The organism is Dermacoccus sp. MPR-E5 (assembly GCF_058809565.1).
On the sequence record NZ_JBXASS010000008.1, the window covers coordinates 47,328 to 104,110 of the forward strand.

Here is a 56,783-nt window from a genome sequence, read left to right on the forward strand (position 1 = left end):
GGCGATCGCGCGCAGCGCGATCGCCATGGCCCTCGACCTTCGGTATTCGCTCGTCACAAACCCAGGTCACGCCCGATGATCATCTTCATGATCTCGTTCGAACCGGCCCAGATCTTGTGCACGCGAGCGTCACGCCACGCACGTGCCACGCGGTACTCGTTCATGTAGCCGTAGCCACCGTGCAACTGCACGCACTCGTCGAGCACGTCGCACTGCACCTGGGCGGCCCACCACTTCGCCTTTGCGGCGTCGACGGCCGTCAGCTTGCCCTCGGCGTGCGCGGCGACACAGTCGTCGATGTACGCCTCGGAGACCTCGATCTTCGTCACCATCTCGGCGATCTTGAAGGTGTTGTGCTGGAACGAGCCGATCGGCTGACCGAACGCCTTGCGGTCCTTGCAGTACTGGATCGTCTCGGCGAGGATCTGCTTCGCGTTCGCGATGTTCGCGATGGCGTTGCCGATGCGCTCTTGCGGCAGGTGCTTCATCATCGCGATGAAGCCGAGGTCCTGCGGGCCGAGCAGCGCGTCGGCGGGCAGGCGCACGTTGTCGAAGAACAGCTCCGACGTGTCCGACTCGACCTGGCCGACCTTGTCGAGCTTGTTGCCCTTGGTGAAGCCCTCGGTGCCGGCCTCGACGAGGAACAGCGAGATGCCCTTGGCGCCCTTGCTCGGGTCCGTGCGTGCCGCGACGACGGCGACGTCGCACTGGTGGCCGTTCGTGATGAACGTCTTCGAGCCGTTGAGGATCCAGTCGCCCGAACCGTCGTCAGCCTTGACGGCCGTCGACTTGAGGTTGGCGAGGTCCGAACCGCCCGACGGCTCCGTCATGCCGATCGACAGGATCAGCTCACCCGTCGCGACGCGCGGCAGGTACTTCTGCTTCTGCTCCTCGGTGCCGAGGCTGACGATGTACGGCGCGGTGACATCCGAGTGGATGCCGAAGCACGACGCGACGGCGGCGGTGAACTTGCTGATCTCTTCGGCGAAGATCGCGTTGAAGCGGTAGTCGTCGATGCCGGCGCCGCCGTACTCCTCCGGGATGCACAGGCCGAAGAAGCCCTGCTTGCCGGCCTCGAGCCAGATGTCACGCGCGATGACGTGATCGCGGATCATCTCCTCGGCACGCGGGGCGAGGGTGCGCTCAACGAACTCGCGGGCGGAAGCGCGGAACGCCTCGTGGTCTTCGTCGTAGATGTTGCGGGGCATGGGACGCCGCCTTTCTTAACTCATGGGTAGCTTGATCGCTCTTTGCATGGTACGCCCCGTCACAGGTACTTGTCGCCGGGCTGCGATCCTTACCTTTACGTAACCGCTGCGATGGTCTCGGCGCCGTCGCGATGCGCACCTCATCCACGGTTCGAGGAACACCGTAGGAGCTGGCCGTCAGGCGGGGGCACCAGAAAAAGTGTGGACGGGGTGAGCAGGCGCCCCATAGCGTCAATGCCATGACCCGGGACGAGATGCGAAGCGCTGACTACCTCATCGACTGGCGATCGTGGCGCGGCCCGAAGCAGTTCGGGTGGTACGAACTGTCAGCCCCGCGATGGTGGCCGCGCGGCGAGCGGGCCCGCTTCCCACTTCTCTTCGTGACGGCGCTCGCCGTCAAGACCCGGTTCGCGCTCTTCCCGCCCACGCCGGATGTCACGGAGGACGACGTCGACGAGGCAGAGCTCGAGGCCCTTCTCGACGAGATGCCCGGAACCCTGCCGATGGAACTGGCCCCGGCTGGGCAGCGTGCCGGCGCGGTGAGCGTCGGTTTCTCCGTCGATCCCGACGCCGATCTCACGCCGGCGCAGTGCCTCGTCGCAGAGCGAGGCGTCCGAGTTCGCGCGGATCACTGGAGCGACGGGTTCGCCCTTCACCCCGTCGATGTGCTGGCCTGGCAACCGTCCTTCGGCGGGTTCTCGACGGTCGACGGGCTCGTCGGGCGCGGATTCGACGCGTATGTCCGCATCCTGCACCCGATCGAGAAGCGCGACGACGACATCACGCGCCTGCGATGGAGTGCCCTGCCCGACGCCCGACTCGACGAGCCGGGCTGGCGCCCCGATCGTCGTCCTGATGGTTTGATCGACCTCGACTTCGAGAGCGAACGCGGCGTCGAGCTCGTCGAGGGGGTCATTCCGGAGCCCGAGCGCCGTGTCATCCATCAGCTGTTGCGCGACGATCTCAGGCGGCGTGCCGATGCGTCCCGCATCGTCCAGGGGATCTGGGCCGGCATCGGCGGGTTGGACGTCGAGGGCGCCACACAATGTCGCATCGACCAACCGGAGCGAGAGATCGTGCCGTTCACCGGCGCTTTCGACGAGATCGTCCTCGTCGACGACTGGCACACGGTCTCGATCGTCTACCCCGAATCCGGCGCGTGGTGCCTGGCGAACGACACCGATCTCGTGAGCACCTACCTCGCCGCCGAGGCGTCGTTGGCCCAGCGGTTCTTCGATGATCCGCGCCTCGAATGCCTCGTTGTCGGGCCCGAGAATCAGGTCGGTTGAGGAGCTACGAGTTCACGTCGCATTCAGCCGCCCGTCACGTCCATGCCCCGCGCCAGGGGCACGCTGGCACCTCCTCATCCCCGACGGAGAGTTGTCGTCATGCCTCGCCCCACACGTCGCGCGTTCCTCAAGGGCGCCTCCGGCTCCCTCGTCACCGCAGCGCTCGCCGCGACCAACGCCCAACTCGCGCAGGCCGCGGATCGTTCGGTCTACACCCGCGGCACGACGCTCGAGCAGGCTGCGGCCCCGGTGGCGACGAGCGGCTACACGCGTCTGACGGCCGGGCCGGGCTACCCCCTCGTCGTGCGCGCCGACCTCGCCGAGCCGCGACCTTCCCGCGACGACACCCGCACCGGCCTCGCGAGCATCGTCCAGTTCACCGACCTGCACGTCGTCGACGCGCAGAGCCCGGTGCGCTTCGAGTTCCTCAACACGGTCAACTCGAGCGCGTGCCGCCCGCAGGAGGCTCTCGGCACCCAGGGGGCGGCGCAGCTGGTCGAGCGGGTCAACGACCTCGCCAAGGGCCCGTTCACCGGGCGCCGGTTCGACTGCGTCGTCTCGACGGGTGACAACACGGACAACCACGAGCACGTCGAGCTCGAGTGGTACCTCGCAGTCATGAACGGCGGCGTCATCACCCCGAACACGGGCGCGAGCGACCGGTGGGAGGGCGCGCAGACGAGCGGCAACCCGCAGTACTACAACGTCGAGAATGCCTCCGTCCGCGACCGGTACGTCAGCGCAGGCTTCCCGGTCCTCGACGGCTTCTTCCGCCGCGCCACGGCAGCGCACCGCAGCCCGGGGCTGAACGTGCGATGGTTCTCGGTCTTCGGCAACCACGACGACTCCGTCAGCGGCGTCCTGCCGTCCGACTGGGGTGCACTGGCCGCGATGTACACCGGCGACGTGAAGTTCACCGGCTTCACCTCGGGCACGTCCGATGCGGCACTGCGACGCACCTTCGCGACCGGCAGCACGGCGATCAAGGGCGTCAGCAGCAGCACCAAGAACACCTGGCACGTCACACCCGATGAGCGCCGCAGGCCGTTCACCCCGACGGAGTACATGCGCGCGCACCTGCCGAGCGGCGGCCATGGCTTCACGGACGAGAACGTGGCGACCGGGCGCGGCTACTACACGTTCCGCATCGCCGACGGTGTCACGGGCATCTCGCTCGATTCGACGAACCGCGCCGGATTCACCGAGGGCAGCCTCGGGCACGAGCAGTTCCTGTGGTTGCAGCGTGTCCTCACCGCGGGCAGCAGCACGTACGTCGACTTCTGGGGTCGCACACAACGCCATGCCGTGGCCGACGAGATGTTCGTCATCTTCAGCCATCACACGAGCACGACGATGACGAACGTGCTGCTCGACCTGGCCACGCCCGAACTGCGGCACGCCGGGCGCGAGGTGCGCGACACGCTCATGCGTTTCCCCAACGTCGTGGCGTGGGTCAACGGGCACACGCACGAGAACCGCATCACCGCGCATCGTCACGCCGATCCGCGACGGTCGTTCTGGGAGATCAACACGGCGAGCCACGTCGACTTCCCGCAGCACGCGCGCATCATCGAGCTCTGTGACAACGCCGACGGCACGCTCAGCCTTTTCGCCACGCTCGTCGAGTCGGCCGCGCCGTACGCAGCGTCGACGACAGGGCAGGGCCAGGCTGATCTGGCATCGCTGTACCGCGAGCTGTCCTACAACGACCCGAACCGCTCGGCTGCCCTCCTGGGCGCCGACGTCGACCGCAACACCGAACTGATCCTGCGCCACCCCTGGCGTTGACGTCGAGGATGTCGACGACGAGGCCCCGCACCGAACGAATCGGTGCGGGGCCCTCGTCCATCGGGTGGTGAAGTACGCCGGTCAGCGGTAGTTCGTGAACTGCAGTGCGACGTCGAGGTCGGAGCCCTTGAGCAGGGCCTGCACCTCCTGCAGGTCGTCGCGGCTCTTGCTCGTGACGCGCAGTTCGTCACCCTCGATGCGGGCCTTGACGCTCTTGGGGCCCTCGTCGCGGATGATCTTGCTGATCTTCTTCGCGTTCTCGCTCGAGATGCCGTCCTTGAGTTTCGCCTCGAGGCGGTATTCTTTGCCCGACAGCTTCGGCGTCGGGTCGTCGTCGCCGTAGTCGAGTGTCTTGAGCGAGACGCCACGCTTGACCAGCTTGGTCTGCAGCACGTCGAGGACGGCGAGCGTGCGCTCCTCGGAGTTGGCCTTCATGACGATCGACTCGCCGGAGAGTTCGACGGACGCGCCGACGTTCTTGAAGTCGTAGCGCGAGCCGATCTCCTTCGCGGCCTGGTTGACCGCGTTGGCGACCTCCTGCTTGTCGATCTTGCTGACGATGTCGAACGAGCTGTCTGCCACGGTTTCTCCTTCGTTGAACGCGGGCGCTTCCTGCGCCTCATTATGCCGTGACGCCGATCCCGCGCCGTCGCGTCACCGTTCCAGCCGGCATCATTTCCTGACGGCGACGCCGCCGCGCCGCCGTGACCTCGCACACCCGCGCGTGCCCTGCCGATTCGCTCAACGGCGCGCGCTCTTGCTATGGTTTCCGAGCACGCGCGCCAGGTTGCCCGAGCGGCCAATGGGAGCGGACTGTAAATCCGTCGCGAAAGCTACGAAGGTTCGAATCCTTCACCTGGCACCACAGATGCACCGAGAGCCCTGCAGATTCGTCTGCGGGGCTCTCGTCTTGCCAAGGCCCGTCTGCCGAGTGGGCGCCACGCTCACGCAGCCGGCGGCTGTCCGATCGCCTCGACGTTGCTCACGCATGACGTCGGCAGAGGGCCACCGTAGACATGCGGAAACTTCTCGCTGCCCGCCGCGCCGGGGAGCGCGGGTTCGACGCGAACCTCGAGCCCCGCCGCGACGATGGCGTCCGCGTCCAACGTCAGCAGCACCAGCGGCACGTCGATGTCCGAGTAGAACCGCTCGAGCGTCGGCCGCACCTGCTCGGGGAAACTCGCGTGCAGGTAGCCGACCTGTTCGATCGTCATGCCGCGCGTCGACCAGATGTACTCGCCGTTCTCGAGCGCGTCCCGCCACTCCTCCGCCACCGCGATGTGCTGAATCGTTCTCATGCGCGCCACGATAGACGGGCATGATGGGCACATGGCCTTTCGCGCAGATTCCACCACTCTTCCCCGCATCGGTGTCACCGGTGTGACGGGTGCCGTCGGCGGCGCCGTCGCGCGCCTCGTCTCGGCACCGGGACGCCCGGTTCGCTTTCTCCTGCGCGACGTCTCGCGCCTGCCACATCTCGGTGACGGCGACGGTGAGAGCGAGGTCGCCGTCGCCGAGTACGGAGCCCCCGACGCCGCCGCCGCGCTCGAGGGCGTCGGCACCCTGTTCATGGTGTCGGCGGCCGAGAGCCCGACGCGCGTCGAGGAGCACCGCAACTTCGTCGACCAGGCCGCGAAGTCGGGCGTGCAGCACATCGTCTATACCTCGTTCCTCAATGCGGCGCCCGATTCGACGTTCACGCTCGGGCGCGACCACTTCGCGACGGAGGAGCACATCAAGGCCTCTGGCATGGTGTGGACGTTCCTGCGGGACAGCTTCTATGCCGACGTCTTCGAGCACTTCGCCGACGAGGACGGCGTCCTCCGCGGCCCGGCGGGTGACGGACGCGTCGCGCCCGTCGCCCGAGCGGACGTCGCCCGTGCCGCGCAGGCGGTGCTCCTCGCGCCGGGCGAGCACGCGGGCCGCACGTACGATCTCACCGGCCCGCAGGCCCTGACGCTGGACGAGATCGCCGCCATCCTCAGCGCGGGTCGCGACCGCGACTTCCGCTACGAACCCGAGACGATCGAGCAGGCGCGCGCGTCACGGCAGAAGTACGACCCGCAGCCGTTCGAGATGGACGCATGGGTGAGCACCTACACGGCGATCGCCGCGGGGGAGCTCGACGTCGTCAGCAACGACGTGCGACTGCTCACCGGGCAGAAGGCGATGACGTTCGAACAGCTCGTCGCCTCCAGCGAACCGGTGCGCTGAGCCCCGGGACGCCCCCGCGTGCGGCCAGGCACATCACCAGACGCGCGGGCAGAACGCCTGACGGGCGCCTCACCAGCCAGGTGAGGCGACCGTCAGCATTCGCGCCGCGATGCGTCGGCCGCCGAAGCGTCCTGTAACCCGCGAGGCGTCGAACCCGTCGTCAGGCCGTCACACCCGCGCGGTCCTGACCGAGGTCGATGAGGTCGTTCTCGAGCCACGACTCGGGGATGCCGAACGCCTTCGTCAGGTCGACGGCGTGGGGACGCAGCTCGGCGCACAGCTCGTTGATGCGCGTCGTGACGGCCTTCGAACGTGACGCCGTGATGCGGCCGTGCTCGATGAACCAGCCCTTGTCCTCCTCTATCGACGCCAGTGCGTAGAGGTCGAACACCTTCGCCATGAGCTCGCGCGCCTCGCCCTCGGGCATGGCCTCGAGGCCTTCCTTGAACGCTTCGAAGATCCGCAGGTCGATGTCGGCCTTCGCCGCGGCGAGGATGTGATCCTGGGCCGCGTTGAACACGGCGAACCCGTCGCGCTTGCCCGCCTTGCGCAGCCGCATCGCGGCCGTCTCGAGCAGGTGCGACGCGCGCTCGGAGAACATCGACTCCTGCCAGCCGCGTGAGTCGAGCGCCGTCTCGTCGTTGCGCGGCGTCGCGCCGTCGATGAGGCGCTGCAGGCCGGCACGCTTCAGCGTGTTCTCGACGAGTCCCTCGACGGTCTGCGCGGTGACCTTCGCGATCGTTCCCGCGATGTCGAGATCGCCCCACTGGTCCTTGTACTCCGTCAGCAGCCCCTTCGCGACGAGCTGCATGAGGACGGTGTTGTCGCCCTCGAACGTCGCGAACACGTCGACGTCGGCGCGCATCTGCGTCAGCCCGTTGGCCGCCATGTACCCGGCGCCGCCGCACGCCTCGCGGCACGCCTGGATCGTGTCGAGCGCATGCCATGTCGTCTGCGCCTTCATGCCGGCGACCCACGCCTCGAGTTCACGCTGAGCGTCCTCGTGGTCGGCGCCGGGCGTCTCCTTCTCCGACGACGTCGCTGCGTCCTCCAGTTCCTGCAGGCGTGCCGTCATGGCGTTCTGCGTGAAGCGCAGCGCGAACGACTTCGCGAGGCGCGGCAGCAGCTTCCGCTGATGCGCGAGGTAGTCGAGGACGACGAGTTCGTCGGGCGTGCCGGGAGCGGAGAACTGACGCCGCTGGTCGCCGTAGCGGACGGCGATGGCGAGCGCCTTCTGCGCCGCCGCACCCGCGCCGCCGCCGACGCACACGCGGCCGCGCACGAGCGTGCCGAGCATCGTGAAGAAGCGCCGGTTGATGTTGTCGATCTCCGAGACGTAGGTGCCGGTCTCGTCGATGCCACCGAACTTGTCGAGCAGGTTCTCGCGGGGCACACGGACGTGGTCGAATGCGATCGTGCCGTTGTCGACGCCGGGCAGCCCGCCCTTGACGCCGTTGTCGCTGATCGTGACGCCCGGCATCGGGTTGCCGTCCTCGTCGCGGATCGGCACGACGACGACGTGGACGCCCTTGCTCGGGGTCTCCTCCTCGCCGTCGGCGACGTCACCGACGCTCGGGACGACGAGCTGCGCGAACACGGCGGCCGCGCGTCCGTCCTTGGCGGCGTTCCCGATGTACGTCTTCGTCGCGGAAACGGTGGGGGAGTGCACGACGATCTCGTCGGTCTCTACGTCGTACGTCGCGGTCGTCTCGACGGCGGCGACGTTCGAGCCGTGGCCGACCTCCGTCATCGCGAAGCAGCCCATGAGCTTGCCGCTCATGATGTCGGGCACGTACGCGGCGAGGTGCTTGTCGGTACCGAGGCGCGAGACGGCGCCGCCGAACAGACCGAACTGGACGCCGTTCTTGATGAGCAGCGACAGGTCGCCGTAGGCCTCCATCTCGAACGCGACGCAGGACGCGCCGTAGTCGAGGGTGCCGCCGTACTGCGTCGGGAAACCGATCGAGCCGTACCCCTTGTCGGCGAGCGCGAGCACCTGACGCGTCACTCGCTCACGCTGAGCCTCGATCGACTCGCCGGGCGTGCCACTGATGGCCTCCCACGGCAGCTCGCCGCGGATCCGCTCGCGCAGGTCGCGCCACGGCCCGTCGAGCGCGATGCGCATCTGCTCGACGACGTCGTTCGTCGCGGGCGCGGGCGAAGTGTTCTCGGTCGTGGTCTCGGGAGTCGTGCTCATGTCGTCCTCCTTGTCGGCCGCGGGCGCCGCGGTGCGGCCTGCGGGTGAGAGCTGCCTCGGAACGGATCGTGTCATCCGGCCGGGTCGAACGTCGGTGTTTCGTCGGATCGGGCAGTGTCGTCGTGGATGCTTCGCTCGTCGCGTCCGGTGTCGGCGGGGCGGTCGGGTTGGTCGACGCCGCCGGGGCCAGCAGTAGCGATGTGCGCATCGGCCGGCCCTGGCGCGTCTCGCGCCAGCGCCCCGGCGAGGCCGCCGTGGGCGAGCGCGGCGAGGTGGGCGGCGAGTTGCGCGCGACTCAATCCGCCGGGGCTCTCCAGCCACCGGTCGGCCGATTCCTTGACGAGGCCGACGACGCCCCACGCGAACGCTCGCGCTCTCCCGCGAGCTTCCTCGGTGTCGGGGCCGAAGGCCAGCAGGAGGTCGAAGAGGTTGTCGGCGATCCGTCCCGAAAGGCCGGTGACGGGATCGCCAGGACCCTCCGGCAGCGTCACGTCCGGGCGCCTCACGACGAACCGGTACACCTCGGGATCGCGTTCGACGAGGCGCAGGTAGGAGTCGATGACGGCGCCGAGCATCGCGGGCCCGGGCGGCGTGCGTCGCGCGGACGAACCGGTGGCGCGGGCGTCGCCGTCACCATCCGACGTGGCGCTCGCGGCCGCGTCGATCTCGGCGAGGATGAGCGCGTCGACCGATTCGCACACGGCGAGGTAGAGCCCCAGCCGGTCGCCGAGGTGGCGGTAGATGACGGTCTTGCTCGTGCCGGCCTCGGCCGCGATCTCGTCCATCCCCACTCCGGCGCCGTGACGGCGGATGGCGCGCAGGGCGGCGTCGACGAGCTCGCGACGGCGGGCGACGCGATGGGCGGCCCAGCGCGCGTCGCGTCCGTCGGGTTGGGCGCTCGATGCTCGGGTGGTGGTGGACATGCCTGACACGGTATCGCGTACGCGCCGTACCTGCTACTGTCCGTATCGGTAAGTTTTGACGAGTGCTCACGTCCGCGCGGCCTCGTCATCGACTCGCGCACGACCCACCACGACTCAACCGGAGCGATTCATGACCACGATCCGTGACGCCTACGTCATCGGCGGCAACCGCATCCCGTTCGCCCGCTCGGGCGGCGCCTACCTCAAGGCCTCCAACCAGGACATGCTGACGGCGGCCCTCGACGGCCTCGTCTCGCGCTTCTCCCTCTCGGGTGAGCGCCTCGGTGAGGTCGTCGCCGGTGCCGTCATCAAGCACTCGCGCGACTTCAACCTCACGCGCGAATCCGTCCTCGGCAGCCACCTCGCGCCGACGACGCCGGCCTACGACATCCAGCAGGCCTGCGCGACGGGTCTCGAGGCTGCGATCCTCGTGACGAACAAGATCAAGCTCGGCCAGATCGACTCGGCGATCGCCGGTGGCACGGACACGACGTCCGACGCGCCGCTCGCACTGAACGAGGGTCTGCGCAAGACGCTCATGAAGGCGAACTACGCGAAGACGACGCCGGATCGCCTCAAGGCGTTCGCCTCGATCCGCCCGAACCAGCTCGCGCCCGAGCAGCCCCGCAACTCGGAGCCGCGCACCGGCCTCGCGATGGGCGACCACATGGCCATCACGGCCAAGGAGTGGGGCATCACGCGTGAGGCCCAGGACGAGCTCGCCGCCGCGTCGCACCAGAAGATGGCCGCCGCCTACGAGCGTGGCTTCTTCGACGACCTCATCACGCCGTTCCTCGGCCTCGCCAAGGACAACAACCTGCGTCCCGACAGCACGGCCGAGAAGCTCGCGAAGCTCAAGCCGGTCTTCGGCAAGGGCGAGGGCCTGACGATGACCGCCGGCAACTCGACGCCGCTGACGGATGGCGCCTCGGCCGTGCTGTTCGGCAGCGAGGCGTGGGCGAAGGAGCGCAATCTGCCGCTGCTCGCCCGTTTCGTCGACGGCGAGGCCGCCGCGGTCGACTACGTCGACGGCAAGGAGGGCCTGCTCATGGCCCCCGCGTACGCGGTGCCGCGCCTGCTCGCGCGCAACGGTCTGAGCCTGCAGGACTTCGACTTCTACGAGATCCACGAGGCGTTCGCCTCGACGGTGCTCGCCACGCTCAAGGCCTGGGAGAGCCCCGAGTTCTGCAAGGACAAGCTCGGTCTCGACGCGCCGCTCGGCTCGATCGACCGCAGCAAGCTCAACGTCAACGGAAGCTCGCTCGCCGCGGGCCACCCGTTCGCGGCCACCGGTGGCCGCATCATCGCGCAGCTCGCCAAGCAGCTGCACGAGAAGGGCTCCGGCCGCGGCCTCATCTCCGTGTGCGCCGCTGGTGGCCAGGGCGTCGTCGCGATTCTGGAGGCAGTGTGATGGCTGACGGTTACTCGAACTTCGTCAACAACGGTTTCGGCAAGAAGCTCGCCAAGCAGATCGGGCTGCCGCAGCCGCCCGTCCTGCGCCGTTACGAGGTCGGTCAGGACCTGCTCGACGGCCCCGCCGCCGTCGGCACGGTCGGTTCCGGCGTCGTCGGTTCGACGGCCGCGGCGATCCTGCGCGGCTCCGGCGCCGACGTGGTCGACGCCACCGCAGAGGCGACGTACTCCGACAAGCTCGGCGCGTTCGTCATCGACGTCACCGCGGCGACGAAGCTGACCGACCTCGAGACGTTCCGCGAGATCGCCATCCCGGCGGTCAAGGCGCTCGGCAGGTCGGCGCGCGTCATCGTCATGGCGACGACGCCGTCCGCGCTCGACGACGTCGAAGCCGCCGCGACGGCGCAGGCGTTCGAGGGCATCACGCGCTCGATCGGCAAGGAACTGCGCGCCGGCGGCTCGGCGAACCTGTTCTGGATCGACCCCGACGCCCAGGGCGACGCGGCCGTGCTCGAGGCGCCGCTGCGTTTCTTCGGCTCGAGCCGCTCGGCGTATGTGTCGGGTCAGCCGATCCGCATCCGCAAGCACGCCGTCACCGAGGTCGCCGACTGGCACCAGCCGTTCGCAGGCCAGGTCGCCGTCATCACGGGTGCGGCGCGCGGCATCGGCGCGCAGATCGCGCGCGTGTTCGCGCGCGCCGGTGCGCACGTCATCGCCGTCGACATCCCGGCCGCCGGGGACGCGCTGAGCAAGGTCGCCAACGAGATCGGCGGCACCTCGCTCGGGCTCGACATCACCTCACCCGACGCGGGCACGAAGATCGCCGAAGCCGTCGCCCGTCACGCCGACAAGCTCGACGTCATCGTCCACAACGCGGGCATCACGCGCGACAAGCTGTTCGTCAACACCGACGAGGCGCGCTGGAACTCGGTCGTCGACGTCAACCTCGGCGCGCAGTTCCGCATCAACGAGGTGCTGCTCGACCCGGCGACGAAGGGTGGTCTCAAGGACGGCGGACGCATCGTGTCGGTCGCCTCGACCTCCGGTATCGGCGGCAACCGCGGTCAGGCGAACTACGCGGCGTCGAAGGCCGGCGTCATCGGCATGGTGCGTGAGCTCTCGGAGAAGCTGGCCGAGCGCGACATCACCGTCAACGCCGTCGCGCCCGGCTTCATCGAGACCGACATGACGTCCAAGATTCCGATGGTGACGCGCGAGGTGGGCCGCCGCCTCAACTCGATGATGCAGGGCGGCAACCCGATCGACGTCGGCGAGGCCATCGCGTTCTTCGCCGAGCCGGGTTCGGCGGGCGTCACCGGCCAGGTGCTGCGCGTGTGCGGGCAGAGCCAGATCGGAGCCTGACGTGACGCGCACGATCGAGCTGAGGGGCGAGCCGAAGCTCGGCCCCATGTTCGCGAAAGCCGTCGTCGCCGGGTCGAAGCGCAAGGGGCGGACGCTGCCCGACCTCGAGGTCGTGCGACGCGACGTGACGCCGAGCGTCGCGGACGTCGCCGACTACGACGCGGTCTGCGGGTTCGCGTTGAGCAACCGGGTGCCGAGCACGTACCTGCACGTGCTCGTCTTCCCGCTGCAGGTCGCGCTCATGTCGGATCCGGGCTTCCCGTTCGCCCTCATGGGTTCGGTGCACCTCGAGAACACGATCCGTCAGCACCGTCCGGTGCTGTTGGGCGAGACGCTGGAGCTGCGCGCGCGGGTCGAGAACCTGCGCCCGCACTTCCGTGGTGCGCAGGCCGACCTCGTCGGTGAGGCGTACGTCGACGGCGAACTCGTGTGGGAGGACCGCTCGTCGTACCTCTTTCGCGGCGCGAAGGTCGACGGAGAGGTGCCGCCGAAGGTCGACGAGCCGGACGCCATCGACGGTTTCGGTGCAACGTGGCGCCTCGCCGGCGACCTCGGACGCCGATACGCGAAGGTGTCGGGCGACGTCAACCCGATCCACATGAACCCGCTCGCCGCGAAGGCGCTCGGCTTCCCGACGACGATCGTGCACGGCATGTGGAGCAAGGCCCGCATGCTCGGCGCGCTCGAGAACCGGTTGCCCGACGCCTACGAGGTGAACGTTGCGTTCAAGAAGCCGGTGCTCATCCCGTCGACGGCGCGTTTCATCGCGCAGTCCGCGGGCAGGCCGGGGTCGTTCGACCTCGCGCTGCGCAACGCCAAGAAGGGCACGGAGCACGCTCGGGGCACGATCCGTCCGCTGTGAGGCACACCCCCTGAGACGCGGGATCCCGACGGTATGACGTGCCGTCGGGATCCCGCGTCTCGTGCGTGGCACGTCTCGGCGCCGGGACGGTGGCGACGACCCGACCCCGACTTCGTGGGGCGATCCGCGGCGGCACCGCGTCCGGCGCCGTGGTCTCGTCGATTTCGTGTTCGTTCGGGCGCCGTGTAAGGTGTTCCTCGCGCCTGAAACGCGCTGAGCAGCTGAAACAGCCTCGGCGGTAGTGGCGTGAGGCCCCTATAGCTCAGTCGGCAGAGCGTCTCCATGGTAAGGAGAAGGTCAACGGTTCGATTCCGTTTGGGGGCTCGCGTGAGCGCCGGAGACGGCGACCATGGCATGGCGGGGTAGCTCAGCTGGTTAGAGCGCACGACTCATAATCGTGAGGTCGCGGGATCGAGTCCCGCTCCCGCTACCAAGTTTTTCCGGACAGTCTGTCTCACGACAGTTTTCGACTTTTTTGAGAGTAGGTGTAGGACATGGCCTCGAAGAGCGCTGACGTTCGCCCGAAGATCACGATGGCTTGCACCGAGTGCAAGGAGCGCAACTACGTCACCAAGAAGAACCGTCGGAACAACCCCGACCGTCTCGAGCTGGCGAAGTACTGCAAGCGCTGCACGAAGCACACGGCTCACCGCGAGACCCGCTGATCTCGTCTGAACCACACGTCACGGCCGTCACCCCTCGAGGGTGACAGCCGTTTCGCAACCCCGCCCCATCTGCGATTCCCGCCCCATCGGCGAATCCCGGTGGATGTCAACCTGTGGTGAGTCACTCAGGGCCGGGATGGTTGATTCCGGCCCACGCTTTCGGGGCGGGCACTGGCGCGCGGTGGCCGCGGAAACGTTCGGGGTGACGCGCCTGGTAGTAGGCGAGGCTGACTTGGCGGCGCGCGTGCAGAATCTTCCACGACCCGTCGTGCACCTGCGCGGGCGTGTACAGCGCGATCCCACTGTGGTGGTGGGCATGGTTGTACCAGTGCACGTGCTGCGCGACGTACGTGCTCGCCTCCACCAGCGACGCGAACACGCCCGGATACGACGCCCGATTCTTCAGGGTGCGGAACTCGGACTCGATGTACGGGTTGTCGTTCGACACCCGCGGACGCGAGTGCGACACCTCGATGCCATGTGCCGTGAGGAACTCGTTCAGCAGGTTCGAACGCATCACCGCGCCGTTGTCGGCGTGCACGACCTGCGGCACGCACCCACCCTCCGCCGCGATCGCGGCCATGAACAACGCCATCGCATCAGCAGTGCTCTCACGCTGGTGCACACTCGCGACGATCACCTTGCGGCTGAAGATGTCGATGATCGCGTACGCCTTGAACGCCACACCCCGAAACGCGGTGGGCAGGTCGGTGATGTCCCACGCCCACACCTGGTTCGCGCCAGTCGCCAACACCTGCGGTTTCACCCGCGCCACCGCCCGCTCACCCGCCGCGCCCGACTGCTCGACTGTGGCCTGCTCGACTGTGGCCTGCTCGCGGCGCACGCGCGCGGCGATACGCCACCACGAACGCAGACTCGCTTCCATGAAGCCCTCGTCCCACGCCTTCGCGAACGCGCCCGCGACACCCAAACCGCCCGTGCGCCCCGCACTGATGAAACCCGCGACCCGCGCGCACACCGACGCGCTCAACCTCGCTGGCTGCTCCCGCTCACGCTGCGGCACAGGCGATACCGCCGCAGCAACGTCACGGCCATGGTGGTGGCGGGCGTGCCACGTGCCACGCGAGACACCAGCGACCTGCAGCGCACGGCGCTGACTGAACCCCGCCAGCGCGCTCAGGTCTCGGATGAGGTCGTTCTCGGCTGCGATGAACGCTCGGGTGGCGTCGTCGGGGGCGTATCGGGCTCGTGCGCGTGCCAGTGTTGCAAGAGCCCGATAGCTTTTCCCAGCGACTCGTTCGCCTGACGTAGCCCGTCAGCCTCGGTCCGTAGCCGCGCGACTTCCGTGGCGTGGCGGCGTTCTTGCGCGGCGAGTTGTTCTTCCAGCCGGCGCATCTGATCAGAGCGAATATGGTCCATCGAGCCACCCTGACGCGGCGTGAGGCCACGGTCAAGATCACCACGGACATACTCACTACGCCAGCGACGTAACTGACTCGCCGTGAACGGCTGCTGCGCCAACCACGCCGTTTTCTGCCCGAACGCCAACCCCAGATACGTCACTACCGCATCCCGCTTTTCCTCGACCGTGAACACCACGCCTCCTCAACACAAGTGACTCACGACCAGGCTGGCACTTAGGGTCCTGTCCACCTTCGCGATTTTCGTCCCCATCTGCGATTTTCGGTCACATGCGTCTGACGTCCGTCGTGCTGCCGTCTTCGAACCTATGCGCGCCTCGACCTCGCGCCTCTCCGACTTCCGAGTAACGCCGAGGCACCTCTAGCGTCGAGACATGCCAGTGAACCCGGCGGTCGAGGGCCGCACCTACCGCATGCCGCAGGCGCACGTCGTCACGCGCGATGAGATCGTGACGTTCGCCCGCGCCGTCCGCACGAGCGACGACCGTTGCCTCGACGTCGACGCCGCCCGCGCCGCGGGCCACACGGACATCGTCGCGCCGACGACGTTCGCCGTCACGCTCGCCCAGCAGGCGGAGGCGCTCTTCATGCGCGATGAGGAGGCCGGCGTCGACTTCTCGCGCCTCGTCCATGGTGAGGAGACGTTCACGCATCACGCGCCGATCGTCGCGGGAGAGGCGCTCATCGCCGAGACGACCGTCGCGCGCGTTCGCTCGGCCGGCGGACACGACATGGTCACGCTCGCCACCGCCGTCACGACCGCTGATGGGTCGCATCGAGCTGACACGACGAGCGTCGTCGTCATCAGGGCAGAGGAGGCACACGCATGAGCGAGCACGAACACCGCAGCGTCGACCTCACGTCCGCGAGCGCGGGCGACACGTTGCTCGAGACGAGCGAAACGCTTCGACGCGCCGATCTCGTCGCCTACGCCGACGCCAGCGGCGATCAGAACCCGATCCACCAGGACGAGGCGTTCGCCAAGAGCGTCGGCCTGCCCGACGTCATCGCCCACGGCATGCTGACGATGGGGCTGGTCGCCTCACGCATCGAGGAGCTGGCGCAGGGGCACTTGATCGTCTCCTTCGGCACCCGCTTCGCCGCGCCCGTCGTCGTGCCTGCCGGCGGCGATGCACGCGTCGACATCGTCGTCTCGCTGTTCTCGCGCGACGACGACGCGGGCAGGGTGACGCTGGACGCGGCGGTGTCGGTGGCAGGCACTAAGGTCTTGAGTCGAACGAGAGCAGTCATCCAACTCTGATCGAGGTCTTCATGCAGGAGCAGTTCGACGTCCCGCTCGCGAGCCTGACGACGATGCATGTCGGTGGCCCTGCTCGACGTCTCGTGGTCGCGGAGACGATCGACGAGATCGTCGACGTCGTGCGCGAGGTCGATGACGCCGAGGAGCCGCTGCTCGTGCTCTCGGGCGGTTCGAACCTGCTCATCGCGGACGAGGGTTTTCCCGGCACGGTCGTCAAGATCGCGAACGACACCCTCGAGGTCGAGCACGACTCCGACTGCGGGGGCGTGACGGTTCGTGTCAGTGCCGGCATGGTGTGGGACGAGTTCGTCGCGTACGCTTGCAGCCACGACTGGTCCGGCATCGAGGCGTTGTCGGGTATCCCGGGGCTCGTCGGCGCGACGCCCGTGCAGAACGTCGGCGCGTACGGCCAGGAGGTCGCGCAGACCGTCGCGAGCGTACGGACGTACGACCGTGTCACCCAGCAGATCAAGACGTTCGCCAACGCCGACTGCGACTTCACCTACCGTCACAGCATCTTCAAGAACACCCCCTTCCGTGACGGCGACGCGAGCGGTCGCTACGTCGTGCTCGACGTGTCGTTCCAGCTGCGCAAGGCCGATCGCAGCCAGCCCATCGCGTACGCGGATCTCGCCGCGGGGCTCGGCGTCGAGCAGGGCGATCGCGTTCCGCTCGCCGACGCCCGCGAGGCCGTCCTCGCCCAGCGTTCCAAGCGCGGGATGGTCGTCGTCGAGGCCGATCATGACACCTGGTCGTGCGGTTCGTTCTTCACCAACCCGATCGTCTCCGAACGCGTCATGGCGCGCATCCGCGAGCGAGCGGCCGAGCGCCTCGGCGCCGACGGACCCACACCGCCCGAGTTCCCCGCCGGCGCGGCGCACCCGGGGTTGCTCAAGACGTCGGCGGCCTGGCTCATCGACAAGGCCGGCTTCGGCAAGGGGTACAACATGCCCGGCCCGGCGGCGTTGTCGACCAAGCACACGCTCGCTCTGACGAACCGTGGCGATGCCAGCGCATCGGACGTCGTGGCCCTCGCCACCGAGATCGTCGACGGCGTCGAGGCCGCGTTCGGCGTGCGTCTCGTGCCCGAGCCCGTGTGGGTCGGGCTCGAACCGATCGCCTGACCCGCTCCGCCCACCTCCGGCGTCCGCGCACTCGATGCTCGAGCGCGACGCAGCAATCTGGGAGGCCGGCTGAGCGCTCAAGCAGGCGGTGCGGCGAGCCAGGCGTCGATGTCGGCGTCCGCGGCCGCGACGACGTCCGCCGGCGCGTTCGAGATCGTGAAACTGTCGCGCGCGAGCTGGGCGAGTTCGGCGTCGCTGAATCCGTGGACGTCGCGCGCGGTGCGGTACTGATCCGTGAGGCGTGAGCCGAACAGCAGCGGGTCGTCGGCGCCGAGCGCCATCCGCGCGCCTGCGTCGAACAAGGGACGCAGGGGCACCTCCGGGGCGCTCTCGTACACGCCGAGTGCCACATTGCTGCCGGGGCACACCTCGAGCCCGACGCCGGCATCGACGACGCGCGCCAACACCTCAGGCGATTCCGCGGAACGCACCCCGTGCCCGAGCCGCGTGGGGTGCAGCGCGTCGAGCGTCTCGCTCACGGCGTCGGCGCCTAGCAGTTCGCCCCCGTGGGGCAGTGAGGCGAGGCCCGCGTTGCGCGCGATGCGGAACGCCGGCGCGAACGCGGAGGTGTCGCCGCGGCGTTCGTCGTTGCTCAATCCGAAGCCGACGACACCGCCGGCGTTCTTCGCCGCGAGCCGGGCCAACGTCCGCGCGTCGAGGGGATGCCGTAGCCGTGACGCCGCGACTACGACGCCCACCCCGATGCCGTGACGCTCACCGGCCCGCGCAGCTTCGTCGAGCACGATCTCCAAGGCGGGTGTGATGCCGCCGACGAACGGTGCGTAGGACGTGGGGTCGACCTGGATCTCCAACCATCGTGAGCCCTCACGCGCATCGCTCGCGGCGGCCTCGTCGACGATGCGGCGCATGTCATCCTCGCTACGCACGCAGGCGCGGGCGGCGTCGTAGAGGCGTTGGAAGCGGAACCAACCCCGCTCGTCGCGGGCCGATGCGAGCTGAGGAGGCCAGCTGCGCCTCAGGCTGTCCGGCAGCCGGACGCCGTGCGTCACGCTCATGTCGAGCAGGGTGTCGAACGCCATCGAGCCGGTGAAGTGCAGGTGCAGGTGCGCCTTCGGCAGGGCGTCGAGGTCTCGCCGGGAGCGGCTGGGGGAGGTGTCGCGACTCGTCACCCGCTCATCCTGTCACCGCCCTCGCGCGACGGCTGCCGCGCATCACGCACGGGGGAGGGCCAGATTTCCGTTCGAGCGTCGTCGTCCCGTACAGTTGGGGGTCGACACGGCACGCAACCGCCGCGTCGCGCGGGTTCGCTCGCGAAGGGCACTAGCTCAATTGGCAGAGCACCGGTCTCCAAAACCGGGGGTTGGGGGTTCAAGTCCCTCGTGCCCTGCACAGCGTATTGATCCGAGAGGGCGGGGCCGTGGCAGATTCCGATGTCGTGACGGGGGCTTCCGTCGCGGGTGAATCTGAGCGCCGCGGTTTCTTCGGCCGCATCCTGTTGTTCATCCGGCAGGTCATCGGCGAGATGCGCAAGGTCGTTTATCCGACGCGTGACGAGTTGACGACGTACACGATCGCGGTCCTGGTCTTCCTCGCCGTCATCATGGCGTACGTCAACGGTCTAGACTGGCTGTTCACGCGTGCGGTCTCCTGGGTCTTCGGTTCGAACTGAGTCCCGGGCCATCTCGAAGATTCGCCGCCTGAGCGCCCCCGCGGGGGCCGCGCGGGCGGCGTTCGTGTGAGAGCACGCGACGTACGTCCCCACATGTGAAGGAAGCAGGTCGATGACCGAGCAGAACCCCGAGCAGCTTTCGCCGGCTGCGGCGGAAGAGGCCGAATTCGCGGCGGGCGCTGTGCGCACGCCTGACGCTGACCTGGCGCCCGAGCAGGGCGAAGTCGGCGAACTGCCGAGCGCCGCCGAGGCCCACGCCGACGACGCCGAGCGCGAGGTGGAGCAGGAGGCCGTCGTCGACGCCGAGGTCGCCCCGGCCGAGCAGGCTGACGCGGTCGACCCTCGCGAGGCGTTCATCGCGGAGCTCAAGTCGCAGTTCGGTGACTGGTACGTCATCCACTCCTACGCGGGCTACGAGAAGCGTGTGAAGACGAACCTCGAGCAGCGCATCACGAGCCTCAACATGGAGGATTACATCTTCCAGATCGAGGTTCCGATGGAGGACTACACCGAGATCAAGAACGGGCAGAAGAAGTCGGGTACGCGCGTGCGCATCCCGGGTTACGTGCTCGTGCGCATGGATCTGACGGACGAGTCGTGGGGCGCAGTGCGTCACACCCCGGGTGTCACGGGCTTCGTCGGCAACGCGCACCAGCCGTACCCGTTGTCGATCGACGAGGTCGTCACGATGCTGAACCCGACGTTCGAGGAGCCGGAGGCTTCGGCTGAGGGTGCGGCCGCGTCGAGTGGCTCCGCGTCGTCGGCGTCCGCGGATGTCGACTTCACCGTCGGCGAGTCCGTCACCGTCATGGAAGGCCCGTTCGAGACGTTGCCCGCGACGATCTCCGAGATCAACGCGGACACGCAGAAGATCAAGGTGCTCGTGTCGATCTTCGGTCGCGAGACGCCGGTCGAACTGGGCTTCAACCAGGTCGCGAAGATCTGATCCTTCGACCTGCCGCGCGTTTCGTCGCGGCGGTCGTCATCAACCTCTCATCGCCTGTCCGGGTGGTGAGGATGCAACCGGGTCATCGCCCACGGCGTCGGCCCATGACAGGAAAGAGGTGGCTTCATGCCTCCGAAGAAGAAGGTTTCCGGTTTCATCAAGCTGCAGATCCAGGCCGGTGCGGCGACGCCGGCTCCGCCGGTCGGTCCGGCGCTGGGTCAGCACGGTGTGAACATCATGGAGTTCGTCAAGGCGTACAACGCTGCGACGGAGTCCCAGCGCGGCAACGTCATCCCGGTCGAGATCACGGTCTACGAGGACCGTTCGTTCACGTTCATCACGAAGACGCCGCCGGCTGCTGAGCTCATCAAGAAGGCTGCGGGCGTCCAGAAGGGTTCCGGCGAGCCGCACAAGACGAAGGTCGCGCACCTGTCGGCGGATCAGGTTCGTGAGATCGCGCAGCAGAAGATGCAGGACCTCAACGCGAACGATCTCGACATGGCGTCGCGGATCATTGCGGGTACGGCGCGTTCGATGGGGATTACCACCGACTGAAAGTGCACCGCCGGTACGGGCAGTGATGTTCGTACTGCCGTGACGTTCCGGCCGGGGTGCGTTCAGTCGAGGAAAAGTGTCTAAGAGTGCACCGCCGGTACGGGCAGTGATGTTCGTACTGCCGTGACGTTCCGGCCGGGGTGCGTTCAGTCGAGAAGAAGTGTCTGAGAGTGCACCTTCGGTACGGGCAGTGATGTTCGTACTGCCGTGACGTTGCGGCGGGGATCGATCAGTCGAGAAGAAATTGTCTGACGGTTCTGCCGGTTCGACGCAAGCCCCTGGCCCTCACCTGGGTCAGGGGCTTCGTGCGTCCGTCGCCGATTTCACCCCACCCCCGCACGTCACGTAGAATCATCCGGTTGCCCGTGTGGCATCGCGGCGTCAGGATCGACCTGGTGTCGGGGGCGCGGAGCCCGAAAGTGGTTGGGCCGGCGCTGGCTCGTAGAACCACGATCTCCCTGTTGAAGGAGTTTGAGATGAAGCGCAGCAAGACGTACCGCGCGGCGGAAGAGAAGATCGAAGAAGGCAAGCTGTACTCGCCGCTCGAGGCTGTTCGCCTCGCGAAGGAGACGGCCGGCACGAAGTTCGATTCGACGGTCGAGGTTGCGATGCGCCTCGGTGTCGACCCGCGCAAGGCGGACCAGATGGTTCGTGGCACGGTGAACCTGCCGAACGGCACGGGTAAGACGGCTCGCGTCCTCGTGTTCGCGAACGGTGACAAGGCTGCGGCGGCTGAGGCTGCCGGCGCCGACTTCGTTGGTTCGGATGACCTGATCGCCAGGGTTCAGGGTGGCTGGACGGACTTCGACGCCGTCGTCGCGACGCCGGACCTCATGGGCAAGGTCGGTCGCCTGGGTAAGGTGCTCGGTCCGCGTGGTCTCATGCCGAACCCGAAGACGGGAACGGTGACGATGGACGTCGCGAAGGCCGTCGGAGACATCAAGGGCGGAAAGATCGAGTTCCGTGTCGACAAGCACGCGAACCTGCACTTCATCATCGGCAAGTCCTCGTTCGACGAGAAGGCTCTTGTCGAAAACTATGCGGCTGCGCTCGATGAGATCCTGCGGCTGAAGCCGTCGGCGTCGAAGGGTCGTTACATCACGAAGGCCACGATGGCCACGACGATGGGCCCTGGCATCCTGATCGACCAGTCGCGCACGCGCAACCTCATGGAGGACGGCGCCGAGCAGGCCTGATCGGCTTCTCGCTCGATCGCTCTACGTGAGCGGTCGACGCTTCTCGACGGGCGAGGCCCGCATCCCGATTCGTTCGGGGTGCGGGCCTCGCCTGTTGTGCCGTCCAGATCACGTGGCCGGCCGCATGACCTCAGAACGGGGTGACGGTCATGCGGACGATCTGCGGGTCGTGGTCGGAGTCCTGGTCGGGGAACTCGCTGTTGGTGTGGACGATGTCGTAGTTGAACGGCGGCTTCCCGAGGCCGAGCCAGGGCTGGGCGAGCTTGGGGCTGAGCAGGATGTGGTCGAGGATCTGGCTGTTGCCCTCGTACACGTACGAGTACCGCTCGCTGGCGGGCAGGGTGCGCGGCAGGTCCGTCATCGCTGTCTTGCCGTTTCCGGCGAGGATGTCGGTGGTCCGGCTGAACTCGAAGTCGTTGAGGTCACCGAGCGTCACGATGCGAGCGTTGGGGTCGGCGGCGAGCAGCTTGTCGATGAATCCGCGCACGACGGTGGCCTGCGCGTGGCGCTGCGTCTCGGACGAGCGCACGGGCTGCTGCCAGCGGCCGAAGAGCGGGTCGTCGCCGCCCTTGCTGTTGAAGTGGTTGGCGATGACGTACACCTTCGTCCCGCGGAACTTGAACTCGCCGACGAGCGGCTTGCGCGAGTCGGTGAAGGCGGTGTTCGTCGGGTCGATGCGGCCGGGCGAGACGGTGAGGTCGGTGAACAGGCCACGCCCGGTGACGCCGGTGGCCGTCGTCGCGCCGGGGGTTCCCTTGTCGACGAACGACGTGCCGCGGTCGGTGCGGTAGAGGAACACCTGGCGGATGTTGCCTCCGGGCTGGCCTCCGTCCTTGCCGTTCTCGGGGTCGACCCAGCGCGCCTGGTACGTCGGGCCGCCGGCGGCCTTGATGGTGTCGACGAGCTTCTTGACGGTCGTGGACGAGTCGACGGTGCCGTCGTTCTGGGCGCCGTTGTTGTCCTGGATCTCTTCGAGCGCGAGGACATCGGGGGAGTGCAGGTTGCCCGTGATCTGGCCGGCGAGGCGGTCGTACTTCGTCTGGGGGTCGCTGGGTGCGAGGTTCTCGACGTTGAATGTCGCGACGGCCATCTCGAACAGGCCCTGGGCCTTCGTCGTCTCGCGCTTCAGGCCGGCGCTGCGGTGCCCCGCGACGTCGGTGACGTGCACGTGCGGCATGGCGAAGGAGTAGTCCATGATGCCGGTGGTGCGGCCGGTGTAGACGTCACCGACGGTGCTGACGGGCAGCGGGTTGGCGGGCTTGGCCTGGTCGTCGAGGATGACGCGCATCGCGTTCGGGTGGTCGTAGCCGGAGTAGAGCACGCCACCGCGCGGCGTGGTCAGCGCGTCGACGTTCTGGCCGGGCACGACCGGGGTCTCGCGGTACTTGGGGTTGGTCGGGCCGACGGCGCGCGCATCGTCGAGGGCGACGCGCATGCCTTCGAGCGACTCGTCGAAGTCGATCGCGTTCTTCGTCGGGTCGAAGGTGGCCGCTGCCGATTCGACGTTCTTCGGGTCGCCCGACTCGACGTTCTGCTGTGGGGCGATGCGGTCCTTGCCGAGGACGGCAGGCGCCGGCAGCGCTTGCCCGGACGCGGTGACGGTGACGACGGGGCTCGTCAGCTGCGTCGTCGTCAGGTTGTCGTTGCCCGAGGCGCCGCCCGGTCGGAATTCGGAGACGGTGGCGTCGACGCTGACGGCGTCACCGACGACGGCGGTGGGCGCGGTCTTGGTGTAGACGAAGACGGCGTCGCTCGTCGCGTCGTCGTCGTCGCTCGGGGCCTGCATCCAGAACCCGGTGGCATTGATGGCGGTGACGACACCGCTGACCTTGCTGACGCGCTCGTCCCTGAGCGGCGAGAGGTGCGAGGAACCCTGGATCTGCTGGATCGTCACCGTCGACGGCTCGTGCGGCGCCTGCGGGGTGCAGGCCGTCGCGCCGGCCGCCGACGACGTCGGCGTCGGGGTGCCGACGGTGAAGTCGACAGCGTTGTCGTCGGTGTCGGTGCACTCGCTCTTGCGGAAGACGGATGTCGAGTTCGTCGTCGCGGGGGCAGGGGAACCCTCCGCGACGCTCGCCCCGCCCCAGCCGACGAGGTCGACGGTGGCGCCGTTCGGGTCGACGACGGCGACGCGGCCCGCGGTGCCCGACATCGCGATCGTGCCCGTCACGTCAGGATTCTCCAGGGCGGGCGCGGACGCGTTCGCGCCGTCGGCTTCCTTGACGAGGAAGTGGTGTCCCGGTGCGACCTGGCCGCTGAGCGGAGTCGTCTGGGCGCTCGTGCCCGACGCGGACCAGTACTGGACGCTCCAGCCGGTGAGGTCGACGGGCGCGCTCGAGGTGTTGTAGAGCTCGACGAAGTCGCTGCGCAGCGGTGCGCCGCTGTTGCCGCCTCCGCCGAACACCTCGCTGATCGTGACGGTGGTCGACGCAGCCTGCGCCGAACCTGCGGTGGACAGCGAGAACGACGTCAGCCCCGCGACGGCTGCGGCGACGGTGACGATGGCGGTGGGGCGCTGGGGAAGCAGTGGCATGAGGGGCTTTCGTTGGTTCAGCAACAGGACGAGCTGACAGTAGGCGGCGGGCCGCGGCGCGCAGGGTGCGTCATCGTGGCCAGTGGGTGAACAGTTGGTGCAGCGACTCTGCTGGGGACTTGTGCACCCACACGGGGAACGTGCGCGCAGTCGCGCATTCGTGGTGCAGCTGGCGGGTGGGTGCGAGCGGTCGGGCGGCGGGTGTGTTCTCTGGGTGCGGTGGTCAGTGGTGGAGGCGTGATTGGAGGGTGGCGATGGTGAGCCGTTGAGGCTGTCCCGTGATCGTCGTGGCGCCGGGGATGGTGCGCCAGGGGCCGTTGTTCTCCTGGTACTGGCCGCTGAGGGTGGTGTCGATGCGGGTGGTGACGGTGCCCTTGGTGGGGTAGGTGTGAGTGACATTGCCGGTGGGGTAGGGCCCGCCCGCGTCGGTGGTGGGGCCGTAGGTGGCGGTGTCGCCGTAGTGGTAGGTGTAGGTGACGTCGGTGGGGCGCAGGGTGATGGTGTGTCCGAGCAGGGTGACGGTGGTCGTCTCACCGGGGGCGAGCCCGTCGGGGCCGTAGGTGGCGTGGAAGTAGGTGGGCAAGCCGGTGAGGGTGGTGTTGCCGGTGGGCTGGATGGCGACGGTGGCCTTCGTGAAGGTCTGAGTCGTCCAGGCCTGGGTGGCTGCTTGCTCGGCGGTGTAGGTGGGCGCGGCCGGAGCTGCTGGCGCTGTGGCGGTTCCTGATGCGGGGGTGGTCATCGTGGGTGCAGGTGGCGCGGGGGTGTAGTTGACGCACGACAGCTTCGGGGTCTGTCCTTCCCCTGTCGCGCACGGAATGTCTGCTAAACGGGTGTTCACAGTCGCATCGACGGTTGCGGTCGTTGTTCCCGTGGTGGCGGCTCGGCCGGTTCCGGTGCCTTCCGGGGCTCCTGGATGTGGGGCGGCTGAGCCAGTGCTTATGTGGGGCAGGGTGCCTGTTCCCGGGCGCGCGTTCTGGGGACGTTGTGGCCCGTCTGGCAGTTGGCCGCGGCCTTCCTTCTTACCCGCCACCACCACGACGGAGACTGTGTCGCCGCCGAGGCACGCTTGCCGGTTTGTCCCCTCGCAGGGATTTCCCGATGCCGCGGCTGGGGCAGAGGCAAGGACGGCTGTGGCCATGAGCAGCGGCGCTGATGTCTTAAGCGCGATCTGCACCGTACATCCCCACTCGCCAGTGCTGGCCGTCCCACATGAGTCGAACGGCGCCCCTAAGCTTGATGGCGCTCAGCTCGGTGCGCTTGCCTCCGCTCTCGACCCGGGTCGCTGGTGTCTCTGCTTGATCGAAGGTAAAGACGGGCTCGTCCAGTGATGAGGTGGGTGCTTCCTGGAGCTTGGTGAGGGTGGTGCGGGATCCCTCGATGTGTACTCCGGTGCGAGCGTTTTCTGCCACCCCAAGAGCCTGCTGGTCGCAGCCAGTGCAAGTCGGCGCGTACAGGTTGGCCAGGACGTTTTCCTTGGGTGCCGCGTCCAGTTGGTCGAGGGTTTCCCAGTAGAACTTCACGAAGGCCTTGGCGCCGTCTTTGGTGTGGGCCTTGGCGGCGTCGGGGATGACGACTGCGGCGGCGCCGGCCTTGGATGTCGTCCCGGGCGCGCTCGACGCGACCGAAGCACTCCGCGAGGTCGCGGGCGCCGACGAGGCGGCGCTGCGCAACGACGTAGAAGGGTCAGTCGAACTGGAACGCGGCGTGTTGCCGGCCGCGATGCGGCTCATGTCGGAGGGGGCGATGGTGCTCGTCGAGGCATCGGCCGTCGAGTCGTCGCCGCACCCACTCGCCGCCGTCGTCACGGCCGCGGCCAGGGCGATCACGGCGACCCCACGTGGCGCGAGATGGCGCCCGGCAAGTCCACGACGCGCGGTCGCGCCATCGTCGGGTAGAGCAGCTGCGGGGGTGGGTGCGTCGGGCATGCTTGGTCCTTCGGTAGGCGGTGAGGCAGCGCCCGGTGCGTCACCGGCCACTCCTCGAGTCTCACCAGCCCGGCGCGTGTCGCACCCGATCGCGACGGTAAGTTTTTCGTCAGGTTTCCGCGGCCTGTGCACCAGTGCCCACCGGCGTCGATCGCACCGATTTGGCCGCCCGCCGCCCGCCCGGTACATTGGGAGAACCAATGACCGCCGGTTGTTGCACTCTGCCTCTGGGTGGATGTGACCGAAGGCCTCACGTCAGTGAGCGTCCGGCGCAGGTGAGCTTCAGTCGATGATCGTGCTGTTCGTCAGCATGTTTTCAGAGCCTCAGCGCGCCTGCGCCGAGGCTCTTTTTTCGTGTCGCCCGAGCGACTGGCACTCACCACCGAAGGAGGCGCGCATGGCTACCGCCGCTAAGGATGCAGCCATTGCCGAGCTTGCGGACAACTTCCGCAACTCGGATGCTGCCGTGCTGACGGAGTACCGCGGTCTCACCGTGGCGCAGATCACCGATCTGCGTAACTCCATTCGTGAGCACGCCACCTACGCCGTGGTGAAGAACACGCTGACCGCCCGTGCGGCTGCCGAAGCCGGCGTGACGGCTTTCGACGGCCAGCTCCAGGGCCCGTCCGCTATCGCCTTCGTCACCGGTGACCCGGTGGAGACGGCGAAGAAGCTGCGTGACTTCGCCAAGGCCAACCCTCTCCTCGTCATCAAGGGCGGCGTCCTTGACGGCAAGGCCATGTCGGCCGAGGAGATCAACAAGCTCGCGGACCTCGAGTCCCGCGAGACCCTGCTCGCCAAGCTGGCCGGGGGCCTCCAGGCCTCGCTCAGCCAGGCTGTCTACCTCTTCGCGGCCCCGCTGTCGCAGGCCGCTCGCACCGTCGACGCCCTGCGTGCGAAGGTCGAGACCGAGGGACCGGCCACCGACGCAGCCCCGGCTGCCGAAGCGGCCACCGCAGACGTCGCCGAGGGTGGCGACGAGGCCTGATCCGGTCCTGACCGGCATCAGCGCAAACCCACCACAACGCCACTCACGGCACGGATCCCACGACCACATCGGTCCGGGTCCGACAGAACAGAAAGGACGCCCATCATGGCGAAGCTCTCCAACGACGAGCTCCTCGAGGCTTTCAAGGAAATGACGCTCATCGAGCTCTCCGAGTTCGTGACGCTCTTCGAAGACACCTTCAACGTCACCGCTGCTGCCCCGGTTGCTGCCGCGGCTGCTCCGGCTGCAGGCGGCGGCGACGCCGGCGCTGCCGAGGAGAAGTCCGAGTTCGACGTCATCCTGGCCTCGGCCGGTGACAAGAAGATCCAGGTCATCAAGGAGGTGCGCGCCCTCACGTCCCTCGGTCTCAAGGAGGCCAAGGACCTCGTCGACGGCGCCCCGAAGCCGGTTCTCGAAGGTGTCGCCAAGGACGCTGCCGACAAGGCCAAGGAAGCCCTCGAAGGCGCCGGCGCCACCGTCGAGGTCAAGTGATCTCTGCCCGGGCACTGCCTGGGCACTGATCGCGAGACATCGCGTCGAAGCGGGTCGCACCATCACGGTGCGGCCCGCTTTCGCATGCCCGCAGACCTGGCGTCGCGCCAGAGGAACCCTGCCGAGGCCGGTGCCGCCGATGACGCGCGCGATATTCGAGTGCGGTTGTCGGTGTTCACCCGTAGCCTGTGACGTGCCATGACGACACCACCCGCGCCGCACGCCTCGCCATCCCGCCAGATCGGATGGCGACGCATCGCCGTCCCCAGTACGTGGGCCGCCGTCATCCTCGCGGCCGTCACAGCGTTGGCGACGACGGCGGCGTCCGTCATCGCGGGTCGGCTGGCCGAGCACACGAGCGCTCGCCTCGTGACCTTGCTGGCCGTCACCGTCCTCGGTGGCGCGCTCGTCGACACCGCGGGGCGCTTCCTGTGGGCGGGCATGGTCGATCGTGCCGCCGGGCAGCTACGTCGCGACCTCGTCGACGCGGTGCTCGCGCAACCGCTCGAGGCCCTGTCGGAGCAGGCGGGCGGTGAGATCCTCGACCGTGTCGACGACGACACCCACGAGATCTCGAACCTGCTGCGTCAGCAGATCTGGATGGTGCTGCGGATGACGCTCGCCATGGTGCCGATGTGGATCGTCGCGGGTATCACGTGGTGGCCGGCCTGGGTGCTCTTCCCCCTCTTCGCGGCGCTGACGTGGGTGCTCATGCGTTCCTTGCTCGCCCCGATCGCGGCGGGCAAGGTGCTCGAGGAGGCCGCCTGGACCGAGCACGCCGCCATCTTCGAGGAGGGCGTCGCGGGCCGCGACGACATCCGCACGAGCCTCGGCCAGCCGTTCGTGGTCGCGCGCCTCGCCAAGCTGTCGGCGCGCGTGCACGAGCGGTTCCTGGCCGTCGTGCGCCTCGAGGTCAAGCTGCTGCTGCGCACCGGCCTGTCGCTGCACCTGCTGCTCGTCCTCGTCGTGCTCGCCGGTGTCGCGCTCGCCTCGCGCACGTCGATGTCGGTCGGTGATCTCGTCACGATGTTCCTCGTCACGAGCACGTTCGTCGGCATGCTGGCCCGGGTCGCCGAGCAGTTCCCGGACATGCAGGCGGGCCTTGGCGCCATCGTGCGCCTGCGCGCCCTCCTGGCCGTTCCGGCCGAACCCGAGGGCGGACGAGCGCTGCCGGAGGGCCCGCTGGATCTCGACGTACGTCACCTCGACTTCAGCTACGGCACCGGCACGTTCGCGCTGCAGGACGTCGACCTGCACGTGCCGGCCGGGTCGACTCTCGCCCTGGTGGGACGCACCGGATCCGGCAAGTCGACGTTGGCCTCCCTCGTCTCGCGCGCCGTGGAGCCGCCGCCCGGTTCGCTCTTCCTCGGCGGCGTCGACGTGCGCGACCTCGACCTGGAGGCGCTGCGCGGGGGCGTCGGTGTTGTCACGCAGCGCACCGAGATCCTCGCCGGCACGCTGGCGGAGAACATCACCGTCTTCGAGCCGCTGCCGCGCGCTCAGATCGAGGACGTCGTCGAGACGCTCGGTCTCGGCCCGTGGGTCTCGACCCTGCCCGACGGCCTCGACACGGTGCTCGGCCCGGGTGGCGTGAGCCTGTCGGCCGGCGAGGAGCAGCTGCTGGCGTTCGCCCGTCTGCTCGCACGCGACGTGCGCGTCATCGTGCTCGACGAGGCGACCGCCCGCATGGATCCGGTGACGGAGGCCCGCGTTGTCGCGGCCTCCGCACGGTTGCTCGAGGGGCGCACCGGGATCCTCATCGCGCATCGTCTCGGCACCATCGAGCGGGCCGACTTCATCGGCGTCATGGAGCGCGGGCGCCTCGTGCAGTTCGGTCGCCGTGACGAACTGCTCGAGACACCCGGTTACTTCCGCGACCTCACCGAAGCCGCCGGTGCGTCCGCCGTCCCCGCCCCGGACCACGAGGCCCCGCACGTCGCGCACGCGCGACGCACGGGCGCGGCGCCCGTCACGCGCGACATCCCCGAGGGATCGTCCCTCGCGCGCGCGATCATCAACGCGCTGAAGGTGCGGCCCGAGTGGGGCGTCGTGGCAATCTTCGCGTTCCTCGCGTTCTCCATCTTCGGTGCCATCGGCAGCGTCACGGGCTGGGCGTGGGGTCACACCGTGCAGGCGCTGGCGGACGGCACCTCGGCATGGGGCTGGGCGGCCGCGGTCTCGGTGTGCGTGATGCTCGGCCCGGTCTCGCTCGCGGTGGCCGTCATCCGTTACCCGCGGTGGTGGATCGAGATCTCCCTGCGGGTGCGCATGCGCGTGCTCATCGGACAGACGGGGCAGCACCGGCTGCCGCGCACGCCTCCCGGCGAGGTCGTCGCGCGCGCGATGGATTCGGATCGCTTCGTCCGCTATGCCGACCGGTGGATCGACTTCACCAACGGTTTCGTCATCGTCGTGCTCACCGCGGTGCTCGGTGGCACCTGGCTCGCGGGTCTCGTCCTGCTCGTCATCATGGTCGGCTCGGCCCTGGCTTCCGCCCTCGGACGGCGCGTGGCGGGCCGCTCCGCCGCGCGGGCGTCGGCGTCCCGCGCCCAGTTCGGTCGCGCCCTCGTCTCCTCGCTCGAAGCGGCGCGCACCATCAAGCTCGCGGGCCGCACCGGGCGCATCCGCGAACATCTCGCGGCCGTCGACCGCACGCGGGTCGAGGCTGCGGTGCGCGAGCACCGGGTCGCCGCGGTGCTCGATGGCGTCCCGACGCTCATGGTGCAGGCAGGCATCGTGGCAGCCTGGGCGGGGGCGCTGTACGGCACCTGGGGCCTTGCGACGGCGCTGCTCGTCGTCAACGCAGCGTCCAACTTCGACTGGTTCGGCCGGGTCGCCGGGTCCGTCGTCACCGAGGCGCCCGGAACGCGGGCCTGGCTCAGGGCGACGAGCGAACTCGCCGGTGGGGCCGATCTCGTCGACCTCCCGGCCGGCCTCGACCTGCCCTCCGGTGCGGCGCCTCAGGTACCCGAGACGCCGCGGGAGCCCCTGCGCGAACTGGCATTGCGCGACCTCGCCGCCCTGCACGACGACGGGACGGTCGGCGTAGAAGGCGTCGACCTCGCCGTCGGGCAGGGCGAGCTCGTGCTGCTCCTGGGAGCCGTGGGCTCCGGCAAGTCGAGCCTGCTGGCCGCACTTGCGGGGCTCGTGCACCACACCGGCTCGCTCACGTGGAACGGACGAGAGGTGAGCGAGCCAGAGCTCTTCCTCCGCCCCGGCCAGGTCGCCTACGTCGCCCAGACGCCCCGAGTGCTCTCCGGCTCCTTCGCCGAGAACGTGCTCCTCGGTCACGAGCGCGAGTTCGACACTTCCGTCGACGCTGCGCGTCTCACCCCCGACATCGACAACGCGGGCGGCCGGGACAGTCTCGTCGGCCACCGCGGGGTGCGACTGTCCGGTGGGCAGGTTCAGCGGCTGGCGCTCGCGCGAGCCCTGTCGACGGAGGCCGAACTGCTCCTGGCCGACGACGTCTCGAGCGCGCTCGACGCGCGCACCGAGCTCGAGCTGTGGGACGCGTTGCGCGCGCGTGGCAGCGCGGTCGTCGGGGCGACGTCGAAGCGTTCGGCTCTCGCCCGGGCCGACCGCGTCGTCGTCCTGGAGGCGGGCAGGGTTGCGGACGCCGGCCCGTGGCGTGAGCTCGAGACGCGCTGGTCGCACCTGGCGGGGTGACGGGCGACCGGCGCGTCGCTGCTTGACTGTGCGCCCGCCCTGCGTCATTCTCGTGGGGTCAAGATGGCGCCGGGGGAGGCGCCGGATATAGCGGTCGATGCGGTCCACCCGGGCTCGTCAGGATGGGCACGCGGTGCGGCAGACTCGGGTTCCGAGCCCGTCGGCTTGCATCGTTCTTCACTGGGTACTATTCTGCTATTTTGCGCTGCCCTGTCTGCGCCTGCCCCCGACACCCGATCCGGATTCCGCGTCGAAACGCGCACCACGAAAGAGCCGCCCGCTCTGCTTGGTCGTGACATCCTGACGCCGGCCGTCCGAGGAGCGTCGAGGGGGAGGGCCGTACGGCAGGTAGCGCGCACTGCCGATCTGTAAGGCCTCTGGAAGGGACCCTCCTTGGCTGCCTCGCGCACCGCGACCCAGACTCTGTCCTCGGCGAAGACTGCCTCCGGCCGTCTCACCTTCGCCAAAATTCGTGAGCCCCTCGAAATCCCGGATCTGCTCGCGCTGCAGACCGAGAGCTTCGACTGGCTTCTCGGCAACGAGAAGTGGCAGGCCCGCGTGGCCGCCGCCAAGTCGGAGGGCCGTGTCGACGTGCCCGAGCGCTCCGGTCTGGAGGAGATCTTCGAGGAGATCTCGCCGATCGAAGACTTCTCCGGCTCGATGTCGCTGAGCTTCCGCGACCACCGATTCGAGGACGTCAAGTACTCAATCGAGGAGTGCAAGGAGCGCGACATGACGTACGCGGCTCCGCTGTTCGTCACGGCTGAGTTCATGAACGCCGAGACGGGCGAGATCAAGAGCCAGACGGTCTTCATGGGCGACTTCCCGCTCATGACGGACCGCGGCACGTTCGTCATCAACGGCACCGAGCGCGTCGTCGTCTCGCAGCTCGTCCGTTCGCCGGGCGTCTACTTCGAGCGCTCCATCGACAAGACCTCCGACAAGGAGATCTACACGGCGAAGGTCATCCCCAGCCGTGGTGCGTGGCTCGAGTTCGAGATCGACAAGCGCGACATGGTCGGTGTCCGCGTCGACCGCAAGCGCAAGCAGTCCGTGACGGTGCTGCTCAAGGCGCTGGGCTGGACCGAGGCTCAGATCCTCGAGGAGTTCGGCCAGTACGAGTCGATGCGCGCCACCCTGGAGAAGGACCACACGGCCGACCAGGACGCCGCGCTGCTCGAGATCTACCGCAAGCTGCGCCCGGGCGAACCGCCGACGCGTGAGGCTGCCCAGCAGCTGCTCGACAACCTGTACTTCAACGGCAAGCGCTACGATCTCGCGAAGGTCGGCCGCTACAAGGTCAACAAGAAGCTGGGCGTCGACGGCGGGCTCGAGGACTCGACGCTCGGCATCGACGACATCGTCGCCACCATCAAGTACATCGTCGCGCTGCACGCCGGCGAGGAGACGATGAAGGGCACGCGTCACGGCGAAGAGATCGACGTCCGCGTCGAGATCGACGACATCGACCACTTCGGCAACCGCCGCCTGCGCAACGTCGGTGAGCTCATCCAGAACCAGGTTCGCACGGGCCTGTCCCGCATGGAGCGCGTGGTTCGTGAGCGCATGACGACGCAGGACGTCGAGGCCATCACGCCGCAGACCCTGATCAACATCCGCCCCGTGGTGGCGTCGATCAAGGAGTTCTTCGGAACGTCGCAGCTGTCGCAGTTCATGGACCAGAACAACCCGCTCGCCGGTCTGACGCACAAGCGTCGTCTGTCCGCGCTGGGCCCGGGTGGTCTCTCGCGTGACCGCGCAGGCATGGAGGTCCGTGACGTCCACCCATCGCACTACGGCCGCATGTGCCCGATCGAGACGCCGGAAGGCCCGAACATCGGTCTCATCGGTTCGCTCGCGTCGTTCGGTCGCATCAACCCGTTCGGTTTCGTCGAGACGCCGTACCGCAAGGTCGTCGACGGCCAGGTCACCGACGACGTCGACTACTTGTCGGCCGACGAGGAGGACACGTTCGTCATCGCGCAGGCGAACGCGCCGCTGACGCCGGACAACCACTTCGCCGAGGACCGCGTCATGGCGCGCACCAAGGGCGGAGAGGCGAGCGACGTCGCGATCGAGGACGTCGACTACATGGACGTCTCGGCGCGTCAGATGGTGTCGGCCGCGACCGCACTCATCCCGTTCCTCGAGCACGACGACGCCAACCGCGCCCTCATGGGTGCCAACATGCAGCGTCAGGCGGTGCCGCTCGTTCGTTCGGAGGCTCCGCTCGTCGGTACCGGCATCGAGTACCGTGCGGCACTCGACTCGGGTGACGTCGTGCGAGCCACGAAGGCGGGTGTCGTGCAGGAGGTCTCCGCCGACCTCGTCACGGTCGCCAACGACGACGCGACGTACTCGACGTACCGCATCGCGAAGTTCACGCGCTCGAACCAGGGCACCTGCTACAACCAGCGTGTCGTGGTCAACGAGGGTGAGCGCCTCGAGGAGGGCGCCGTCATCGCTGACGGCCCCGCCACCGACGGCGGCGAGATGTCGCTCGGCAAGAACCTGCTCGTGGCGTTCATGCCGTGGGAGGGCTACAACTACGAGGACGCGATCATCCTGTCGCAGCGCCTCGTGCAGGACGACACGCTCTCCTCGATCCACATCGAGGAGCACGAGATCGACGCCCGCGACACGAAGCTGGGCCCGGAGGAGATCACGCGGGACATCCCGAACGTCTCCGACGAGGTGCTGGCCGACCTCGACGAGCGCGGCATCATCCGCGTCGGCGCCGAGGTTCGTGACGGCGACCTGCTCGTCGGCAAGGTCACGCCCAAGGGTGAGACCGAGCTGACGCCGGAGGAGCGCCTGCTGCGCGCCATCTTCGGTGAGAAGGCCCGCGAGGTTCGCGACACGTCGATGAAGGTTCCGCACGGTGAGACCGGCACGGTCATCGGCGTCAAGGTCTTCGACCGTGACGAGGGCGACGAGCTGCCCCCGGGCGTCAACCAGCTCGTGCGTGTCTACGTGGCGAACAAGCGCAAGATCACCGACGGTGACAAGCTCGCCGGCCGTCACGGCAACAAGGGCGTCATCTCGAAGATCCTGCCGGTCGAGGACATGCCGTTCCTCGAGGACGGCACGCCGGTCGACGTCGTGCTCAACCCGCTCGGTGTTCCCTCGCGAATGAACCCCGGTCAGGTGCTCGAGCTGCACATGGGCTGGGCCGCCTCGCGTGGTTGGAAGATCGAGGGCGACCCGGAGTGGGCGGCCAAGATCCCGGCCGATGCACGTGAGACGGGCCCGAACACCCGTATTGCGACGCCAGTGTTCGACGGTGCGCGCGAGACGGAGATCCGTGGCCTGCTCGAGTCGACGAACACGACGCGCGACGGCGTGCGCCTCATCGGCGACTCCGGCAAGGCGCAGCTGTTCGACGGCCGCTCGGGTGAGCCGTTCCCGGAGCCGGTCTCCGTCGGGTACATGTACATCCTGAAGCTGCACCACCTCGTCGACGAGAAGATCCACGCGCGTTCGACGGGTCCGTACTCGATGATCACGCAGCAGCCGCTCGGTGGTAAGGCGCAGTTCGGTGGTCAGCGCTTCGGTGAGATGGAGGTGTGGGCCCTCGAGGCCTACGGCGCCGCATACGCCCTGCAGGAGTTGCTGACGATCAAGTCGGACGACGTGACGGGCCGCGTCAAGGTGTACGAGGCCATCGTCAAGGGCGAGAACATCCCCGAGCCGGGCATCCCGGAGTCGTTCAAGGTCCTCATCAAGGAGATGCAGTCGCTCTGCCTCAACGTCGAGGTCCTGAGCAGTGACGGCACCGCCATCGACCTGCGCGACTCGGAGCAGGAAGTGTTCCGGGCCGCGGAGGAGCTGGGCATCGACCTGTCGCGCCGCGAGCCGAGCAGCGTCGAGGAAGTCTGATCACGGCGCCCGACACGCGGTGGGTCGATCGAGATGATCGCCCGGCCCACCGCGTGTCGGATCAGCCGGCGCAGACGTAGGTCCGCGGCTCGAACGAGCCGACCGGACAACCACAACAGCAACGATCAGACTTTTCAGATTTAGGCGAGAGAAGGAATCAGCAACGTGCTGGACGTCAACTTCTTCGACGAGCTTCGCATCGGCCTCGCGACCGCGGACGACATCCGCGAGTGGTCGCACGGCGAGGTCAAGAAGCCCGAAACCATCAACTACCGCACCCTCAAGCCCGAGAAGGACGGACTCTTCTGCGAGAAGATCTTCGGCCCGACGCGCGACTGGGAGTGCTACTGCGGCAAGTACAAGCGCGTCCGTTTCAAGGGCATCATCTGTGAGCGCTGCGGCGTCGAGGTCACGCGCTCCGCGGTTCGTCGCGAGCGCATGGGCCACATCGAGCTCGCCGCGCCGGTCACGCACATCTGGTACTTCAAGGGTGTCCCGAGCCGTCTGGGCTACCTGCTGGACCTCGCGCCGAAGGACCTCGAGAAGGTCATCTACTTCGCGGCCTACATGATCACCTCGGTCGACGAGGAGCAGCGTCACGCCGACCTGCCGTCGCTCGAGAACCAGATCGAGGTCGAGAAGAAGGAACTCGAGAACCGTCGCGACGCGGACATCAACACGCGTTCGACGAAGCTCGAGGCCGACCTCGCCGAGCTCGAGAAGGAGGGCGCCAAGGCTGACGCCCGCCGCAAGGTCCGCGAGTCGGCCGAGCGCGAGATGACGCAGATCCGCAAGCGCGCGGATCAGCAGATCGAGCGCCTCGAGCAGGTCTGGGATCGTTTCAAGAACCTCAAGGTCCAGGACCTCGAGGGCGACGAGATCCTCTACCGCGAGATGCGTGACCGTTTCGGTCTGTACTTCGAGGGCGGCATGGGCGCTGCGGCGCTGCAGAAGCGTCTCGAGAACTTCGACCTCGACGCCGAGGCGGAGCTGCTGCGCGAGATCATCGCGACGGGCAAGGGCCAGAAGAAGACGCGTGCGCTCAAGCGTCTGCGCGTCGTCACGGCCTTCCAGCAGACCGAGAACAAGCCGGCCGGCATGGTTCTCGACTGCGTCCCGGTCATCCCGCCGGACCTGCGTCCGATGGTGCAGCTCGACGGTGGCCGTTTCGCGACGTCCGACCTCAACGACCTGTACCGCCGTGTGATCAACCGCAACAACCGACTCAAGCGTCTGCTCGACCTCGGTGCGCCGGAGATCATCGTCAACAACGAGAAGCGCATGCTTCAGGAGGCCGTCGACGCGCTGTTCGACAATGGCCGTCGTGGTCGACCGGTGACGGGTCCGGGCAACCGCCCGCTCAAGTCGCTGTCCGACATGCTCAAGGGCAAGCAGGGTCGTTTCCGTCAGAACCTGCTCGGCAAGCGAGTCGACTACTCGGGTCGTTCGGTCATCGTCGTCGGTCCGACGCTCAAGCTGCACCAGTGCGGTCTGCCCAAGCAGATGGCGCTCGAGCTGTTCAAGCCGTTCGTCATGAAGCGCCTCGTCGACCTCGAGCACGCGCAGAACATCAAGTCGGCGAAGCGCATGGTCGAGCGTGCCCGCCCGGTCGTGTGGGATGTCCTCGAAGAGGTCATCCGTGAGCACCCCGTGCTGCTCAACCGCGCGCCGACGCTGCACCGTCTGGGCATCCAGGCGTTCGAGCCGCAGCTCGTCGAGGGCAAGGCTGTCCAGATCCACCCGCTCGTCTGCTCGGCGTTCAACGCCGACTTCGACGGTGACCAGATGGCCGTGCACGTGCCGCTCAGCTCCGAGGCGCAGGCCGAGGCCCGCATCCTCATGCTCTCGAGCAACAACATCCTCAAGCCCGCCGACGGTCGTCCCGTGACGATGCCGACGCAGGACATGATCATCGGTCTGTTCCACCTCACCTCCGAGGTGCTCGACGCCGACGAGATGAAGGACGAGGACATCCGCGCGTTCTCGACAGTCGCCGAGGCCCGCATGGCCTTCGACGCGGGCGAGATCAAGATCGGCACGCCGATCTCGGTGCGTCTTCGCGACTTCGTCCCGACGGCCGGCACGGTGCTGCCCGACGGCGTCGAGGCGGACGAGAACGGCTTCGTCTCCGAGCTGCGGATCCGTACGACCCTGGGTCGCGCGATCTTCAACGGCACGCTGCCGGAGGACTACGAGTACATCAACAAGCCCGTCGACAAGAAGGTCCTCTCGGCCATCGTCAACGACCTTGCGGAGCGTTACTCGAAGGTCCAGGTCGCGGCGTCGCTCGATGCGCTGAAGGAGACCGGTTTCCACTGGGCCACGCGCTCGGGCACGACCGTCGCCATCTCGGACGTCGTCATGCCCTCGAACAAGGACGAGATCCTCGAGAGCTACGACGCCAAGGCCGCGAAGGTGCAGCTGCAGTTCGACCGTGGTCTCATCACGGACGACGAGCGCCGTCAGGAGCTCATCGAGATCTGGACGCAGGCGGCGAACGAGGTCTCCAAGCAGATGGAGAACAACTTCCCGAAGGACAACCCGATCTACCGCATGGTCAACTCGGGTGCCCGTGGTAACTGGTTCCAGCTGCGCCAGCTCGCGGGTATGCGAGGCCTCATGGCCAACCCGAAGGGTGAGATCATCCCGCGTCCGATCAAGGCCAACTTCCGAGAGGGCCTGTCGGTGCTGGAGTTCTTCATCTCGACCCACGGTGCGCGAAAGGGTCTGGCCGACACCGCTCTGCGTACGGCCGACTCGGGTTACCTGACGCGTCGTCTCGTCGACGTCTCGCAGGACGTCATCATCCGCGAGGAGGACTGCGGCACGAAGCGCGGGCTCGTCCTGCCGATCGCGCAGCGCAACTCTGACGGCCAGCTCGTCGAGCACGAGGACGTCGAGAGCTCGGTCTACGCCCGCAACGTGGCGCAGACGGTCGAGATCGACGGCGAGACGTTCCTGCAGGCCGGTGACGACCTCGGTGACGTCGCGCTCAGCAAGCTGATCGACGCCGGCATCGAAGAGGTCAAGGTCCGCTCGGTCCTCACCTGCGAGTCGCGTGTCGGGACGTGTGCGAAGTGCTACGGCCGTTCGCTCGCGACCGGCAAGCTCGTCGACATCGGCGAGGCCGTCGGCATCATCGCGGCGCAGTCGATCGGTGAGCCGGGTACGCAGCTGACGATGCGTACCTTCCACACCGGCGGTGCAGCGGGTGACGACATCACGCAGGGTCTGCCCCGAGTCGTCGAGCTCTTCGAGGCTCGCACGCCGAAGGGTGTCGCCCCGATCGCGGAGGCATCCGGAAAGATCGAGATCGAGGAGACCGACAAGGCTCGTCGCATCAACCTCATCCCGGACGACGGCTCGGAGCCGCACGCCTACCCGGTGAGCAAGCGCGCGCGCCTGCTCGTCGAGGACGGCCAGCGCGTCGAGGTCGGCACGCTGCTCGTGCAGGGTGCGATCGACCCGAAGCAGGTGCTGCGCATCCTCGGCCCGCGTGAGGTGCAGAAGCACCTCGTCGACGAGGTCCAGGGCGTGTACCGCCAGCAGGGTGTGTCGATCCACGACAAGCACATCGAGGTCATCGTGCGTCAGATGCTGCGCCGCGTGACGATCATCGAGGCGGGTGACACCGACCTGCTCCCGGGTGAGCTGGCCGACCGCGCGCGCTTCGAGGACGCCTCGCGCAAGGCGATCGCCGAGGGCGGACGTCCGGCGTCGGGTCGTAGCGAGCTCATGGGTATCACGAAGGCTTCGCTGGCCACCGAGTCGTGGCTGTCGGCGGCATCGTTCCAGGAGACGACGCGCGTCCTCACCGAGGCCGCGATGAACGTCAAGAGCGACCCGCTGCTCGGCCTCAAGGAGAACGTCATCCTCGGAAAGCTCATCCCGGCGGGTACCGGCCTCAGCCGTTACCGCAACGTCAAGGTGGAGCCGACGGAGGAGGCGAAGGCCGCGATGTACGCGCTGCCGGACTACCAGCCGTACGACTACCCGGTCTTTGGCCCGGGCTCGGGCGAGGCCGTCCGATTGGACGACGCGACGCTCGGCTTCGACAGCTGATCGACGCAGATCCACGCCGCGAGGGGCATCTCCTGCACAGGCAGGGGGTGCCTCTCGCGGTGTCCTCAGGTTCTTCGGCGTGTCGCGTTGCGGTCGGAACGTGCAGGCTCCCGCGATTTGGCCGGGGCCCGGGAGAGTCGGTAAACTACTCGGGTGCATGGCAGGAGTCTGTCCGGACTCCACTCATGATCACACCCTCGCCGGGCAGTCGCCGCGATGGGCCGCGCACGGCGTCTCGAACGTCGTGCATGCGTCCCGCGACGAAAGTGCAGGGGAGGGGTCGCGCCTGTTGCGCCCTTCGGCGCACGATCCGCGACGAGACCAAGGAGCCTGCGATTCATCTTGCAGGCAGAACAGACACGACACGTTCGGAGAACTAGGTTGCCTACGATCAACCAGCTCGTCCGCAAGGGTCGCCAGGACAAGGCCACGAAGGCCTCGACTCCGGCTCTCAAGGGCAGCCCCCAGCGACGCGGTGTGTGCACCCGCGTCTACACCACGACCCCGAAGAAGCCGAACTCGGCTCTGCGCAAGGTCGCCCGTGTGAAGCTCACCTCTGGCATCGAGGTAACGGCTTACATCCCGGGCGTCGGCCACAACCTGCAGGAGCACTCGATCGTGCTCGTGCGTGGTGGCCGTGTGAAGGACCTTCCCGGTGTGCGCTACAAGATCATCCGCGGCGCGCTCGACACCCAGGGTGTCAAGGGCCGTAACCAGGCTCGTAGCCGCTACGGCGCCAAGAAGGAGAAGAAGTAATGCCTCGTAAGGGTCCTGCTCCTAAGCGCCCCCTCGTCGTCGACCCGGTCTACGGTTCGCCGCTCGTCACGCAGCTCGTCAACAAGATCCTGCTCGACGGCAAGAAGTCCATCGCTGAGCGCATCGTGTACGACGCCCTCGAAGGCTGCCGTGAGAAGACGGGTACCGACCCGGTCGTGACGCTGAAGCGCGCTCTCGACAACATCAAGCCGGCCCTCGAGGTCAAGTCCCGCCGCGTCGGTGGTGCGACCTACCAGGTGCCGATCGAGGTCAAGCCGGGCCGCGCGACGACGCTGTCGCTGCGCTGGCTCGTCGGCTACTCGCGTCAGCGTCGCGAGAAGACGATGACCGAGCGTCTGATGAACGAGATCCTGGACGCCAGCAACGGTCTGGGTGCCGCGGTCAAGCGCCGCGAGGACACGCACAAGATGGCCGAGTCGAACAAGGCCTTCGCGCACTACCGCTGGTGATCGCGGTTGGGTCGGCGGCCCGTCCTCTCCGTAGGATGGGTTCGGGCCGCCGTCCCGGCTCGCTCCAGCTACTCACACTGAATTTCGAACGAGAAGAGACACCGTGGCACAGGACGTGCTGACTGACCTCAAGAAGGTCCGCAACATCGGCATCATGGCGCACATCGACGCCGGCAAGACGACGGTGACCGAGCGGATCCTGTTCTACACCGGCGTCAACCACAAGATCGGTGAGACGCACGACGGTGCGTCGACGACCGACTGGATGGAGCAGGAGAAGGAGCGTGGCATCACGATCACGTCCGCTGCTGTGACGTCGTTCTGGAACGGCACCCAGATCAACATCATCGACACGCCGGGCCACGTCGACTTCACCGTCGAGGTCGAGCGTTCCCTGCGCGTGCTCGACGGCGCCGTCGCCGTCTTCGACGGCAAGGAGGGCGTCGAGCCCCAGTCCGAGACGGTCTGGCGTCAGGCGGACAAGTACGACGTTCCGCGCATGTGCTTCGTCAACAAGATGGACAAGATGGGTGCGGACTTCTACTTCACCGTGCAGACCATCAAGGACCGTCTGGGCGCCGAGCCCCTCGTTCTCCAGCTCCCCATCGGTGCGGAGAACGACTTCATCGGTGTCGTCGACCTCGTCGAGATGCGGGCGCTCGTGTGGCCCGGTGACGCCAAGGGTGACGTCACCATGGGCGCCAAGTACGAGATCCAGGAGATCCCGGCCGACCTGCAGGCCAAGGCCGAGGAGTACCGCAACGCGCTCGTCGAGCGCGTCGCCGAGTCGGACGACGACCTCATGGAGAAGTACCTCGGTGGCGAGGAGCTCACGACGGCTGAGATCAAGGCCGGCATCCGCAAGCTCACGGTCAACTCCGAGTTGTACCCGGTCATGTGTGGTTCGGCCTTCAAGAACCGCGGTGTCCAGCCCATGCTCGACGCCGTCGTCGACTACCTGCCGAGCCCGCTCGACGTCCGCCCGATGATCGGCCACAAGCCGGGCGACGAGGAGACCGAGATCACGCGCAAGCCGGCTCTCGACGAGCCGTTCTCGGCGCTGGCGTTCAAGGTCGCCGCGCACCCGTTCTTCGGTTCGCTGACCTTCATCCGCGTCTACTCGGGCAAGATCTCCGCCGGCTCGGCCGTCGTCAACTCGACGAAGGGCAAGAAGGAGCGCGTCGGCAAGCTCTTCCAGATGCACGCCAACAAGGAGAACCCGGTCGAGGAAGCGCAGGCCGGTCACATCTACGCGGCGATCGGTCTGAAGGAGACCACCACCGGTGACACGCTGTCCGACGTGAACGAGCAGATCGTTCTCGAGTCGATGACGTTCCCGGAGCCCGTCATCTCCGTGGCCATCGAGCCCAAGACGAAGGGTGACCAGGAGAAGCTCTCCACGGCCATCCAGAAGCTCGCTCAGGAAGACCCGACCTTCCAGGTCGAGCTCGACGAGGAGACCGGTCAGACCATCATCCGAGGCATGGGCGAGCTCCACCTCGACATCCTGGTCGACCGCATGAAGCGCGAGTTCAAGGTCGAGGCAAACGTCGGTGCGCCGCAGGTCGCCTACCGCGAGACGATCCGCAAGGCCGTCCCGAAGTACGACTACACGCACAAGAAGCAGACCGGTGGTTCGGGCCAGTTCGCGAAGGTCCAGATCACCTTCGAGCCCCTGGACACGGCCGAGGGCGAGCTCTACGAGTTCGAGAACGCCGTCGTCGGTGGCCGCGTGCCGCGCGAGTACATCCCGTCGGTCGACAACGGCATCCAGGATGCGATGCAGCAGGGTGTCCTCGCGGGCTACCCGCTGGTCGGCATCAAGGCGATCCTCGTCGACGGTGCCTACCACGACGTCGACTCCTCGGAGATGGCGTTCAAGATTGCCGGTTCCATGGCGCTCAAGGAGGCCGTCCGCAAGGCCGACCCCGTGCTGCTCGAGCCGATGATGGCTGTCGAGGTCCGTACGCCCGAGGAGTACATGGGTGACGTGATCGGTGACATCAACTCCCGCCGTGGCCAGATCCAGGCCATGGAGGACGTCAGTGGTGCCAAGGTCGTTCGCGGCCTGGTTCCGTTGTCGGAGATGTTCGGGTACGTTGGCGACCTCCGTTCCAAGACGCAGGGTCGTGCCAACTACACGATGCAGTTCGACTCGTACAGCGAGGTTCCCCGGAGCGTCGCGGACGAGATCATCAAGAAGATCCGGGGCGAGTGAACGGGTTCATCCCCGTCGATTGACCCGTACACCACCTGTAACCAACAGACGCGTCCCGGCGCCTTCACCCGAAGGCGACACAGCGTTTGACCAACACAAGTCCTGAGGAGGACCCAAGTGGCGAAGGCAAAGTTCGAGCGGAACAAGCCGCACGTCAACATCGGCACCATTGGTCACATCGACCACGGCAAGACGACGCTGACGGCAGCAATCTCCAAGGTTCTGCACGACAAGTACCCCGAGCTCAACCCCTTCACGCCGTTCGACGAGATCGACAAGGCGCCCGAGGAGAAGCAGCGCGGCATCACCATCTCGATCGCGCACATCGAGTACCAGACGGAGCAGCGTCACTACGCTCACGTCGACTGCCCCGGTCACGCTGACTACGTGAAGAACATGATCACGGGTGCGGCGCAGATGGACGGCGCCATCCTCGTCGTCGCCGCGACCGACGGTCCGATGCCGCAGACGAAGGAGCACGTCCTCCTGGCTCGCCAGGTTGGCGTTCCCTACATCGTCGTCGCGCTGAACAAGGCTGACATGGTCGACGACGAAGAGATCATGGAGCTCGTCGAGATGGAGGTCCGCGAACTGCTGTCCTCCTACGACTTCCCGGGTGACGACCTGCCCGTCGTTCAGGTCTCGGCGCTCAAGGCGCTCGAGGGCGACGCCGAGTGGGGCGACAAGCTCATGAACCTCATGAACGCTGTCGACGAGTCGATCCCGGAGCCGGAGCGCGACATCGACAAGCCGTTCCTCATGCCCGTCGAGGACGTCTTCACGATCACCGGTCGTGGCACCGTCGTCACCGGTCGCATCGAGCGCGGTGTCCTGAACGTCAACGAGGACGTCGAGATCGTCGGTATCCACGAGGGTCCGGCTGCCAAGACGACCGTCACGGGCATCGAGATGTTCCGCAAGCTGCTCGACGAGGGTCGCGCGGGTGAGAACGTCGGTCTGCTCCTTCGCGGCATCAAGCGCGAGGACGTCGAGCGTGGCCAGGTCGTCGTGAAGCCGGGTTCGATCACCCCGCACACGGACTTCGAGGCTCAGGTCTACATCCTGTCGAAGGACGAGGGTGGCCGTCACACGCCGTTCTACGACAACTACCGTCCGCAGTTCTACTTCCGTACGACGGACGTCACGGGTGTCGTGCACCTGCCCGAGGGCACCGAGATGGTCATGCCCGGCGACAACACCGACATGACGGTGGAGCTCATCCAGCCCATCGCCATGGAGGAGGGCCTGAAGTTCGCCATCCGTGAGGGTGGTCGTACGGTCGGCGCCGGTCGCGTCACCAAGATCATCAAGTGATCTGATCCCTTCGGGGATCCATCCGCAAAGGGTCTCGAGGCACTCGCCTCGGGGCCCTTTGCCGTGCTCGGGGCACTGTCTGCGGCGCCGTAGGATGTTCCGGTGCTGAACCCGCCGTAACGCCCCACCACTCGTCGTCCTGCTCCTCGTGGTGTTCGCCGCTCCGGTTCTCGTCGACGTCGAACCGCTTGCGGCTTTGCGGTACGCCCTCTGGACAGCTTTGTGGTGGGTCTTCGGTTGGGCCCTGGTCGGGCGCTACACCACCGGTGGGTTCGAGCGAGCCACGGTCGGCGCGGCCGTGGGCATCTGGGCGCAGCTCGCGAACTGGCTTCTGTGGCAGGTCGTCGGTGCGCCGACGTTCACGGTTGCCCGCGGCGTAGTGGCACTCGTCGCGGCAGGCGTTCTGGAGCGACGCGCCAGGAATCGAACGACACTGCCCAGCGGCGACGAGCACGACGTGGACGACGAGCGCGTCGGGCAGCACGAGGCTGCGGTTCGGGGCATCCCGACCGGCTCGCTGTGGCTACTCACCGTGGCGACGTTCTGGATGGCGTGGCTCTTCGTCGGATTCGGACGTCATCAGTCGCGCCCGCCCGGTCCCAGCACGATGTACCAGGACCTGTACTGGCACGTTGGAATCGCTGCGGAACTCAAACGGACGGCGCTGCCCACGGTTCCTCACGTCGAGGTCCTCGGTCAGCTCAACTATTACTGGTTGAGCAACGCCTACATGGCGTCCGGGAGCCTGGGCTCCTTCACCTCGACGTCGGACGTGGCGACGCGCCTGTGGTACCTGCCTGTTGTTGCTCTGGCGCTCGCGCTGTGCCTCGTCGTCGGGCGCAGGCTGAGCGGGGCCTGGATCGCAGGGACGGCGGCGATCGTCCTGTTCGTGATTCCGGCGGGCATCGTGCCCATGGCCTGGAAGGGCCCGACCGGCCCGACGACGGCTTTCGTCTTGCCCAGCCCGTCGCAGATCTTCGGTCTCGTCTTCACCCTGTGGGCCGCGTGGCTGTTCGTGCCGATCCTGCGGGGAGCACGCATCGGCTGGAAGGGCGCCATCGTCTGCTTGGTGACCGCCTTCGTGTGCGCCGGCGCGAAGTCGAGCATCCTGCCGGTCTTCTGCTGCGGGGCCCTCGCGGTGGGGGTCGTGTACGTTCGCAGGTCTGCGGTGCGACGTGGTGCCGCGATCGTCTTCGGTTCCTGCCTCGCCGGAATCGCCCTCGCGTTGCCCCTGTTCGCGGGCGGCTCCGCCGGGTCCAAGATCCGACTCTTCTCAAGCTTCCGGCACCAGAGCCCGTACAAGCACTACGTCGAGCCGCCGAACACGTTCGACCACGGCCCCTTCGTGATGCCGCATCTCGAGACAACGGGAGTGGTCGTGCTCGTTGTCGGTCTGCTCGTGGCTCTCGCCGTGCAGTACGGCTACGCCGCAACGAGCGTTGCCCTGGGGCGCACGTGGCGGACCGACCCCGCACCCGTCTTCCTGCTCGCGTCCTTCGCGGCGAGCCTCGCCGCCTACCTGCTCGTGGACCACACGGGGATGTCGCAGGGCTACTTCCCGATGGGCGCCCTGCCCCTCATCGCCCTCCTTGCAGGGTGGGGGTTCGCCGAGCTGTGGGAACGAAACGCCTCGCGCCGGTGGCAGATGCTCTCGGTGGGATTCGCCATCGGTGGGCTGCTGCTTCTGGCCCTTTGTTGGGCGAGCGGCACATCGGTGCCCGATCGGACGGACATCCCGGCAAGCGTGCTCGCCTTCGCGCTCCTGACGCTGGTGCTCGTCGTCGGTGCAATCGTGGTCAGTCGTTACCGGCCGCTCGTCGGAGCCGGAATCCTCTTCGGAGCGGCACTGGTCTTTCCCGCGTTCAACGTCGGCAAGAACGACGCTGGAAGCCTGTTCTCCACCGTGACGGACGACAAGACATGGACCGTGTCCGCACAGGAGACGTCTGCGGCACAGTGGGTTCGAGATCACTCGGGCGAGACGGACGTCGTGGCCACCAACGTCCACTGTCGGGTGCCCGAGGACGCCGAGTGCGACTCGCGCGCCTACTGGGTGAGCGCGCTGACCGAGCGGCGGGTCTTCATCGAGGCATGGGGGCTACACCGATCCCGCGCAACGTAATGCAGGTAAGGGCGGTCTACCGGCGACGTCGCAGCCGTTCTCGGATCAGAAGCTCTTCGCGCTCAACGAGAAGGTCTTTCACGATCCCGACCGCGCCACCGTCGAGCAACTGCAACGGCGGGGAGTCCGTTGGCTCTACGCCGACACCGCGGCCAGCGACGTGGCTCCTGACCTCGCGGAGTACGCGGCTGCCGTACATCACTCCGGAACCGTCACGGTCTATCGACTGGACTAGGGGAACGCACGAACGTGGGCCGGGGGGCACGCGATGGTCCCGGCCCACGTTCGTTCGAACTCAGAGCGTGCCGCTCTGGCCGACGTAGCAGGTGCTCGCCTTCCAGTCGCGCGGCGCTTCGTGCAGCTCAGCCTTGAAGGTGCCGCTCTTGGCGCCCTTGACGTCCGGCAGGCCGTGGCCGACGATCACACGCTTGTTCGCGTCCATGCAGATGGCCCGGATCCCGGTGACCGGCGAGTCACCGTTCGCGGCGTAGTTGCCGGTGATGACCGGGCGGCGGTTCGGGCCGTCGTTGTTGATCTTGACGTTGCTCATAGTGATGTCGTCCGAGCGGTCGTCGGTCTCGTTCTTGGTGAGGCTGAGGCGCACCTTCTTGATGCCCGCCGGGGCCTTGCCGAGCTTGGTGCTGATCTTGATCATGTCCTTGCCCTTGCCGACCTTGATCCTGTCCTCGACCGTGCCGATCACCTTGCCGCTCGCGTCGAGCATGTCGTAGCGGACCGTGGCCTTGCCCGGGCCGGTGCCGTCGACCTTGAGGACGGCGTAGAACTCGCCGTACTTGCTGTCCGGACGCTTCTGGTAACCGCCGGCGGTGACGAGCGTCGCCTTCGTCACGGGGCCGCTGGGCATGCTGGCCGCCTGTTCGGGTGATGCTGCCCCCTGGTCCTTCTCGTCCGTCGTGCCGGCGTCCTCGGTCGGGTCGGAGGGCGTCGTCGTGGACGACGTCGTGTCTTCGCTCGACTTCTCGGACTGCGTCGACGGCGGGGCCTCGTCCGTGCTGCTGGACTTCGACGTGGTCGAGGAGGAACCGCTCCCGCCGGTTGCCGACTCCGGGCCGCAGGCTCCGAGAGCCAGCGCCGAGGCGAGGGAGAGGGAAAGGACCGTAGCTCGTGTCGTCTTACGCATGATCGTCTTCCTTCGTGTGTGAGCCGGACTGGATGAACGTCTGACGGGCCTGTGCGCCAGGAGGTTCCTTCGAATTCGTATACGGCGGAAGTCTGCTCGAACCCCAGGCGGCGTTGGGGGAGTGAGACGTGTCTGGCTGCGGGGCTCTGTGCGTGGAAGGATGAGAACGACTGTGAGCGACCGGAAGGAACCCGATGACCCTCGCCGACATGGCCGCCGATGACCTGGCGGGCCTGGTGACATCCCTGCGTGACGAGTACGAGCAGCTGAAGGGCAAGGGGCTGAAGCTCGATCTGACGCGCGGCAAGCCTTCGGCCGAGCAGCTCGACCTTGCGAACGCCTTGCTCACCCTCCCCTCGCAGACGACGGCCGACGGCGTCGACGTACGCAACTACGGCGGGCTCGCGGGCCTCCCTGAGATCCGCAGCATCTTCGCCGAACTGCTCGGTGTGGGGCTCGACCAGATCGTCGCGGGCAACAACTCGAGCCTCACGATGATGCACGACACCCTCGTGTACCACCTCCTGCGTGGCGGCCTCGACTCCCCGCGCCCCTGGGCACAGGAGGATAAGGTTCGCTTCCTGGCCCCTGTGCCCGGCTACGACCGCCACTTCGCGCTCCTGGAGTCGTTCGGCATCGAGATGATCACCGTCCCGATGAACGACGACGGCCCCGACGCCGAAGAGTGCGCCCGCCTCGTGGCGACCGACCCGAGCATCAAGGGCATGTGGGTCGTGCCCACCTACGCGAACCCGACGGGGGCCGTCTGCTCGCAGGAGGTCGCGGCCGCGCTCGCCGCGATGCCGACCGCAGCTCCCGACTTCCGCATCTTCTGGGACAACGCCTACGCCGTGCACCACCTCGACGGCGTGGAGGCCAAGACGGCGGACATCGTCAGCCTCGCGCAGGCGTCGGGTCACCCGAACCGCCCGATCATGTTCGCCTCGACGTCGAAGATCACCTTCGCCGGTGCCGGTGTCGCCTTCCTCGCGGGCTCGCGCGACACCGTGGCCTGGTACCTCGAGAACCTGGGCAACGGTTCCATCGGACCGGACAAGGTCAACCAGCTCGCCCACGCCGAGTTCTTCGGTGACGCAGCCGGGGTGCGCGCACACATGGCCAAGCACCGCGACATCATGGCGCCGAAGTTTGCCGCCGTCGGCGCAGCCCTCGCGGCTCGGCTCGGAAGCTACGACGTCGCGCGATGGAACACGCCGCACGGCGGCTACTTCGTCAACCTCGACGTCGTGCCCGGCACGGCCTCACGCGTCGTGGAACTCGCCAAGGAAGCCGGCATCGCGCTGACACCCGCCGGCTCGTCGTTCCCCTACGGCAAGGACCCGAAGGACGAGAACATCCGTCTCGCACCGTCGCTCCCTCCGCTCGACGAGGTACGCACGGCCATGGAGGGTGTCGCCCTCTGTGTGCTGCTCGCAGCGGCCGAGGCGAAGAACACAGCCTGAACACGACACACGACCGAACCACGGTCCCGTGCCGGGGTTCGAGAGGCCGGGCCCGCCCGGGGCGCACCGTGCTCGAACCGAGCGGTGCGCTCCGAGGTGGGCTCGGTCGGTGTGTGAGGGCAAGGTGCGGTGTGGCCATCGCCACGGCCGCCCCGATTTGGAGGCGGCGGGGGCGATCTGGCACTATAGACAAGTTGCTTGACGCGTGGTGAAGGTCCGTACCTGCACTGCCGCCTCTGAAACGCACTTGTTCGCACTTCCCTCACGAAGTGCACACGTTCTCATGGAACGGCGTGCGTCCAGGGAAGCGCAAGCACCGGCTGAAAAGCCTCCAGATCTTCCTGTCGGAAGATCGCGCCCCGAAGGGCACGCGACACGCCCGAGCGCGTGGGTGGGGGAGCCGGACACGAACATGATCGGCGAGAAGAGAGACTCACGCGAATGGCGGGACAGAAGATCCGCATCCGACTGAAGTCGTATGACCACGAGGTCATCGACAGCTCGGCGCGCAAGATTGTCGACACGGTGACCCGTGCAGGCGCAACGGTCGTTGGACCGGTGCCGCTGCCGACGGAGAAGAACGTCTTCTGCGTCATCCGGTCGCCGCACAAGTACAAGGACAGCCGCGAGCACTTCGAGATGCGTACGCACAAGCGCCTCATCGACATCGTTGACCCGACGCCGAAGGCGGTGGACTCGCTCATGCGACTCGACCTCCCGGCCGACGTCAACATCGAGATCAAGCTGTAAGCGAGGGTTTGACTCATGACTGCAACCACTGAGCGCCCCGTGAAGGGCCTCCTCGGCGAGAAGCTCGGCATGACCCAGGTCTGGGACGCCGACAACCGCCTCATCCCCGTCACCGTCGTCGCCGTCGGCCCGTGCGTCGTCACGCAGCTGCGCAGCGAAGGCGTCGACGGCTACAACGCGGTTCAGATCGGCTACGGCCAGATCGACCCGCGCAAGGTCACGAAGCCGCTGACCGGCCACTTCGAGAAGGCCGGCGTCACGCCGCGCCGCCACCTGGCCGAACTGCGCACCTCCGACGCCGGCGAGTACTCGCTCGGCCAGGAGCTGACGGCAGAGGCTTTCGAGGCCGGCCAGAAGGTCGACGTCGTCGGCCGCACCAAGGGCAAGGGTTTCGCCGGTGTCATGAAGCGTCACGGCTTCGCCGGTGTCTCGGCCTCGCACGGTGCGCACCGCAACCACCGCAAGCCGGGTTCGATCGGTGGCTGCGCCACCCCGGGTCGAGTCTTCAAGGGCATGCGCATGGCCGGTCGCATGGGTGGCGTTCGCCAGACGACCCAGAACCTCCAGATCCACGCCGTGGACGCTGAGAAGGGCCTGCTGCTCATCAAGGGTGCCGTTCCCGGCCCCGCGGGCGCTGTCGTTCTCGTGCGCACGGCCATCAAGGGAGCCTGAGCATGACTACCGTTGACATCCTGAGCCCCGAGGGCAAGACGTCCGGTTCTGTCGAACTGCCGGCCGACATCTTCGATGTCGCCACCAACGTCCCGCTGATCCACCAGGTCGTGGTGGCGCAGCTGGCCGCAGCTCGTCAGGGCACGCACAAGACCAAGACCCGCGGCGAGGTCCGTGGTGGTGGGCGCAAGCCGTACCGCCAGAAGGGCACCGGTCGCGCCCGTCAGGGTTCGACCCGCGCGCCGCAGTTCGCCGGCGGTGGCACCGTCCACGGCCCGCAGCCGCGCGACTACAGCCAGCGCACGCCCAAGAAGATGAAGGCCGCCGCCCTGCGCGGAGCCCTCTCGGACCGCGCCCGTTTCGAGCGCATCCACGTTCTCGAGTCCGTCGTCGCCGGTGAGGCGCCGTCGACGAAGGCTGCCGCGAAGTTCCTGGGCACGCTCTCGGACCGCAAGAACCTCCTCGTCGTCATCGACCGCATGGACTCGGTCTCCGAGCTCAGCGTTCGCAACCTGCCGAACGTCCACGTGCTTTGGAGCGATCAGCTCAACACGTACGACGTGCTGTGCGCCGACGACATCGCGTTCACGAAGGCTGCGTTCGACGCATTCGTCGCCGGCGGCCAGAAGTCGGAGGACACCAAGTGAGCACCCTGAACAAGGACCCCCGCGACGTCATCATCCAGCCCGTCGTCTCGGAGAAGTCCTACGCACTCCTCGACGAGGGCAAGTACACGTTCATCGTGGACCCGCGTGCGAACAAGACGGAGATCAAGATCGCCATCGAGCAGATCTTCGACGTCAAGGTCGCATCGGTGCACACGCTGAACCGCAAGGGCAAGACGCGCCGTACGCGTTTCGGCATGGGCAAGCGCAAGGACACCAAGCGCGCCATCGTCTCGCTCACGGAAGGCAACATCGACATCTTCGGTCAGGCCTCCTGACCCTCGATGACGATCGCCGAATCAATCCAAGACTGAGGACGACTTAGACCCATGGCTATTCGCAAGTACAAGCCCACGACCCCCGGTCGTCGTGGCTCGAGTGTGGCCGACTTCGTCGAGATCACTCGCTCCACGCCCGAGAAGTCGCTGGTGCGCCCCCTGACCAAGACCGGTGGCCGCAACGCCTCCGGCCGTATCACGACCCGTCACATCGGTGGTGGCCACAAGCGCGCCTACCGTGTGATCGACTTCCGCCGCGCGGACAAGGACGGCATCCCGGCCAAGGTCGCTCACATCGAGTACGACCCCAACCGCACCGCCCGCATCGCGCTGCTGCACTACGCCGACGGCGAGAAGCGCTACATCATCGCGCCGAACAAGCTGAAGCAGGGCGACCGCATCGAGAACGGTCCCGAGGCCGACATCAAGCCCGGCAACAACCTGCCGATGCGTAACATCCCCGTCGGTACCGTCATCCACTGTGTCGAGCTGCGCCCCGGTGGCGGCGCGAAGATCGCCCGTTCCGCGGGTGTTCGCGTCCAGCTCGTCGCGAAGGACGGCCCCTACGCCCAGCTGCGCATGCCCTCCGGTGAGATCCGCAACGTCGACGTCCGCTGCCGCGCGACGATCGGTGAGGTGGGCAACGCCGAGCAGAGCAACATCAACTGGGGCAAGGCCGGCCGCATGCGCTGGAAGGGCAAGCGCCCGACCGTCCGTGGTGTCGCGATGAACCCGGTGGACCACCCGCACGGTGGTGGTGAGGGCAAGACCTCCGGTGGTCGTAACCCGGTGAGCCCGTGGGGCCAGAAGGAAGGCCGCACCCGCCGCCCGAACAAGGACAGCGACAAGCTCATCGTGCGTCGCCGTCGTACTGGCAAGAAGCGCTGATAGGAGCCTTTCGAAATGCCTCGTAGCCTCAAGAAGGGCCCCTTCGTCGACGAGCACCTCGCGAAGAAGGTCGATGCCCAGAACGAAGCCGGCACGCAGAGCGTCATCAAGACGTGGTCGCGCCGCTCGATGATCACCCCGGACATGCTCGGCCACACCCTGGCCGTCCACGACGGTCGCAAGCACGTTCCGGTCTTCGTGACCGAGAGCATGGTCGGCCACAAGTTGGGTGAGTTCGCTCCCACTCGTACCTTCAAGGGTCACGAGAAGGACGACAAGAAGGGTCGCCGTCGCTGACGCGGCGGGGTAACCCAACATGACGAACGAAAGTAAAGGGACAGCGATGGAAGCCAAGGCGCAGGCGCGGCACGTCCGCGTGACGCCGATGAAGGCCCGCCGCGTCGTGGACATGATCCGTGGCAAGCAGGCCGCTGACGCGATCGCTCTGCTGCAGTTTGCTCCGCAGACTGCCAGCGAGCCCGTTCTCAAGACGCTCAACAGCGCCATTGCGAACGCGCGTTTCACGGCGGACAAGAACTCCGCACCCTTCGACGAGAACGCACTGGTCGTCACGACCGCGTTCGTCGACGAAGGTCCGACCATGAAGCGATTCCGCCCGCGTGCCCAGGGCCGCGCGAGCCGCATCCTCAAGCGCACGAGCCACATCACCATCGTTGTGGGCGAGCGCGACTCGAAGGGAGGTAACCGCTGATGGGTCAGAAGATCAACCCGAACGGTTTCCGCCTCGGCATCACGACCGAGCACAAGAGCCGCTGGTTCGCGGACTCGACCAAGCCGGGCCAGCGCTACAGCGACTACGTCAAGGAAGACGTCGCGATCCGCAAGCTCCTGTCCGAGGGCATGGAGCGCGCCGGTATCGCACGCGTCGACATCGAGCGCACGCGTGACCGTGTTCGCGTCGACATCCACACGGCGCGTCCGGGCATCGTCATCGGCCGCCGCGGCGCCGAGGCCGACCGCCTCCGCTCGCGCCTGGAGAAGCTCACGGGCAAGCAGGTTCAGCTGAACATCCTCGAGGTCAAGAACCCCGAGGCCGACGCTCAGCTCGTCGCGCAGGGCATCGCCGAGCAGCTCTCGGCGCGCGTGTCCTTCCGTCGTGCGATGCGCAAGGGCATCATGTCCGCGCAGCGCGCCGGCGCCAAGGGCATCCGTGTCCAGTGCTCCGGTCGTCTCGGCGGCGCCGAGATGTCGCGCTCGGAGTTCTACCGCGAAGGTCGTGTGCCGCTGCACACGCTGCGCGCCAACATCGACTACGGCTTCTACGAGGCTCGTACGACGTTCGGCCGCATCGGTGTCAAGGTCTGGATCTACAAGGGCGACCTGACGGCCAAGGAGCTCGCTCGTGAGCAGGCCGCCGCCCCGCAGCGTCCGGCCCGGGGCCGCCGCAACGACGGCCCGCGCGGCGACCGTGGTGAGCGCGGGCGCGGTCGTGGCCAGCGCGCCGAGCAGACCGCTGTCACCAGCGAGACGACGACCGAGGTCACCGAGCCCGCCAAGACTGAGGGAGGCGAAGCCTGATGCTCATTCCCCGTCGAGTGAAGCACCGCAAGCAGCACCACCCGAAGCGCAGCGGCACCGCCAAGGGCGGCACGCAGGTCACGTTCGGTGACTACGGCATCCAGGCTCTCGAGCCGGCTTACGTCACGAACCGTCAGATCGAGTCCGCTCGTATCGCGATGACCCGCTACATGAAGCGTGGCGGAAAGGTGTGGATCAACATCTACCCGGACCGTCCGCTGACGAAGAAGCCCGCCGAGACCCGCATGGGTTCCGGTAAGGGTTCGCCGGAGTGGTGGGTCGCCAACGTCAAGCCGGGCCGCGTCATGTTCGAGGTCAACGGTGTGTCCGAAGAGGTTGCGCGCGAGGCCATGCGTCTCGCGATGCACAAGCTGCCGATGAAGTGCCGCTTCGTCGCGCGTGAAGGTGGTGACATCTGATGGCCAAGGGTTCGGAAGACCTGCAGCCGAAGGCACTGCGCGAGATGACGGACGAGGTGCTGACGCAGAAGCTCGCAGAGGCGAAGAAGGAACTCTTCAACCTGCGCTTCCAGTCGGCCACCGGCCAGCTCGAGAGCTCGGCCCGTCTGCGTTCCGTTCGCACGGACATCGCGCGCATCTACACGGAGATGCGTGAGCGCGAGCTCAACATCGGCCGTGATGAGAAGGTTGGCTGACCATGACTGACAAGCAGGAGACCGCTGTGACCGAGCAGGCAGAGCGCAACTACCGCAAGACGCGTCAGGGTTACGTCGTCAGCGACAAGATGGACAAGACCGTCGTCGTCGAGGTCGAGGACCGCGTCAAGCATGCCCTGTACGGCAAGGTCATGCGCCGCAGCAGCAAGGTGAAGGCCCACGACGAGAACAACAGCGCCGGCATCGGCGACCGCGTTCTCATCATGGAGACCCGCCCGCTCTCGGCAACGAAGCGTTGGCGCGTCGTCGAGATCCTCGAGCGCGCCAAGTAAGCCGCGAGGCACGCGCGTAGCCGGGAAGTCCACGCCCGTCATCGGTGGGGCGGCGATCTCGTCGTCGCCCCACCGGCGCGGGGGACTCTCCCGGTTTTCGCGTGCGCCGATCGGTGTGAGACCATTAAACGTTCCGCAAGGCTCGCTCAGATCGGGCGAGAACCAGTGAGACGACAGGAGTAGAAACTGTGATTCAGCAGGAGTCGCGACTTCGTGTCGCCGACAACACCGGTGCCAAGGAGATCCTGTGCATCCGCGTGCTCGGCGGTTCTGGCCGCCGGTACGCCGGCATCGGTGACACCATCGTGGCCACCGTCAAGGACGCCATCCCCGGTGGCAATGTCAAGAAGGGTGACGTCGTCAAGGCCGTCATCGTTCGCACCAAGAAGGAGCGCCGTCGTGCAGACGGCTCCTACATCCGCTTCGACGAGAACGCGGCAGTCATCCTCAAGGGTGACGGCGACCCGCGTGGTACGCGCATCTTCGGCCCCGTCGGCCGTGAACTGCGCGACAAGAAGTTCATGAAGATCATTTCGCTTGCCCCGGAGGTGCTCTGAACCATGGTGGCCAAGATGAAGATCAAGAAGAACGACCTCGTCCAGGTCATCAGCGGCCGTTCCGAGAAGAATGGCGGCGACAAGGGCAAGCAGGGCAAGGTCATCGCCGTGTTCCCGGAGACGCAGCGTGTCCTCGTCGAGGGCATCAACCGCGTCACGAAGCACGTCAAGGCCGGTCAGCCCGGTGCGGGCACCGGCGGCCTCACGGTCGTCGAGGCGCCGATCCACGTCTCGAACGTGGCCCTCGTCGACCCGGAGACGAACAAGCCCACCCGTGTGCGCACCCGCGTCGAGCAGGTCGAGCGCGACGGCAAGACCAAGACCGTGCGTACCCGCGTGTCCGTGCGTTCCGGTAAGGACCTGTGATGTCTGAGACCACGAAGACCACCCCGCGTCTGAAGACGCGCTACCAGGACGAGATCAAGGGCCAGCTGCAGGGCGAGTTCAACTTCGCCAACGCGATGCAGGTTCCGGGTGTCGTCAAGGTCGTCGTCAACATGGGTGTCGGCGACGCCGCGAAGGACAGCAAGCTGATTGAGGGCGCCATCCGCGACCTCGAGGCCATCACCGGCCAGAAGCCGGCTGTCACCAAGGCACGCAAGTCGATCGCCCAGTTCAAGCTGCGTGAGGGCATGCCGATCGGCGCGCACGTCACGCTGCGCGGCGACCGCATGTGGGAGTTCCTCGACCGCCTCGTTTCGGTTGCGCTGCCGCGTATCCGCGACTTCCGCGGCCTGTCGCCGAAGCAGTTCGACGGCAACGGCAACTACACGTTCGGTCTGAACGAGCAGTCGATGTTCCACGAGATCGACCAGGACAAGATCGACCGCGTCCGCGGCATGGACATCACCGTTGTGACGACCGCCGCGAACGACGACGAAGGCCGCGCCCTGCTGCGCGCCCTCGGATTCCCGTTCAAGGAGAAGTGACGATGGCGAAGACCGCACTGATCAACAAGGCGAACGCCAAGCCGAAGTTCAAGGTTCGTGGCTACACGCGCTGCCAGCGCTGCGGCCGCCCGCACTCGGTCTACCGCAAGTTCGGCCTGTGCCGCATCTGCTTGCGCGAGATGGCACACGCCGGCGAACTGCCGGGCGTGACCAAGTCCAGCTGGTAAGAACCCACCACTTTCATTAGTTCGTTCTACACCGTAGGTCGACCCAACACACGCGGGTTGAAACCCCGGTGAGGAAGGGCGGAGAAGCCCAATGACCATGACCGACCCGATCGCGGACATGTTGACGCGAGTCCGGAACGCCAACTCGGCGCACCACGACTCGACGTCCATGCCGTTCTCGAAGCTGAAGTCCCACATCGCTGAGATTCTTGAACGCGAGGGTTACATCGCCGGCTGGACCGTCGAAGAAGCCCGCGTCGGCCAGACGCTCACGATCAACCTGAAGTACGGCCCGAACCGTGAGCGCTCCATCGCCGGAGTG

The 56,783-nt window shown here is 67.3% G+C and carries 53 protein-coding genes and 4 tRNA genes (1 of these 57 only partly in view); 45 read left to right on the forward strand and 12 right to left on the reverse strand.

Features of this window, described 5'->3' with window-relative positions; genetic code table 11:
• Positions 1-53 precede the first annotated feature (53 nt).
• Positions 54-1,208 (reverse strand): acyl-CoA dehydrogenase family protein, encoded by a 1,155-nt coding sequence (locus AC1RS9_RS07750; protein WP_006946057.1) that lies wholly within the window; start codon positions 1,206-1,208, stop codon positions 54-56.
• A gap of 239 nt (positions 1,209-1,447) precedes the next feature.
• Between AC1RS9_RS07750 and AC1RS9_RS07755 the strand changes: the two genes are divergently transcribed.
• Both AC1RS9_RS07755 and AC1RS9_RS07760 read left to right on the forward strand, forming a co-directional pair.
• Entirely contained in the window at positions 1,448-2,497 is a 1,050-nt protein-coding gene (locus AC1RS9_RS07755) for a hypothetical protein (protein WP_492921062.1), read from the forward strand.
• Between the two features lie 99 nt (positions 2,498-2,596).
• Positions 2,597-4,285 (forward strand): TIGR03767 family metallophosphoesterase, encoded by a 1,689-nt coding sequence (locus AC1RS9_RS07760; RefSeq protein ID WP_074040982.1) that lies wholly within the window; start codon positions 2,597-2,599, stop codon positions 4,283-4,285.
• Positions 4,286-4,366: 81 nt separating this feature from the next.
• Here AC1RS9_RS07760 and AC1RS9_RS07765 read toward each other — a convergent pair whose 3' ends face one another.
• Positions 4,367-4,867, reverse strand: a complete 501-nt coding sequence (locus tag AC1RS9_RS07765) for a YajQ family cyclic di-GMP-binding protein (protein ID WP_074040983.1) — start codon at positions 4,865-4,867, stop codon at positions 4,367-4,369.
• A 199-nt stretch (positions 4,868-5,066) separates the two neighbouring features.
• On the opposite strand from AC1RS9_RS07765, the gene AC1RS9_RS07770 reads away from it, so the two are divergent.
• Positions 5,067-5,150: transfer RNA gene (locus tag AC1RS9_RS07770), tRNA-Tyr, on the forward strand.
• A gap of 79 nt (positions 5,151-5,229) precedes the next feature.
• Here AC1RS9_RS07770 and AC1RS9_RS07775 read toward each other — a convergent pair.
• Positions 5,230-5,583, reverse strand: coding sequence for a DUF952 domain-containing protein (locus AC1RS9_RS07775; protein ID WP_074040984.1), 354 nt, complete (start codon positions 5,581-5,583; stop codon positions 5,230-5,232).
• 31 nt (positions 5,584-5,614) lie between these two features.
• On the opposite strand from AC1RS9_RS07775, the gene AC1RS9_RS07780 reads away from it, so the two are divergent.
• Positions 5,615-6,499: an SDR family oxidoreductase gene (locus AC1RS9_RS07780; RefSeq protein WP_082740948.1), complete on the forward strand. Its 885-nt coding sequence runs from the start codon at positions 5,615-5,617 to the stop codon at positions 6,497-6,499.
• A 160-nt stretch (positions 6,500-6,659) separates the two neighbouring features.
• Here AC1RS9_RS07780 and AC1RS9_RS07785 read toward each other — a convergent pair whose 3' ends face one another.
• The gene (locus AC1RS9_RS07785; protein WP_074040993.1) at positions 6,660-8,696 is read right to left on the reverse strand and encodes an acyl-CoA dehydrogenase family protein; all 2,037 of its coding nucleotides are present in this window, start codon (positions 8,694-8,696) and stop codon (positions 6,660-6,662) included.
• A 71-nt stretch (positions 8,697-8,767) separates the two neighbouring features.
• Positions 8,768-9,619, reverse strand: a complete 852-nt coding sequence (locus tag AC1RS9_RS07790) for a TetR/AcrR family transcriptional regulator (RefSeq protein ID WP_074040985.1) — start codon at positions 9,617-9,619, stop codon at positions 8,768-8,770.
• A gap of 130 nt (positions 9,620-9,749) precedes the next feature.
• Between AC1RS9_RS07790 and AC1RS9_RS07795 the strand changes: the two genes are divergently transcribed.
• The 6 genes from AC1RS9_RS07795 (at position 9,750) to rpmG (ending at position 13,921) form a co-directional block, all read left to right on the forward strand.
• On the forward strand, positions 9,750-11,030 hold the full coding sequence (locus AC1RS9_RS07795) for an acetyl-CoA C-acetyltransferase (RefSeq protein ID WP_062258594.1): 1,281 nt from the start codon (positions 9,750-9,752) through the stop codon (positions 11,028-11,030).
• Positions 11,030-12,394, forward strand: a complete 1,365-nt coding sequence (locus AC1RS9_RS07800; RefSeq protein WP_074040987.1) for a 3-oxoacyl-ACP reductase — start codon at positions 11,030-11,032, stop codon at positions 12,392-12,394. Before AC1RS9_RS07795 ends, AC1RS9_RS07800 begins: the two co-directional genes overlap by 1 nt.
• Position 12,395: 1 nt before the next feature.
• Positions 12,396-13,256, forward strand: coding sequence for a MaoC/PaaZ C-terminal domain-containing protein (locus AC1RS9_RS07805; RefSeq protein WP_216343080.1), 861 nt, complete (start codon positions 12,396-12,398; stop codon positions 13,254-13,256).
• Between the two features lie 251 nt (positions 13,257-13,507).
• A tRNA-Thr gene (locus tag AC1RS9_RS07810) sits at positions 13,508-13,580 on the forward strand.
• Between the two features lie 32 nt (positions 13,581-13,612).
• Positions 13,613-13,689: transfer RNA gene (locus AC1RS9_RS07815), tRNA-Met, on the forward strand.
• Between the two features lie 61 nt (positions 13,690-13,750).
• Complete coding sequence (gene rpmG / locus AC1RS9_RS07820; protein WP_006946127.1) at positions 13,751-13,921, forward strand: 50S ribosomal protein L33; 171 nt, start codon at positions 13,751-13,753, stop codon at positions 13,919-13,921.
• Between the two features lie 121 nt (positions 13,922-14,042).
• Here the strand turns inward: rpmG and AC1RS9_RS07825 are convergent, their stop codons facing one another.
• Together AC1RS9_RS07825 and AC1RS9_RS07830 are read right to left on the reverse strand one after the other, a co-directional pair.
• Positions 14,043-14,912, reverse strand: coding sequence for a DDE-type integrase/transposase/recombinase (locus tag AC1RS9_RS07825; RefSeq protein ID WP_144693609.1), 870 nt, complete (start codon positions 14,910-14,912; stop codon positions 14,043-14,045).
• 146 nt (positions 14,913-15,058) lie between these two features.
• Positions 15,059-15,478, reverse strand: a complete 420-nt coding sequence (locus tag AC1RS9_RS07830) for a hypothetical protein (protein ID WP_186318480.1) — start codon at positions 15,476-15,478, stop codon at positions 15,059-15,061.
• 199 nt (positions 15,479-15,677) lie between these two features.
• Between AC1RS9_RS07830 and AC1RS9_RS07835 the strand changes: the two genes are divergently transcribed.
• The 3 genes from AC1RS9_RS07835 to AC1RS9_RS07845 are packed head-to-tail and all read left to right on the forward strand — an operon-like array spanning position 15,678 to position 17,688.
• Positions 15,678-16,133 carry an FAS1-like dehydratase domain-containing protein gene (locus AC1RS9_RS07835; RefSeq protein WP_074040615.1) on the forward strand — a complete coding sequence of 152 codons (456 nt, stop codon included), beginning with the start codon at positions 15,678-15,680 and terminating at the stop codon, positions 16,131-16,133.
• Entirely contained in the window at positions 16,130-16,564 is a 435-nt protein-coding gene (locus tag AC1RS9_RS07840; RefSeq protein ID WP_006946241.1) for a MaoC/PaaZ C-terminal domain-containing protein, read from the forward strand. Before AC1RS9_RS07835 ends, AC1RS9_RS07840 begins: the two co-directional genes overlap by 4 nt.
• A gap of 11 nt (positions 16,565-16,575) precedes the next feature.
• Positions 16,576-17,688 carry a UDP-N-acetylmuramate dehydrogenase gene (locus tag AC1RS9_RS07845; protein WP_006946263.1) on the forward strand — a complete coding sequence of 371 codons (1,113 nt, stop codon included), beginning with the start codon at positions 16,576-16,578 and terminating at the stop codon, positions 17,686-17,688.
• Positions 17,689-17,765: 77 nt separating this feature from the next.
• Here AC1RS9_RS07845 and AC1RS9_RS07850 read toward each other — a convergent pair whose 3' ends face one another.
• A complete protein-coding gene (locus AC1RS9_RS07850; protein WP_006946103.1) occupies positions 17,766-18,818 on the reverse strand; it encodes an adenosine deaminase in 1,053 nt (350 codons plus the stop codon).
• A gap of 145 nt (positions 18,819-18,963) precedes the next feature.
• Between AC1RS9_RS07850 and AC1RS9_RS07855 the strand changes: the two genes are divergently transcribed.
• From AC1RS9_RS07855 to rplA, 5 genes are all read left to right on the forward strand, one after another.
• Positions 18,964-19,036, forward strand: a tRNA-Trp gene (locus AC1RS9_RS07855).
• 30 nt (positions 19,037-19,066) lie between these two features.
• On the forward strand, positions 19,067-19,318 hold the full coding sequence (gene secE / locus AC1RS9_RS07860) for a preprotein translocase subunit SecE (RefSeq protein WP_006946054.1): 252 nt from the start codon (positions 19,067-19,069) through the stop codon (positions 19,316-19,318).
• A gap of 112 nt (positions 19,319-19,430) precedes the next feature.
• Positions 19,431-20,264: a transcription termination/antitermination protein NusG gene (gene nusG / locus AC1RS9_RS07865; protein WP_006946230.1), complete on the forward strand. Its 834-nt coding sequence runs from the start codon at positions 19,431-19,433 to the stop codon at positions 20,262-20,264.
• 126 nt (positions 20,265-20,390) lie between these two features.
• Positions 20,391-20,819, forward strand: a complete 429-nt coding sequence (gene rplK / locus AC1RS9_RS07870) for a 50S ribosomal protein L11 (protein ID WP_006946271.1) — start codon at positions 20,391-20,393, stop codon at positions 20,817-20,819.
• A 476-nt stretch (positions 20,820-21,295) separates the two neighbouring features.
• Positions 21,296-22,015: a 50S ribosomal protein L1 gene (rplA, locus tag AC1RS9_RS07875; RefSeq protein ID WP_038567056.1), complete on the forward strand. Its 720-nt coding sequence runs from the start codon at positions 21,296-21,298 to the stop codon at positions 22,013-22,015.
• 130 nt (positions 22,016-22,145) lie between these two features.
• On the opposite strand, the gene AC1RS9_RS07880 is transcribed toward rplA, so the two are convergent.
• The 3 genes from AC1RS9_RS07880 to AC1RS9_RS07890 form a co-directional block, all read right to left on the reverse strand.
• The gene (locus AC1RS9_RS07880; RefSeq protein WP_074040617.1) at positions 22,146-24,548 is read right to left on the reverse strand and encodes a DUF8508 domain-containing protein; all 2,403 of its coding nucleotides are present in this window, start codon (positions 24,546-24,548) and stop codon (positions 22,146-22,148) included.
• A 223-nt stretch (positions 24,549-24,771) separates the two neighbouring features.
• Positions 24,772-25,287: a hypothetical protein gene (locus AC1RS9_RS07885; protein ID WP_074040618.1), complete on the reverse strand. Its 516-nt coding sequence runs from the start codon at positions 25,285-25,287 to the stop codon at positions 24,772-24,774.
• Between the two features lie 418 nt (positions 25,288-25,705).
• Complete coding sequence (locus tag AC1RS9_RS07890) at positions 25,706-26,473, reverse strand: DUF6318 family protein (protein WP_143181257.1); 768 nt, start codon at positions 26,471-26,473, stop codon at positions 25,706-25,708.
• A 397-nt stretch (positions 26,474-26,870) separates the two neighbouring features.
• On the opposite strand from AC1RS9_RS07890, the gene rplJ reads away from it, so the two are divergent.
• From rplJ to AC1RS9_RS07940, 10 genes are all read left to right on the forward strand, one after another.
• Positions 26,871-27,461 carry a 50S ribosomal protein L10 gene (rplJ, locus tag AC1RS9_RS07895; RefSeq protein ID WP_040014839.1) on the forward strand — a complete coding sequence of 197 codons (591 nt, stop codon included), beginning with the start codon at positions 26,871-26,873 and terminating at the stop codon, positions 27,459-27,461.
• A 105-nt stretch (positions 27,462-27,566) separates the two neighbouring features.
• The gene (rplL, locus tag AC1RS9_RS07900; protein WP_006946083.1) at positions 27,567-27,953 is read left to right on the forward strand and encodes a 50S ribosomal protein L7/L12; all 387 of its coding nucleotides are present in this window, start codon (positions 27,567-27,569) and stop codon (positions 27,951-27,953) included.
• Positions 27,954-28,151: 198 nt separating this feature from the next.
• Positions 28,152-31,622: an ATP-binding cassette domain-containing protein gene (locus AC1RS9_RS07905; RefSeq protein WP_038567071.1), complete on the forward strand. Its 3,471-nt coding sequence runs from the start codon at positions 28,152-28,154 to the stop codon at positions 31,620-31,622.
• A gap of 393 nt (positions 31,623-32,015) precedes the next feature.
• Entirely contained in the window at positions 32,016-35,501 is a 3,486-nt protein-coding gene (gene rpoB / locus AC1RS9_RS07910) for a DNA-directed RNA polymerase subunit beta (RefSeq protein WP_006946069.1), read from the forward strand.
• Between the two features lie 165 nt (positions 35,502-35,666).
• Positions 35,667-39,563, forward strand: a complete 3,897-nt coding sequence (locus AC1RS9_RS07915; RefSeq protein ID WP_062258613.1) for a DNA-directed RNA polymerase subunit beta' — start codon at positions 35,667-35,669, stop codon at positions 39,561-39,563.
• A gap of 381 nt (positions 39,564-39,944) precedes the next feature.
• Positions 39,945-40,319 (forward strand): 30S ribosomal protein S12, encoded by a 375-nt coding sequence (rpsL, locus tag AC1RS9_RS07920; RefSeq protein ID WP_006946105.1) that lies wholly within the window; start codon positions 39,945-39,947, stop codon positions 40,317-40,319.
• Positions 40,319-40,789: a 30S ribosomal protein S7 gene (gene rpsG / locus AC1RS9_RS07925; protein WP_006946238.1), complete on the forward strand. Its 471-nt coding sequence runs from the start codon at positions 40,319-40,321 to the stop codon at positions 40,787-40,789. Before rpsL ends, rpsG begins: the two co-directional genes overlap by 1 nt.
• A gap of 103 nt (positions 40,790-40,892) precedes the next feature.
• Positions 40,893-43,007 (forward strand): elongation factor G, encoded by a 2,115-nt coding sequence (fusA, locus tag AC1RS9_RS07930; protein ID WP_074040621.1) that lies wholly within the window; start codon positions 40,893-40,895, stop codon positions 43,005-43,007.
• A gap of 117 nt (positions 43,008-43,124) precedes the next feature.
• A complete protein-coding gene (tuf, locus tag AC1RS9_RS07935) occupies positions 43,125-44,321 on the forward strand; it encodes an elongation factor Tu (RefSeq protein WP_006946303.1) in 1,197 nt (398 codons plus the stop codon).
• Between the two features lie 151 nt (positions 44,322-44,472).
• Positions 44,473-46,443 (forward strand): hypothetical protein, encoded by a 1,971-nt coding sequence (locus tag AC1RS9_RS07940; protein ID WP_143181258.1) that lies wholly within the window; start codon positions 44,473-44,475, stop codon positions 46,441-46,443.
• Positions 46,444-46,738: 295 nt separating this feature from the next.
• Here AC1RS9_RS07940 and AC1RS9_RS07945 read toward each other — a convergent pair whose 3' ends face one another.
• Positions 46,739-47,584, reverse strand: a complete 846-nt coding sequence (locus tag AC1RS9_RS07945; protein ID WP_038567096.1) for a hypothetical protein — start codon at positions 47,582-47,584, stop codon at positions 46,739-46,741.
• A 194-nt stretch (positions 47,585-47,778) separates the two neighbouring features.
• On the opposite strand from AC1RS9_RS07945, the gene AC1RS9_RS07950 reads away from it, so the two are divergent.
• The 17 genes from AC1RS9_RS07950 to rpsH all read left to right on the forward strand — a co-directional run.
• The gene (locus AC1RS9_RS07950) at positions 47,779-49,047 is read left to right on the forward strand and encodes an aspartate aminotransferase type Ic (protein ID WP_074040625.1); all 1,269 of its coding nucleotides are present in this window, start codon (positions 47,779-47,781) and stop codon (positions 49,045-49,047) included.
• A 441-nt stretch (positions 49,048-49,488) separates the two neighbouring features.
• Positions 49,489-49,797, forward strand: a complete 309-nt coding sequence (gene rpsJ / locus AC1RS9_RS07955; protein ID WP_006946210.1) for a 30S ribosomal protein S10 — start codon at positions 49,489-49,491, stop codon at positions 49,795-49,797.
• 15 nt (positions 49,798-49,812) lie between these two features.
• Complete coding sequence (rplC, locus tag AC1RS9_RS07960; protein ID WP_038567101.1) at positions 49,813-50,469, forward strand: 50S ribosomal protein L3; 657 nt, start codon at positions 49,813-49,815, stop codon at positions 50,467-50,469.
• 2 nt (positions 50,470-50,471) lie between these two features.
• Positions 50,472-51,116, forward strand: a complete 645-nt coding sequence (gene rplD / locus AC1RS9_RS07965; RefSeq protein ID WP_006946139.1) for a 50S ribosomal protein L4 — start codon at positions 50,472-50,474, stop codon at positions 51,114-51,116.
• The gene (gene rplW, locus AC1RS9_RS07970; RefSeq protein ID WP_006946188.1) at positions 51,113-51,412 is read left to right on the forward strand and encodes a 50S ribosomal protein L23; all 300 of its coding nucleotides are present in this window, start codon (positions 51,113-51,115) and stop codon (positions 51,410-51,412) included. The genes rplD and rplW overlap by 4 nt, the downstream gene beginning before the upstream one ends.
• A gap of 51 nt (positions 51,413-51,463) precedes the next feature.
• Complete coding sequence (rplB, locus tag AC1RS9_RS07975; protein WP_006946059.1) at positions 51,464-52,300, forward strand: 50S ribosomal protein L2; 837 nt, start codon at positions 51,464-51,466, stop codon at positions 52,298-52,300.
• A gap of 15 nt (positions 52,301-52,315) precedes the next feature.
• Positions 52,316-52,597, forward strand: coding sequence for a 30S ribosomal protein S19 (gene rpsS, locus AC1RS9_RS07980; RefSeq protein ID WP_006946113.1), 282 nt, complete (start codon positions 52,316-52,318; stop codon positions 52,595-52,597).
• Positions 52,598-52,643: 46 nt separating this feature from the next.
• Entirely contained in the window at positions 52,644-53,012 is a 369-nt protein-coding gene (gene rplV, locus AC1RS9_RS07985) for a 50S ribosomal protein L22 (protein WP_006946292.1), read from the forward strand.
• Complete coding sequence (gene rpsC / locus AC1RS9_RS07990) at positions 53,012-53,839, forward strand: 30S ribosomal protein S3 (protein WP_006946142.1); 828 nt, start codon at positions 53,012-53,014, stop codon at positions 53,837-53,839. The genes rplV and rpsC overlap by 1 nt, the downstream gene beginning before the upstream one ends.
• A complete protein-coding gene (gene rplP, locus AC1RS9_RS07995; protein WP_006946267.1) occupies positions 53,839-54,258 on the forward strand; it encodes a 50S ribosomal protein L16 in 420 nt (139 codons plus the stop codon). The genes rpsC and rplP overlap by 1 nt, the downstream gene beginning before the upstream one ends.
• Positions 54,258-54,494, forward strand: coding sequence for a 50S ribosomal protein L29 (gene rpmC, locus AC1RS9_RS08000; protein ID WP_006946167.1), 237 nt, complete (start codon positions 54,258-54,260; stop codon positions 54,492-54,494). Before rplP ends, rpmC begins: the two co-directional genes overlap by 1 nt.
• A 2-nt stretch (positions 54,495-54,496) precedes the next feature.
• Positions 54,497-54,787: a 30S ribosomal protein S17 gene (gene rpsQ / locus AC1RS9_RS08005; RefSeq protein ID WP_038567110.1), complete on the forward strand. Its 291-nt coding sequence runs from the start codon at positions 54,497-54,499 to the stop codon at positions 54,785-54,787.
• A 188-nt stretch (positions 54,788-54,975) separates the two neighbouring features.
• Positions 54,976-55,344: a 50S ribosomal protein L14 gene (gene rplN, locus AC1RS9_RS08010; protein ID WP_006946197.1), complete on the forward strand. Its 369-nt coding sequence runs from the start codon at positions 54,976-54,978 to the stop codon at positions 55,342-55,344.
• Between the two features lie 3 nt (positions 55,345-55,347).
• A complete protein-coding gene (gene rplX, locus AC1RS9_RS08015; RefSeq protein ID WP_006946282.1) occupies positions 55,348-55,710 on the forward strand; it encodes a 50S ribosomal protein L24 in 363 nt (120 codons plus the stop codon).
• Complete coding sequence (rplE, locus tag AC1RS9_RS08020) at positions 55,710-56,273, forward strand: 50S ribosomal protein L5 (RefSeq protein ID WP_006946222.1); 564 nt, start codon at positions 55,710-55,712, stop codon at positions 56,271-56,273. The genes rplX and rplE overlap by 1 nt, the downstream gene beginning before the upstream one ends.
• 2 nt (positions 56,274-56,275) lie before the next feature.
• The gene (locus AC1RS9_RS08025; RefSeq protein ID WP_006946078.1) at positions 56,276-56,461 is read left to right on the forward strand and encodes a type Z 30S ribosomal protein S14; all 186 of its coding nucleotides are present in this window, start codon (positions 56,276-56,278) and stop codon (positions 56,459-56,461) included.
• A gap of 91 nt (positions 56,462-56,552) precedes the next feature.
• Positions 56,553-56,783, forward strand: partial view of a 30S ribosomal protein S8 gene (gene rpsH / locus AC1RS9_RS08030; RefSeq protein WP_006946236.1) — the 5' portion only. It continues 168 nt past the right edge of the window; the window shows 231 of its 399 coding nt (coding positions 1-231); the start codon lies at positions 56,553-56,555; the stop codon falls past the right edge of the window.

Coding starts and splice junctions, on each gene's coding strand:
- AC1RS9_RS07835 (WP_074040615.1), top strand. CDS start 15,678: ATGCCAGTGAACCCGGCGGTCGAGGGCCGCACCTACCGCATGCCGCAG.
- rplK (WP_006946271.1), top strand. CDS start 20,391: ATGCCTCCGAAGAAGAAGGTTTCCGGTTTCATCAAGCTGCAGATCCAG.
- AC1RS9_RS07795 (WP_062258594.1), top strand. CDS start 9,750: ATGACCACGATCCGTGACGCCTACGTCATCGGCGGCAACCGCATCCCG.
- rpsG (WP_006946238.1), top strand. CDS start 40,319: ATGCCTCGTAAGGGTCCTGCTCCTAAGCGCCCCCTCGTCGTCGACCCG.
- AC1RS9_RS07890 (WP_143181257.1), bottom strand. CDS start 26,473: ATGCCCGACGCACCCACCCCCGCAGCTGCTCTACCCGACGATGGCGCG.
- rpsJ (WP_006946210.1), top strand. CDS start 49,489: ATGGCGGGACAGAAGATCCGCATCCGACTGAAGTCGTATGACCACGAG.
- AC1RS9_RS07800 (WP_074040987.1), top strand. CDS start 11,030: ATGGCTGACGGTTACTCGAACTTCGTCAACAACGGTTTCGGCAAGAAG.
- AC1RS9_RS07845 (WP_006946263.1), top strand. CDS start 16,576: ATGCAGGAGCAGTTCGACGTCCCGCTCGCGAGCCTGACGACGATGCAT.
- rplE (WP_006946222.1), top strand. CDS start 55,710: ATGTCTGAGACCACGAAGACCACCCCGCGTCTGAAGACGCGCTACCAG.
- rpmC (WP_006946167.1), top strand. CDS start 54,258: ATGGCCAAGGGTTCGGAAGACCTGCAGCCGAAGGCACTGCGCGAGATG.
- AC1RS9_RS07785 (WP_074040993.1), bottom strand. CDS start 8,696: ATGAGCACGACTCCCGAGACCACGACCGAGAACACTTCGCCCGCGCCC.
- rplC (WP_038567101.1), top strand. CDS start 49,813: ATGACTGCAACCACTGAGCGCCCCGTGAAGGGCCTCCTCGGCGAGAAG.
- rplB (WP_006946059.1), top strand. CDS start 51,464: ATGGCTATTCGCAAGTACAAGCCCACGACCCCCGGTCGTCGTGGCTCG.
- AC1RS9_RS07755 (WP_492921062.1), top strand. CDS start 1,448: ATGACCCGGGACGAGATGCGAAGCGCTGACTACCTCATCGACTGGCGA.
- rpmG (WP_006946127.1), top strand. CDS start 13,751: ATGGCCTCGAAGAGCGCTGACGTTCGCCCGAAGATCACGATGGCTTGC.
- AC1RS9_RS07880 (WP_074040617.1), bottom strand. CDS start 24,548: ATGCCACTGCTTCCCCAGCGCCCCACCGCCATCGTCACCGTCGCCGCA.
- AC1RS9_RS07750 (WP_006946057.1), bottom strand. CDS start 1,208: ATGCCCCGCAACATCTACGACGAAGACCACGAGGCGTTCCGCGCTTCC.
- rplL (WP_006946083.1), top strand. CDS start 27,567: ATGGCGAAGCTCTCCAACGACGAGCTCCTCGAGGCTTTCAAGGAAATG.
- rplA (WP_038567056.1), top strand. CDS start 21,296: ATGAAGCGCAGCAAGACGTACCGCGCGGCGGAAGAGAAGATCGAAGAA.
- AC1RS9_RS08025 (WP_006946078.1), top strand. CDS start 56,276: ATGGCGAAGACCGCACTGATCAACAAGGCGAACGCCAAGCCGAAGTTC.
- rpsS (WP_006946113.1), top strand. CDS start 52,316: ATGCCTCGTAGCCTCAAGAAGGGCCCCTTCGTCGACGAGCACCTCGCG.
- rplD (WP_006946139.1), top strand. CDS start 50,472: ATGACTACCGTTGACATCCTGAGCCCCGAGGGCAAGACGTCCGGTTCT.
- AC1RS9_RS07775 (WP_074040984.1), bottom strand. CDS start 5,583: ATGAGAACGATTCAGCACATCGCGGTGGCGGAGGAGTGGCGGGACGCG.
- AC1RS9_RS07760 (WP_074040982.1), top strand. CDS start 2,597: ATGCCTCGCCCCACACGTCGCGCGTTCCTCAAGGGCGCCTCCGGCTCC.
- AC1RS9_RS07945 (WP_038567096.1), bottom strand. CDS start 47,584: ATGCGTAAGACGACACGAGCTACGGTCCTTTCCCTCTCCCTCGCCTCG.
- rplX (WP_006946282.1), top strand. CDS start 55,348: ATGGTGGCCAAGATGAAGATCAAGAAGAACGACCTCGTCCAGGTCATC.
- rplJ (WP_040014839.1), top strand. CDS start 26,871: ATGGCTACCGCCGCTAAGGATGCAGCCATTGCCGAGCTTGCGGACAAC.
- AC1RS9_RS07950 (WP_074040625.1), top strand. CDS start 47,779: ATGACCCTCGCCGACATGGCCGCCGATGACCTGGCGGGCCTGGTGACA.
- rpsC (WP_006946142.1), top strand. CDS start 53,012: ATGGGTCAGAAGATCAACCCGAACGGTTTCCGCCTCGGCATCACGACC.
- rplV (WP_006946292.1), top strand. CDS start 52,644: ATGGAAGCCAAGGCGCAGGCGCGGCACGTCCGCGTGACGCCGATGAAG.
- rplP (WP_006946267.1), top strand. CDS start 53,839: ATGCTCATTCCCCGTCGAGTGAAGCACCGCAAGCAGCACCACCCGAAG.
- AC1RS9_RS07780 (WP_082740948.1), top strand. CDS start 5,615: ATGGCCTTTCGCGCAGATTCCACCACTCTTCCCCGCATCGGTGTCACC.
- AC1RS9_RS07905 (WP_038567071.1), top strand. CDS start 28,152: ATGACGACACCACCCGCGCCGCACGCCTCGCCATCCCGCCAGATCGGA.
- rpsQ (WP_038567110.1), top strand. CDS start 54,497: ATGACTGACAAGCAGGAGACCGCTGTGACCGAGCAGGCAGAGCGCAAC.
- AC1RS9_RS07790 (WP_074040985.1), bottom strand. CDS start 9,619: ATGTCCACCACCACCCGAGCATCGAGCGCCCAACCCGACGGACGCGAC.
- nusG (WP_006946230.1), top strand. CDS start 19,431: ATGACCGAGCAGAACCCCGAGCAGCTTTCGCCGGCTGCGGCGGAAGAG.
- AC1RS9_RS07885 (WP_074040618.1), bottom strand. CDS start 25,287: ATGACCACCCCCGCATCAGGAACCGCCACAGCGCCAGCAGCTCCGGCC.
- AC1RS9_RS07840 (WP_006946241.1), top strand. CDS start 16,130: ATGAGCGAGCACGAACACCGCAGCGTCGACCTCACGTCCGCGAGCGCG.